This window comes from Nitrobacter sp. 62-23, assembly GCF_001897285.1.
Classification (GTDB): Bacteria; Pseudomonadota; Alphaproteobacteria; order Rhizobiales; family Xanthobacteraceae; genus Nitrobacter.
The window spans coordinates 1-50464 of record NZ_MKSM01000006.1; the positions used below are offsets into that span (position 1 = coordinate 1).

Genomic DNA, 50464 nt, shown 5'->3' on the forward strand with positions numbered 1-50464 from the left:
AAGTCTGCCCGATAGCGCTTTCGAGCGAAGTGGGTACCGGTTCGCGTCCAGAAAACGCGTCAAATTAAAATCATAGAGCCCCGCTTCTGATTCCGCGTGATCGGGCGTCGGCGTCAGGGACGATTTTTGTAAGACGGAGCGCTGGCGCAAAAATACGCAAAATAAAAGACCAGCTTTCGCCGGTCCGATCTCGTCTCGATTCCAATGTCGTCTCAAGCCGTAGGGTGAGGCTGTCGTCCCCTGCGATGAGGCCCGATCCTGACAACTCCGGGGGGCTGGGGGCTGAGGATCCGGTGCCGAAAGAATCGGGCCATCGCAGAGCTGTTTGTTTCTCAATCCAGCGGGGCGGTTGCTTGACGGAAATTGGGCTGCATTATGATTTTTGATCACGGATCTGGTGATGACTGGCCGTCGCTCCGGCGCGGCTTTGCGGGACGGTTCCAGTTCGGTCTGTCGGAGGCACCCGCAAGCCTCTTGCGGTGAGGCCCATCCGGGGCGATCATGTCGTTGACCTGACAGGAGGCGCCGATGAGTTCGCTATCGGACGAGGTTGATCCGGGTGAGGCCCGTGCGGCGGAACGCGGCTCTGCCGCACTTTCCGTTCCCAGCCGCGTGACATTCAATCGTCTCGAACTCAACCGCATCCTCAATCTTTATGGACGCATGGTCGCAGCCGGCGAGTGGCGGGATTATGCGATCGATTTCCTCAAGGATCGGGCGGTGTTCTCGATCTTCCGCCGCGCCTCCGAGGTTCCGATCTACCGTATCGAGAAAGATCCGCGGCTGACGCGCAAGCAGGGCGCCTATAGCGTGATTTCGGCCAGCGGACTGATCCTTCGGCGCGGTCACGAACTCGACCGCGTCCTGCTTGTTATCGACCGCAAGCTGGCGCTGGTCTGACGCGGCTCCGGCCGTGGACCAGTGGGTGCCGTGGCCATATCGCGGGCGGTTGTTGCAGAAAATCTGGAAAATGCGAACAGCGGGATCGCCCGCGCCGGGATCGGCGGCGGGTTGAACGGCGGCTGCTTTCGGGAATCCATTGTGAGCAAATGCGGGATAAACCGCGATCGGGGCGTGACAAAGCGGCGATATTTCCCGAGAATCACGTGATCCGAGGAAGGTGGACGAATTTGTTGGCAGTGGCTGGCGCGAGAAGAATTCTGGCCGGTTTTGCAATGGCTTACGGCGCAATGGTGCTGATCTCAACCCGCGCCGATGCGGGATGGTGGTCGCGTGCCCCGGCTGATTTCGAGGAATGCGCTGCGAGCGCGCAAAAGAACGCGACCTCGCCCGAGGACAAGGACAAGCAGCTGACGGCGTGCGAGGCGCGGTTCGCCGGCCGGCGCAAGCCCGGCGGCGGCTATACCTATTTCGACTTCATGCAGAACAGGCATTTCGACATCGCGGGGCCGAACCCGACCGCGGAAGAGCAGAAACACATCGATGAGCAGTATGCCGCCTTTCTCAAGGACCAGCGGCGCAGCATCATCGCGGCGGCATTTCTTCAGAAGCGCCAGCAGGTCGAGCAGGCCACGGTGGCGGCTTCGGCTGTTGCCAAGCCGGCAACCGACCCTAAGACGCCTTCCGGCGGCGTCAGGCCTGCGGCCGCGCCAAAACCGGCCGAGGCGCGCATAGCCGTGCTTCCGCGTCCGCGTCCGAAAATGCTTGGCTGCGAAAAGGAACTTTTCTCGGCATGCAGCTGGTCGCGCATGTCAACCGGCGTGCGCGACCTCAAAAGGGCCCTGTTCGGCTCGTCCTCCGGCAAGGATGAGCGCAGCTAGAGCATGACCCTGCTCCGGGCCTGATGCGAGGCCGGAACCGGTTTTTGACAAGATCCTGCTCAATCAAAAAGACCCCCTGAGACGGGTTCAACGAAGTTGGATCAGCCTCGAATTGTGGTCGCGCCTGATGTAACCGCCAGGATCCGTCACGGCGCGGCTTGCCGGGTGATATGCGGCTTACCGATAAAATCCGCGCTCGCGAAAAGCAACGCGGGGGTTGATGCCGCAATAGGCATCGGTTCCAGATGCCGTGGCCATGCATTGCCGATAGGTCGAGAACTGGCAGTTTCCCGGATAACCCCACTGCTTGCCTTGCAGGCAGTATCTGTAGTCACGAGCTGATGCCGGCGAAGCAGCGGCGATCGTCAGGATGAAAGCGGTCAATAAAGCCACACCAAGCAAATTCTGCATCTCGCGTCTCCTTTGCGAATGAACGAACCGGAAACGAGGATGTTCCATAGATCGACAGATGCCATGGCGTCGACTGACGCGGCGAACAACTCGGCGTGTCGCTGACTTGGCCGGGATCGGCTTGCCGGCAAGGTGAACGCGGGACTACTCCGCGCTGCTGACCAGCTTGATCTTCGGGGCCGCCGCCTCGATCAGATCGTGATAGGCATCAAGGTAATCCAGCGCCATGCGGCGGGATGTGAAGCGCGCCTCGAATTCGGCCCGGATGGTCCTGCGGTCGAGCGTCGCTAGGCGGTCGACGGCTGTGGCGGCGCTGATCTCGTCCTCGACGATGAAGCCGGTCCGCCCGTCCTCGACAATCTCGGCAACGGAGCCGTGGTTGTAGGCGATGACCGGCGTTCCGCACGCCATGGCCTCGATCATGACGAGGCCGAATGGTTCGGGCCAGTTGATCGGCAGCAGCAGGCCGACGGCGCCGCTGAGGAAATCGGACTTCTCGCGGTCGCTGATCTCGCCGATATAGTCCACGAGCGGATGGTCCATCATCGGGCGGATGATTTCATCGAAATAGTCCTGATCGTCGCGGTCGATTTTCGCGGCGATCTTGAGCGGGATGCCGCAGCGAACGGCGATCTTGATCGCGCGGTCGACGCCTTTTTCCGGCGCGATGCGCCCGAGCACGGCAAGATAGCCCGGCGTGACCGGGCGCGGCGTCAGCAGATCTTTCGGAAGCCCGTGATGGATCGTGCGCAGCCAGCGGGCCTGCGGAACCGGACGGCGTTGCGCGTTGGAGATCGAAATCACCGGAATTGATGAAAATGCGTTGAAGACCGGCTGGTGCTCCGGAAGGTCGAGGCGTCCGTGAAGCGTCGTAAGAAACGGCGTCGGCTGGCGCGAGAACAGCGAGAACGGATAGTAGTCGAGATGGAAATGAAGGATGTCGAACTCTTCATCGTCGCATTTACGGCGGACCCGTTCCAGCATCACCGTATGCAGGGCGTTTGGATCCCGAACGGCACCGTCGAGCCGCAGGGCTTTCGGCCAGGTCGCATCGAGCCTAGCTGAGGTGCGAGAATCGCCGCTGGCGAAAAGCGTCACGTCGTGACCCAGGGCGACAAGCTCCTCGGTCAACCAGTAAACCACGCGTTCAGTGCCGCCATACAGTTTCGGCGGGACAGCCTCCGTCAACGGAGCAACCTGCGCAATGCGCATCTAATCGTCTCCTATCACATTCACGTTTTCATGAGATTGAAAGCCCTCGACAGCGCCAGCATCGCCATTTCGGGAACGCATTCGCGTCAGCGCAGTTCCCTACATTCTTTCCACATTGTCGTCTTGCTGATGCCATCACGGCCTTTCAGACAAGCAAGTGTTCCGATTCCGGAGTTCGCCTGCCCTTCACACAACCTCCGACGCAAACTTCGAAATCAAAGGGGCACGAGCAACTTTATGAATTCGGTGCGGGTTGGTTTCAGTTCGCTTTGACGGATTAGCCAAGACTGATGGAGCGAACTTCCGAACGAACCTCCACACTAGGCGGTCAATGCAACGAAGTTTCTGCGCATTGACGGCTTTTCTGAGGGTCTTGTGGGGCGGCTGGATCCAAGGCGACGTCGCCATCCGGTCAACTTCAATCAACTTCAAAGCGGCACGGTGGGAACGCATGAACGATTTTTCGGGATACGGCGGTCGGCCTTTCTCTTTCGTGATGCGCTATTGCCGCCAGCGGTCGGCCTCGCATCTCGTAATTCTCTTTTGCGTCGTGGCGGCGGTAACATGTTCGGTGGGAACGCAATACGGCGTCAAATCACTGGTCGATGCGCTGGCATACGGGCCCGGGCGTAGCGGCGCGGTATGGCTGGCACTTATCTTTCTTATCGCGCTGATCGCCGCCGACAATTTTCTGTGGCGGGTCGCGGGCTGGGTCGCGAGTTTCACCTTCGTCGGCGTCACCGGCGACCTGCGCCGCGATATTTTCCGGCATCTCACCGGCCATGCGCCGAGCTACTTCGCGGACCGGATGCCGGGGATGCTGACGAGCCGGATCACGGCGACATCGAACGCCGTGTATACCGTGGAGAACATGCTGGTCTGGAACGTGCTGCCGCCCTGCATCGCGACCGTCGCCGCGATCGCGTTGATCGGAACCGTCAGCCCGGCGATGGCGGCGGGGCTGACGGTTGTCGCCGGCGTCATGGTTGCGGCGATGTTCAGAATGGCGGCGGCGGGAAAACCCCTGCATGACGATTTCGCCGACAAGGCCGCGGCGGTTGACGGCGAGATGGTTGATGTCGTCAACAACATGCCGCTGGTCCGGGCGTTCTGCGGAATCCATCACGAGCATGACCGTTTCGACATCACAGTCGGCAGGGAGTTGAGCGCGCGCGGGCGAAGTCTTCGCTATCTCGAAAAGCTCAGGATCACCCATGCCGCCATCACCGTCGCGCTGACCATTTCGCTGCTGGTATGGGCCACCACGCTCTGGCAACGCGGCGGCGCCACCACCGGCGATGTCGTGCTGGTCTGCACGCTCGGTCTGTCGATTCTGCATGCGACGCGCGATCTGGCCGTTGCCCTTGTCGACATCACCCAGCATGTCGCGCGGCTGTCCGAAGCGGTCGCGACGCTGCTGGTTCCGCATGAGCTGACCGATCATCCCGAAGCCGAGCCGCTGCGCGGACATGGCGCGGCGGTTGCGTTCAACGCCGTGACGTTCCGCTATCCCGGCGGCGGGACGGTGTTCGAGCGTTTCAATCTCCGCCTTCAGCCCGGACAGCGCGTTGGACTGGTTGGCGAATCCGGTGGCGGCAAGTCGACGCTGTTCGCCCTGTTGCAGCGATTCTACGATCTCGAGCGCGGCAGCATCACGATCGACGGCCAGGACATTTCACGGGTCACGCAGCAGAGCCTGCGCGCCGCCATCTCCGTGGTGCCGCAGGACATTTCCCTGTTTCATCGCTCCATCCTCGAAAACATCCGCTACGGCCGTCCGACCGCGACCGACGACGAGGTGCTGCGCGCGGCGATCGCGGCGCGTTGCGATTTCGTCGAGAGCCTGCCCGAAGGGCTCGCGACCATGGTTGGCGATCGCGGCGTGAAACTCTCCGGCGGCCAGCGCCAGCGCATCGCCATCGCGCGCGCCTTCCTCAAGGATGCGCCGATCCTGCTGCTTGACGAGGCGACCGCGGCGTTGGACAGTGAATCTGAGGAAGCCATCCGCGAGGCGCTCGGTCGCCTAATGCGGGGCCGCACCGTGATCGCGATCGCGCACCGGCTTTCGACGTTGCGTGATTTCGATCGCGTGGTCGTGCTCAGGGACGGAAAGATCATCGAAGACGGCCAGCCCGGCCGCTTGATGCGCAAGGACGGACACTACGGGCAGTTGGTCGCGAAGGAGATGAGCCGCCTCTCGGTTCATGCGGCCTGAAACGCCGGGTTGGGGGCGGGTGTCGGCGGGGGCCGCGCGGCGATAAATCCGGGGGAGTCAGAATGACGGCAATCAAAGCCACGGCTGCTCAAATCAAGACGGCTGCTCAAATCAAGCTCCTGCCGTCGCCAGACGGTCTGGTGGAGGAGTCGCCGTTCTATATTCCGATGACGGGCCCCTCGGCCCGTCCGCGCCGCACGTTGAAGCACGACGACACCTTTGTGGTGCTCGACAGTCACGGTGATATCGGAGCCTCCGCGGGAGGACCCGACGGTCTGTTCAATACTGATACGCGCTATCTTGCCAGGCTCGAGATGGTTCTCAACGACATGCAGCCGCTTCTGCTCGGCTCCAATCTGCGCAACGATAATTCCGGTCTGACGGTCGATCTGACCAACCCGGATATCTACGACGGTAACCGGATCGTATTCCGCAAGGATACGATCCATATCGTGCGCACGGTTTTTCTCTGGCGCGGCACCGCGTATCAGCGGATCGGCATCCAGAACCACGGCGAGGAGACCGCGAGCTTCGATCTCTCCCTGCTGTTCGATAACGATTTCGCGGATCTATTCGAAGTGCGCGGCGAGCGTCGGGCCCGCCGCGGCGTCGGCACCGGCGAACTGTCCGATCTATCGACCGTCGTCCTGTCCTATGTCGGTCTCGACGACGTCGTTCGCACCTCGCGCCTGCATTTCGAGCCACGCCCGACGCGCCTGTCCGTCAACAGCGCGATCTATCATCTCGACCTGCCGGCGCAGCAGACTGCTGCGATATTTCTCACCGTGTCCTGCAACAAGCCGGCGACGGAGACGCCCGCTCCGTTTTATCGGAGCTTGCTGGCGCATCGCCGCGAAATGCGACGTGCCTGGTCCGGCGCGACGAATATCGAGACCTCGAACAACATCTTCAACGAGGTCGTATGCCAGTCGATGGCCGATCTGAATATCCTGATGACGCAGACGCCGCACGGTCGCTATCCCTATGCCGGAATTCCCTGGTACTCGACGACGTTCGGGCGTGATGGACTGATAACGGCGTTGCAGATGTTGTGGATCGATCCCGGCATCGCACGCGGCGTTCTCAACAGGCTCGCGGCGTTTCAGGCCCAGGTGGTCGATCCCAGCGCCGATGCGGAGCCGGGAAAGATTCTTCACGAGATGCGCGGCGGAGAAATGGCCGCGTTGCACGAGGTGCCGTTCGAGCGATACTACGGCAGCGTCGATTCGACGCCGCTGTTCGTGCTGCTTGCGGGACTCTACGTCGAGCGCACGGGCGATGAGTCGATCCTTGAAGGACTATGGCCGGCGATCGAGGCGGCCCTGGGCTGGATCGACGGGCCTGGCGATCCCGACGGCGATGGTTTCGTCGAGTACCGCCGCGCGTCCGAACAGGGCCTTGCCAATCAGGGCTGGAAGGATTCGTTCGACGCGATATTCCATGCCGACGGCACGCTTGCGGAGGGCAATATCGCGCTGGCCGAGGTGCAGGGTTATGTCTTTGCCGCCAAGCGGTCGGCGGCGCGGTGCGCAAGCGCGCTCGGTCTGACCGATCGCGCCCGTGAACTGGAACGCGCCGCGGAACGTCTGGCGTCCCGGTTCGAGGAGGCGTTCTGGCTGCCGGATCTGCGCACCTACGCGCTGGCGCTCGACGGAAAGAAGCAGCCTTGCAAGGTACGGACGTCGAATGCCGGACAGTTGCTGTTCACCGGCATGGTCCGGGAAGAGCGGGCGCGCATGGTCGCCGCCGACCTGATGCGGTCGCAGCTCTTCACCGGCTGGGGGATTCGCACTGTCGCCGCCGGGGAGGCGCGTTACAACCCGATGTCCTATCACAACGGCTCGATCTGGCCGCACGACAATGCGCTGATCGCGCTCGGACTCGCGCGATACGGCCTCAAGCATTCGGTCGAACAGGTCTTCAAGGGATTGTTCGACGCGGCCACCTACATGGATCTGCGGCGGTTGCCGGAACTGTTCTGCGGCTTCCGGCGCGAGCCACGGCGCGGGCCGACGCTCTATCCGGTCGCCTGTTCGCCGCAGGCATGGGCGAGCGCCACCCCTTTCACGCTGCTGGAAGCGGCGCTGGGTCTGGAGTTTGATGCCGCACGGAACGAGATCAGGCTGCGCAACCCGCGGCTTCCGGCATTCCTGAACGAGATCATCCTGCGTGGGCTGCATCTTGGCGAATCCAGTGTCGATCTGCGCCTGCGCCGTCATGATGAAGATGTGTCGCTCGAGGTGTTGCGCACGCGTGGCCACATTCAGGTGTCGATCGTTCTGACGCGCTAAACCGCTTTCGCGCGCCGCGATTTCAATTGGGCAGCGAGGACTCATGTCTCGAACAGGTTCGACGAAAGCCGTTCTTTCGATCGCCGTCCTGGTGCTCGCCGCCATGCACGCGATGGCCGACGACGCGGTTCAGCCGCAGGCCGGTCCCGCCCCCGCAAGTCCGCCGGTAGCAGCAAGTCCGCCGGCGGCCGCAAAGCCTTCGGACAAGGCGACCGCTCCGCCGCCATCGATCACCGTGATCGGTCCGGCCGATGCCCATAGCGTGTTGGGACGCGAGGTGCGAAGCACGAGCGGTCAGGACATGGGGCGGATCGTCGATGTGATCGTGGACCGGGCAGGCGCGGTTCGCGCCGCCGTGATCGATTTCGGCGGCTTCCTTGGGGTCGGCAGCCGGAAGATCGTGGTCGACTGGAATGCGCTTCGCTTCGGCAAGGTGAAGGGCGCGAGTGACAGCATCAGCCTCGAACTGACGCAGGACCAGGTGAAGGCGGCGCCGGAATACAAGGAAGGCGCGCCTGTCGTGGTGCTGGGCGCGTCGGGAACTCTTCAGCCCCTCAACCTGGGTCCTTGATCAGGGAGGTATGCAATCTGTTTTGCGCGACGGGCCCAACGATCGTCCGATCCGGATAGCGTGCGCCAGCGGCGGGCGAGCGTAGGAGATGTGGATCCGCCGCCCCCGGCCGGCGGGCAGGACCCTCATCCGTCGGCACAAAGCCAGCGTGGTCTCGACTGGTTCATTTTCTTTCTTGCCGACGTGCAAACCGGATTCGGTCCCTTCGTCGCGGTCTATCTCACCACGCAGAAGTGGACGCAGTCCGAGATAGGGCTGATTCTGTCGATCGGCGGGATTGTCGGCCTGATCGGTCAGATGCCGGGCGGCGCGATTATCGATGCCGCCCGTTCGGAGCGTCTGGTTGCGGGGCTCGCCGTCGCCACGATCGGCGTCAGCGCTCTCGCCTATGCGGCCTGGCCGATCTTTCCGGTCATTGCGCTGGCGGCGATCCTGCATGCCGCGGCGAGTTGCGTGCTCGGCCCTGTGATTGCCGCCATCAGCCTCGGCCTTGTGGGGCCGCGAGCGATCGGCGAGAGGCTCGGACGCAATGCGCGCTTCGCCTCGCTCGGCAACGGCGTGGCGGCGGGCGTGATGGGCGTCGTCGGCTATCTGGTGTCGAGCCGGGCGGTGTTCGTGGTGAGCTTTGCCTTTGCGGGCGCGACGCTGCTTGCGCTGGCGCGGATCCGCGACCGGGAAATCGATCCGGAACAGGCCCATGGAGCCATTGCGCGCGTCGAGCCGGATCCCGACGCGACCAGCGTCGTCCATCTTCTGCATCAGAGGCCGCTGGTCATTTTCGCCTGTACGGTTTTCCTGCTCCAGTTCGCCAATGCGGCGATGCTGCCGTTGATGGCGGGCATCGTGACCGAACGTTCAAGCGAGGGCGCGCCGGCGCTGATCGCGCTCTGCATCATCGTCCCGCAGGCGATCGTCGCCTTGATCTCGCCATCCGTCGGCCGCAAGGCGCAAGCCTGGGGGCGCCGCCCGCTGCTCATGATCGCCTTCGTCGCGCTGGCTGTTCGGGGGCTTTTGTTTGCGACGGTCCACGATCCGTCGCTGCTGGTTGTGGTGCAGGTGCTGGACGGCGTCACGGCCGCGGTCTTCGGCGTCATGATCCCGCTCATTGTCGCAGACGTCGCCTTCGGCTCCGGTCATTTCAACCTCGCGCAGGGCGTTATTGGCACCGCCACCGGAATAGGCGCGTCACTCAGCACGGTAGTTGCCGGTACCATGAGCGATCACTTCGGGCATGGCGTCGCGTTCACGGGATTGGCCGCCGCCGCATTATCGGGCCTGCTGGTGGTCTGGACCCTCATGCCTGAAACCCGCCCTGCGGGACTGCCGCGGTGAGGGTCGTAAGCCCGCACGTTTCGAGCATGATCCCGAAAAGTGAAAACCGGTTTTTGGAAAAGATCATGCTCAAACAAAAAGATAAGCGGACGAGTCTGGCGCCCGCTTCCGATCCATCAAAAACGAAAAGGCACCTAACGGTGCCAGGGTTCCGAACTGCTTTTCTCGAATTCCTTGATCTGCAATTCGTATTCTTCGGCGAGCTTGAGCAGGCGCTTTTCGGTGAACGAATCGGTGCCTTTTGCAAGACGGCGGCAGCGTTCTGCCTGTTGTCTCAGGAAATCGATATCCATGATGCCATCGGGTTTTTGAAGTCCTGAATGTCAGCCCGCCTTCAATGCTCGTCAGCAAAGCGCCGTCGAGGATCTAAACCGAAAAGGAAGCCACGATCCCCGGATCAATGCGAATGCTGGGTAACCTGCGCAGCGGTTTTGCGTTCCCGGTTATGCACAGGAGTTACGGTGGCTCAGGGAAAGGCGGCGCGTCCAAACGCTGCAGATGTCGTGTAATATCGGGGAGACTCGAAGGGTCTGCGCTGCCGCTCCTTGCGGGCGGCGGCGGGGTTCTGCGCGGTCGTCGTCCTTTCGGCGCGCAGCGCGTTTGCCGGCAAGGGTTGGTTCGCACGGGATTGGTTCAGCGAGGAGTCATGGCAACGTTGCTTCTTCCCTTTTCGCCGCGCTTCATCGTCCTGACGATCTGCGCGGTGGTCACGGCGCTTCTGGTTGGCCTCGGGATCGAGGACCGCGGGATCCGCGACGTGCTCATTGTTCCGATCCTGATCTTCGGGGCGCTGACCGCGCTCGGGATCCGGGATCTCCTGCAAAAGAGTCACGCCATCCTGCGCAACTATCCGATTTCGGCGCACATCCGTTTCCTGCTTGAAGAAATCCGCCCGGAGATGCGGCAGTATTTCTTCGAGAGCGAAAAGGACGGCATGCCGTTCAGCCGGGACACGCGCTCCGTGATCTACCAGCGCGCCAAGATGATGCTCGACAAGCGTCCGTTCGGCACCCAGGAAAGGGTCTATGGCGAAGGCTATGAATGGATGCACCATTCGATGGCGCCGACGCTGCATGCGGAGGAGAAGTTCCGCATTACCATCGGCGGACCGGATTGCGCGAAGCCCTATTCGGCCTCGGTCTTCAACATATCCGCGATGAGCTTCGGCGCGCTCAGTCCCAATGCGGTGCGCGCGCTCAATGCCGGCGCCAAAAAGGGTGACTTCGCCCACGACACCGGCGAGGGCGGCGTCAGTCGTTACCATCGCGAAGCTGGCGGCGACCTGATCTGGGAGATCGGCTCCGGCTATTTCGGCTGCCGCAATCCTGACGGCAGCTTCAATGCCCGCGAATTCGCGCGCGTCGCGGCCGACGACCAGATTAAGATGGTCGAGCTCAAGATCAGCCAGGGAGCCAAGCCCGGCCATGGCGGTGTCTTGCCGGCCGCCAAGGTTTCCGAGGAGATTTCCAGCATTCGCGGCGTCGGCATGGGAGAGGACTGTATTTCGCCGTCCCGTCACAAGGCATTCTCGACGCCGGTCGGCCTGATGAAATTCATCGCCGAGATGCGGCGCCTGTCGGGTGGCAAGCCGGTCGGGTTCAAGCTCTGCATCGGGCACAAATGGGAATTTCTCGCCATCTGCAAGGCGATGCTGCAAACCGGAATCTATCCCGATTTCATCGTCGTCGACGGCAAGGAGGGCGGCACCGGCGCCGCGCCGCTGGAATTCATGGATCACCTCGGCATGCCGATGCGCGAGGGCGTCAACTTCGTCCATAATGCGCTGATCGGCATCAATGCACGTGACCGGATCAAGATCGGCGCGTCCGGCAAGATCGCAACCGGATTCGACGTCGCGCGCGCCATGGCGCTCGGCGCAGACTGGTGCAACTCGGCGCGCGGCTTCATGTTCGCGCTTGGCTGCATTCAGTCGCTGAACTGTCACACCGATCGCTGCCCGACCGGAATCGCCACGCAGGATCCGTCGCGCAGCCGCGCATTGGTGGTGCCGCACAAGCTCGAGCGGGTCTACAACTATCATCGCGCCACGTTGCTCGCGCTCACCGAGCTGATCGCCGCGGCGGGACTGGAGCATCCGAGGGAGCTGCGCCCGATCCATTTCTCACAGCGCGTATCGAATACCGAGGTGGCATCATTCGACGCGCTTTATCCAACGTTGCGGCAAGGGGAACTGCTCGACGGCACCACCGATCCGCGCTTCCGCGACGCCTGGGCGCGGGCGCAGGCGGATTCGTTCGCGCCGGCGGATAAGGGTGGTTGAGCAGCTTCAAAACTCTCCGTGCAGTCGTCCGGAAAACACATGCACGGGGCCGCGGTCGGCGTTGTAGGCGGGGTTCGTAATGAACTGATAGTCTGCGGTCAGCGTGAACCGCTTGTCCAGCGCGTAGGCATAGTAGGCTTCCAGCACGCGCTCGCGGCGGTAGTTGAGCTGGCCGTCGCCGATAAGCACGCCGAGGCCGCCGGCGGCGATGAAGTCGCGGTGATCCCGTGACAGCGCGTTGATCGCGCCGCCGAGGCCGATCACGTCGTCCGGCCGGCTCCAGCGCGCGCCCTTGATCGAGGCGCCGAGCGCGAGGCTGGCGTCGATGTCGGTGAACGCCATGATCTCGGTCTTGCCGTCGTTCCAGCTCCAGCGGCCGAACAGCCCGATGTCGTCGGTGACCGCCTGCTCGACGTTGACGACATAGCCGTACTTGATGCGCCCTGTGCGGGTCTGCGCGATGTCGAGGTCGAAAGCGGGATTGTTCAGCGTGTCGCGATAGCTGCCCATATAGGCGCTGTTGATCCAGCCGAGGGTCCGGATCGCGCCGGGCCGCCCGAACAGAGAGTGTCGCGTCTCCAATTCCACCACATATTCGCCGCGCTGGAACAGGCGGGTGTCGAAGCTGTTGGAGTTCGATTCCGAATCCATCAGGAAATAGCCGCCGCGCAGCGCCCAGCGTTTCTGGTTAAGTTCCGCTGTCACGCCGTAGCTCAGTCCGACCTTGTCGGCGGAATAGTCGAAGGCGCCCGGCGCCCACAGCGCCCAGTTCATGAAGTCCTTGCGGGTGTCCTTGGCATAGGCGTTGCCGTCGAAGACGTCGGTCACCGCGAACTTGCCGGCCTGAACTGTCAGCCGCGAAATGTCGGCCTTGCCCGCCAGTTGCGTCGGTCCGCTGGGCAAATCCTCCTGCTCGCCGCCGAAGCCAAAGGTCTGGCGCACGAACAGCCGCGACGTATTGTAGTGCGGGTAGGGGAAGTTGGACTTTTGCGCTTCGCCGCTCGGGAAGCCTGCGACGCCGACGGTATCGCTGAGGCCGAACCCCTGCAGCAGTTCGGGGTTGTAATAGACCTCGCCGCCGTCCCAGAGCCGCGCGTTCAAAAACAGGCTGTTGCTCCAGGTCGCCTGATATTGCGCGGCCGGACTCAGGCTGTTGGCGCCGCTGTAGGGCGCGCGGAACGACGGATAGCCCTGGCCGAGATAGGTGGTCTGGCCGTGAATCTCCCAGCGGTCGGATTCGGGATCGGCGAGGGCCCCGATATGACGGTCCGCGATTCCGGTCGAGTCACCGAACTGACGGTTGAGCCCGATGCGGATCGACTGAAAATCCATCGTCGAGGCGTATTGCGCAGCCGACGGGAACTGAACGGCCGCCTTGTCGAACCGGTAATAGAGATATTCGAGCCGGGCGCTCCAGTGCGGCGCAAAGGCGTATTCGAGGCCTGCGCCGGCAGCCCACCCGAGACGCATGTCAAGCGACTTCTCCTGATCGCCCGACGGCAGAACGTTGAGATAGCGTTCGCCGGTGAAGGCAAGGCCGCCGCTGGCAAAAGCGAGCCACGGGCCTATTGCATAGCCGATCCGTCCGCGCGCCGATCCGATAAAGTCCCATTGATGCGTGACGTCGGAGCGCGGACTCGCGAGCGTTGAGATGATCGAATTCGAATCGATGTAGCTCGGAAACGAGATGTCGGCTTCGAGGCCGAGCAACAGGCCTGAGGGAAGCCGGAGGTTGTAGCCGGCCTGGATGCCACCGATGATGCCGCCGAAATCATTGCGGCCGATGGTCGGCGCAGGGTCGACGAGCGACGCCGCCGACCGGCCGCCACCAAACCCGGCATGTGCGCCGATATAGAGGCCGGTCCAGTCGAAGGCGGTCATGGGGCGGGCGGTCTCGACCACGGGCAGGTCTGCCGCGCGCGCGAACTCTTTCGGCGCCAGCAGGCTCGCCGTCAGGCTGGCGAGAACGCATGTCGCGCGTCCTAACGCTTGCACCGGCCGCACGTGACCCAATCTCATCCGCCCTGTCACAAGTTTCATCCGCCAAGCCGACGCAAACCACCGAGTGGGACGTGGTTGCTGCTGCCTTCGATATTATTGCAACTAATTCGCAATAGCAACTACTATCAAGCACCCCCCAAGGAAACGCCCAGAGCCATCCAGAAATCCCATCCGGGTGTAACGGGGGTACGACGGGATTTGGCCGCGACGCCGTGCAGGAGAGCCAAAAACCATGGGTTTGCGGGTGGACGGCGGGTTGGGGACAGGATTGCCGGGTGCGTCGCGTTGATGGCGGCGGCAAATGCCGACGCGGGCGTTGTCGCAGCGGTTAGCCCCGATCGCCCGGGCCGGCCGTCAGCACCGCCGGATCGAACCGCGCCATGTCGGCCAGCAATTCGCAGAACGCGCGGGCGCCGTGCTCGATAAGTCGCTCGCCCTTTTCCGCCGACGCCTGGGTCGCATCGCCCACCGCGCCGCTCGGGTGAAGGTCCTGCGTCTGCCATGCAAACGGCGCCGGCCGCTGCGTGCCGAGCCAGCGATAGGTTTTTTCGATCGCGATGCTCGCAGGACGGAAGTTTGCGATTCTGTCGCGGCGGACGTGTTCCGGGTAGCGCGCCAGCATGATTGAGGTTTCAACCGCGCCGCCGTGGATGCCGTGACGCAATTCCGCCGCATCGAACAGCCCGTCCGGCACGCCGAAGCGCGACCACGCGGTGGTGACCGCGAGCATCCGATGCCGCGCACGCAGGTCCTGCGCCACCATCGTCATCGTCGCGCTGTTGCCGCCGTGACTGGACACCATCACGATTTTTCGAATCCCGCTCCGCGCGACCTCTTCGCCGAGCGCGGTCCACCCCTTCAGCGCCGCCTCGTTGGTCAATGTCTGCGTGCCCGGAAAGTCGGTGTGCTCGGTTGAAATGCCGACCGGCTGCACCGGCAGAACGGTCGCGGGTATGTGCTGCGGCAGCAGCTTGCGAAGGCGCGCAAGGTAGGCTTCCGCGATCAGCACGTCGGTCGAAAGCGGCAGATGCGGACCGTGCTGCTCGGTCGCCGCCAGCGGCAGCACCGCGATCCAGTTTGCAGCCGCGCCAGGCGGCACGTCGGGCCAGTGGATGGCGAGCCAGTCGAAAGGGGGTATCCGGGTCATATCACGCAGCGTTTCATCGAGCCGGAATGCGGGCTATAGCGTTTGCGGGCGAAGCATGTCCTCGGGCAGCCAGGGTTCGCGCCGATCCCGGTCGCCTCCCAATCATGAGCCAGAACGATCGAGAGAGTCCAATGATGCGTCTTGTCCTTCTGCTGCGAACGTTAACGGCCGGACTGGTGCTGGCGCTTGGCCTCACCGCGGGCGCTGTGGCCTCGCCAGCGCTGGACAAGGTCTCCTTTGGCACCAACTGGGTCGCCGAGGGCGAGCACGGCGGCTTCTTTCAGGCGCTGGCCGACGGCACCTACAAGAAATACGGCCTCGACGTGACCATCGTGCCGGGCGGCCCCAACGTCAATAACCGGGTGCTCCTGATTTCCGGCAAGCTCGATTTCTTCATGACCGCGAACACGCTGCAATCGTTCGATGCGGTTGCCAACAACGTGCCGGTCGTCGCGGTTGCCGCCATGTTCCAGAAGGATCCGCAGGTTTTTCTCGCGCATCCTGAATCGAAGGTGACGAAAATCGAGGACCTGAAGCCGCTCACTCTGTACGTCTCCAAGGAAGGCATCGCGAGCTACTTCCAGTGGCTCAAATCGGAGTATGGTTTCAGCGGAGAGAAGGTCAAACCCTATACCTTCAACGCGCAGCCCTTTCTCGCCGACAAGAACAGCGCGATGCAGGGCTACGTCACCTCGGAACCGTTCGCGGTGGAGAAGCGGGCCGGTTTCAAGCCGACGGTGATCCTGCTTGCGGATGCCGGATTCAACCCGTATTCGACCCTGATCGAGACCCGTCGTGATCTGGTCGAGCACAAGCAGGACCTCGTGCAGCGCTTCGTCGACGCCTCGATCGTCGGCTGGTATACTTACCTGTACGGCGACAACACGGCCGGCAATGCCATGATCAAGAAGCTCAATCCCGAAATGACCGACGATCTCCTGGCCTATTCGGTGGCGAAGATGAAGGAGTATGGCATCGTCGATTCCGGCGACTCCTTGCGCGACGGCATCGGCGCCATGAGCGATGCGCGCTATGCGAACTTCTTCGACAAAATGGTACGGGCAGGCGTGGTGCGCCGGGACATCGATTTCCGCAAGGCCTATACGCTGCAGTTCGTCAACAAGGGCGTCGGTCTCGACTTGAGACCTGAGAACTTGCGGCCCAAGAGCTCGCCGATCAAGAAATAGATCCGGTGCCGATGATCGAGCCCGCAACAGCGCCATCCGAGTCCGGCACGAGTCCGCGCGTGGGTGACGCCGTGAGCATGAAGGGCGTCACGAAACGCTACGACGGCGGTGTGGCGGCGCTGGGACCACTCGATTTCAATGTGCGCAAAGGCGATTTCGTGTCGCTGCTCGGGCCGTCCGGCTGCGGGAAATCGACCGCGCTACGGATCATCGCCGGCTTGAGCGCGCCGACCTCCGGCACGGTTCATGTTGCCGGCGGCGGCCGCTCCATCGGCTTCGTGTTTCAGGAGCCGACGTTGATGCCGTGGGCCAGCGTGCGCGACAATGTGGCGCTGCCGCTGAAGCTTGCGCGCCGTTCACGCTCGGACATCGAGGGACATGTCGAGTCCGCGCTGGCGCGCGTCGGGTTGGCCGAATTCGCGGCCGCCTATCCGCGCGAATTGTCCGGCGGCATGAGGATGCGGGTGTCGCTGGCGCGCGCGCTCGTCACCGATCCGGATATTCTTTTGATGGACGAGCCGTTCGCGGCGCTCGACGAGATCACCCGCTTCCGCCTCAACAACGATCTGCTGGCGTTGTGGCGCGACTTGCGCAAGACCGTCATCTTCGTCACCCATTCGGTGTTCGAGTCGGTCTATCTGTCGCGCCGCGTCGTGGTGATGACGCCGCGCCCCGGCCGGATCAGCGCCGAACACCGCATCGACACGGTCGAGCCGCGGGACGAGGATTTCAGGACCTCGGCGGAATATGCCGCCTATTGCCGCGAGGTGTCGGCCGCGCTGTCGCGGGCGGCGGCACGCCCATGACCGTCTCCGCTCCGTCAGCGCCAGCCGGCCGCGAGGCATCGGAACGCGATCGGCGCGCGCCGGTCGCGCGCGTGCTGTTGCCGGTCGCGGTGCTGGGAGCCGGCGTTCTGGTGTGGCATGTCATCGTGCAGGTCTATGCCATTCCGCCCTATGTGTTGCCGGGCCCCATGCTGGTGGCGACGACGCTGGTACGGGACTGGCCGATCCTGTGGCAATCGCTGCTGACGACCCTGCTGACCACCGCCGAGGGTTTCGCCGCGGCAGTGGTGGGCGGCATCGCGCTGGCGCTCTTGTTCAATCAGTCGAAATGGCTGGAGCATGCGCTCCTGCCCTATGCGATAATCCTGCAGGTCACGCCGGTGATCGCGATCGCGCCGCTGCTTCTGATCTACCTGCCGCAGCAGACCGCGGTGGTGGTCTGCGCCTGGATCGTCGCGTTCTTTCCGGTGCTGTCGAACACCACGCTGGGCCTTAATTCGGTGGATCGTAATCTGGAGGGGATGTTCCGCCTTTACGGCGCATCGCGGCTGCAGACGCTGCGTCATCTGAAACTGCCGGCGGCGCTGCCCTACATCCTCGGCGGATTGCGCATCGCCGGGGGCCTGTCGCTGATCGGAGCGGTGGTTGCGGAAATCGCGGCGGGGTCGGCCGGCGCCGGCTCCGGGCTCGCCTACAGGATCGCCGAATCCGGTTACCGGCTCAACATTCCGCGCATGTTCGCGGCGTTGTTGTTGCTCTCGGTTGCGGGCATTGTCATTTATATGTGCCTTGCGGCGGTGTCGTATCTGATGTTGCGGCGCTGGCACGAAAGCGCGCTCGGAAAGGACAACTAGTGGCTGCGCCTGCCTCATCGGACAAGATTGACCTGCTGGTTTACGGGCCGCCCAAGCCGACCGTCGACAACGGCTTCACCGACCGCTTCGTGCTGCATCATGCCGAGAAACAAGCCGATCTGGAGAGGCTCGCGCCCGCGGTCGCCGGAAAAATCCGTGGCATGGCCGTCACCTGTCTGGTGCCGGCCGGCAGCGTGGTGCAGGCGCGTTTTCCCGAACTCGAAATCATATCGACCTTCGGCGTCGGCTACGATCACGTCGATACGGCTCACGCGCGCGACCACAACGTGGTCGTCACCAACACGCCGGATGTTCTGACCGAGGAGGTTGCGGACGTCGCGCTTGGCCTTCTGATCGCGACGCTGCGCGATTTCGTCAGGGCGGATCGCCATGTGCGGGAGGGATCGTGGGCGACGCGGAATTTTCCCCTGAGCGCCGGCTCGCTGCGCGACCGCACGGTCGGCATGGTCGGCATGGGCCGGATCGGTCAGGCGATTGCTCGCCGGCTCGATGCGTCGCGGGTACCGGTCGTCTATCATTCGCGCAGGCCGGCGGCGGGCGTGTCCTATCGGCACTATCCGAACCTGATCGAGATGGCGAAGGAGGTGGATACGCTGATCGTCATCACGCCGGGAGGGGCATCGACGGAGAAGCTGATCAATGCCGATGTGCTGGCGGCGCTCGGGACGCGCGGCGTCGTCATCAACCTGGCGCGCGGCTCGGTCATTGACGAACCGGCACTGATCCATGCCCTGAAATCCGGCATTATCCTGGCGGCTGGTCTCGACGTGTTCGCCAAGGAACCGCACGTTCCCGAGGAGTTGCGCGCGTTGCAGAACGTGGTGCTGTTGCCGCACATCGGTTCGGCGTCGGTGGTGACGCGCAATGCGATGGACCAGCTTGTCGTTGACAACATCAGGGCCTGGTTCGCCGGCAAGCCGCCGCTGACGCCGGTTCCGGAAACACCGGTGAAAGGGCGATAGCATGGGCACGTCGAGGGGCCGCGGGCCGGCGTCGCGCAAGCCATGGCTTGTCCTTGCCGCCGTCGCGACGCTGATGACCTGCGGGTCGGCCGCATCGGCGCAGGATGCCGCGGCCTTGAAAAAAAGCATGATCGGGCAGTGGGAGCTGTCGACGACCGAACGCAGCAAGACCTGCGTCGTGACGCTTGGGAGCGAGTCGTCGCCGCACGGTCTCAAGCTCGACCTTGAGCCTGGCTGCGCGGTATCCCTGCCGTTCACGAAGGACATCGCGGCCTGGACCGTCGCCGGCCTCGATATCGTGCGCTTGCAGACCGCCGCCGGAGAGCCGGTGATCGACTTCACCGAAGTCGAGAGCGGCATTTTTGAAGGCCGGCGGGAGAATGAAGGCATCTACATCCTGCAAAATCTCGCCGAAGCCCGCTCGCTCGCCAAATCGATGGATCAGATGATCGGCGACTGGGCTTTTGTCCGGGGCAACGGCCAGACCGTCTGCGGTATTACGCTGACCAACACCGAGGTTCCGCCGGACAATTTCCAGGCTTTTCTCAAACCCAAATGCGATCCTGCGATCGCCAGCTTCAAGCCGGAGGTCTGGCGGCTCGATCATGGTGAAATCCTGCTGATGTCGGCGGACGGAGAAACGTGGCACTTCCAGGCCGACGACAACGCGCAGTGGCGACTCGTTCCCGACACCGCAAACCCGCTGATTCTCGTGAGACAGTAGACATCGTCATCTCCGCCGCGGACTGATCGCCGGCCGGTCTGATGCGACACGAGGCGCAGTGTGACGTTCGCCACAGCGTCACGCGCGCGCGCCGGTCATGCTGAGGGAGCGACCTCAATGTCTCCCGTCAGCCGACATGCGTTGAGGATTCGCTTCACGACGAACACAGGAGGTCACATGGCCAGCATGAGCTTGAACGGCGGCATCGCGCCGCTGTCCAATGCCGAACTCGATCAGGTGAGCGGAGGGTTGTTTCCCTTCATCGCCCTCGGCGTCGCCTTGGGAATAGCCTATTGCATCGCAGACGGTACGCTCGATCCTCCGCCTGCGCCCAAAGGCGATTTCCCGACCGGCCCGAAAAACGCTGCCTGATTAGCGGAATAGGTGAGAGAAACGTCGTGCCGCCTGGTGCGGCGTTTCGTGTGAACGACAAGCTGAGCGTCTGCTGCAACGGAATGCAGATCTTAGATCGGAGAGTCTTTCACCATTTCATGGCAACCGTGAAAGACTCTGGCATCTTGATTTAACGCGTTTTCTTCACGCGAGCCGGTATCCACTCCGCTCGAAAACGCCCTACATCAGCCGCAAGCCTTTCAGGCTGGCGTGGCCGTTCTTGCCGACGATGATGTGGTCGTGCACGGAAATCCCAAGCGGCGCGGCGATATCGACGATCGCCTTGGTCATCTGGATGTCGGCCTGTGACGGCGTGGGATCGCCGGACGGATGGTTGTGGACCAGGATGATCGCGGTCGCCGACAGCTCGAGTGCGCGCTTGACGACCTCGCGCGGATAGACCGGCGTGTGATCGACGGTGCCGACCTGCTGCAATTCGTCCGCGATGAGCTGGTTGCGCTTGTCGAGGAACAGAATACGGAACTGCTCCTTGTCGGCGAACGCCATCGAGGTCCGGCAATAGTCGATCACCGCGGTCCATGACGACAGCATGGTCCGCTGCTTCAGTTGTCCCTTGGCCACGCGGTTGGCGGTTGCCGCGATCAGCTTGATCTCGATGATCGCTGCCTCCCCGAGCCCGCTGATTTCGCGGAGCCGGGCGTCGGGCGCATGAACCACTTCGGCGAACGACCCGAACCTGCCGATCAGGGTCTTGGCCAGCGGCTTGACGTCCCGGCGCGGCAGTGCGCGGAACAGCACCATTTCGAGCAGCTCGTAGTCGCTGAGCGCATCCGGTCCCGCGTCGCGAAATCGCTCCCGCAGCCGCTCGCGATGGCCGTGGTAATGCGGCGCTTCGGCAAATCCTGGGGGGCTCTTGGCGTCTGCGGGCATCAGGATGCAGCGAACCGGTTGGTTACCGCAACCTTGCTGCGGTCGACGGTATTTGCAACCCCCATTCGGGGAGACGAGTCACGAAAGGGCAAGCGGTCCAACGCGATCTTTGACCGGGTTGGAGATTCAGCCTCCGGAGAGCGGATTGTTGAGGCCGCGCGGCGATAGCGTGAAGATTTCGACTCCGGTCTGGGTCACGCCGACCGAATGTTCGAACTGCGCCGACAGCGAGCGATCGCGGGTCACGGCGGTCCAGCCGTCGGACAGGATCTTCACGTGCGGCCTGCCCAGATTGATCATCGGCTCGATGGTGAAGAACATACCCGGCCTGAGAGGAACGCCGTCGCCGGGTCGGCCGACATGGATGATGTTCGGCTCGTCGTGGAATATGCGGCCGAGGCCGTGGCCGCAGAAGTCGCGCACCACGCTCATGCCCTGCGGTTCGACGAAACTCTGGATGGCGTGGCCGATGTCGCCGGTCGTCGCGCCGGGCTTGACCGCGGCGATGCCGCGCATCATCGCCTCATGGGTCACCTCGATCAGCCGTTCCGCCTTTCGCGCGATCGGGCCGACCGCGTACATCCGGCTCGAATCGCCGTACCAGCCATCGACGATTAGGGTTACGTCGACGTTGACGATATCCCCCTCTTTCAGGGCGCGATCGCCGGGCATTCCGTGACAGACCACGTGGTTGATCGATGTGCAGGTCGAGTAGCGATAGCCGCGATACATCAGCGTCGCCGGATAGGCGTCGTGGCTGAAGGCGAATTCGCGCACGAACTCATCGATTTGCGAAGTCGGTACGCCCGGTTTCACCAGGTCGCCAAGTTCGTCGAGGCAGCGCGCCGTCAGGGCGCCGGCCTTGCGCATGCCGGCGAATCCGCTCGGGCCGTGCAGCTTGATCTGCCCGGTCTTGCGCAGGGAGGTTTCTGTGGCTTCGACGTAGCTCATCTCAATCTGATTTTTGGAAAGATAAGGCGTGGTCCACCTCTAGTGTAGTGCATGGCGCTGCCAGCGCAAGCTCGACAACTTGATGAGGCTTCGAGCCGGTGATCCGGCTTCGGATCAGGACCGGTGTTGAGCCGTCCACAGGCTCGTCGCTGCCGGGGTGCGTCGTGTTGACGCCCGCCCGGCTCCATCGCCGCGCCGGCCGGCTTCGATGAGTTCCTATCAAGCGGCGATACAACGGTTTTTACGCATGGCAGCCGCGCTCCGGAGAGCGTGACGCTGATGGACAGAAATCGGTTGGCGCGCGGCGATGGCGGCGATAAGGATGAAAATGCAAGTGTTTACAGCTTCGGACCTTTGATGGCATCTCTGGATTCGGTCAGTCTGGCGATCTTGCTCGGCGCGATTCTGGTTATGGCCGGAATCCTGTCGAGCCTGTTGGCGCTGCGATTCGGCGCCCCGTTGCTGCTGGTGTTTCTGTTCATCGGCATGCTGGCGGGGGATTCCGGGCCCGGCGGCCTGTCGTTCAGCGACGTCCAGAACACCTATCTCGTCGGGTCGGCCGCGCTGGCCCTGATCCTGTTCGACGGCGGCCTGAAGACGCGATTCCAGAGCATCCGCACGGTCCTGGCGCCCTCGATGGTGCTCGCCACGTTCGGCGTGCTGCTGACCGCGCTCGTCACCGCGCCGGTCGCGAAATATGCGCTCGATCTCAACTGGACCGAGGCGCTGCTGATCGGCGCGGTCGTCGCCTCCACCGACGCGGCCGCGGTGTTTCTGCTGGTGCATGCGCAAGGGCTGCGGCTGCGTCCGCGCGTCGGCGCCACGCTGGAAGCGGAGTCCGGCACCAACGATCCCTTCGCGGTGTTCCTCACGCTGATGCTGGTGGAACTGATCTCGGTGGGCGACAGCTCGGTCTGGCATGTGGTGATCGAGTTCCTGCGAGAGTCGATGCTCGGTGGGATCGTCGGTCTGATCGGCGGGCGGATTGTGGTCGCCGCGCTGAATCGCGTGGCGCTTCCCCAGGGGCTGCACGCGCCGTTTGTCACGACCGCGGCGCTCGTGATCTTCGGGGTGGCGCAGATATCCCACGCGTCCGGGTTTCTCGCGGTCTATCTCGCGGGAATCATCATCGGCAACCGCCCGACCCGCGCCCACAACTCCGTCGTGACGTTTCTCGATGCCGCCACCTGGCTGGCGCAGATCGTGATGTTCGTGCTGCTGGGTCTGCTGGTCTCGCCGCAGCGCCTTTTGGATAGCGTCGTGCCGGCGGTGCTCGTCGCGCTGGTGCTGATGCTGGTGGCGCGGCCGCTCGCGGTGTTCCTCTGCCTCGCGCCGTTTCGCTTCAACTGGCGGGAAAAGCTGTTCATCGCCTGGACCGGGCTGCGGGGCGCGGTCGCGATCTTCCTCGCCTCGATCCCGATGCTGGTCGGCTTGTCGAAGGCCTATCTGTATTTCGATGTCGCGTTCGTGGTGGTCATCATCTCGCTGCTGCTGCAGGGCTGGACCCTCGCCGCGGCTGCGCGGCGGCTTCATGTGGCGCTGCCGCGCGCCGAACGAGGCCCGCGCCGCGTCGAACTCGATCTGCCGGGGCAACTCGAGCAGCAGCTGGTCGGCTATCCGGTGCGGCAGAAGAGCCTGTTCCTGCGGCGCGGGCTGATTCCATCCTGGTCGAAGCCGACGCTCGTGATTCGCAACGAGAAAATCCTGACCCCGGCCGAAGCGGCGCCGATCGCCGCGGGAGACTACCTCTATCTGCTCGCGCCGCCGGAAAAGGCCGAGGCGCTCGACCGCTTCTTTGTCGAGATGCAGCCGATGGCATCGCCGGACCCGCATCTGCTCGGCGACTTTCTGGTCTCGGGCGAAATCACCGTAGGGGATCTCGCGCAGATCTACGGCATTTCCGTCGATCCGGCGGCCGCGCAACTGACGCTGGCGGATTACTTCGACGTCAATCTTGACCGTGCTCCGAAGGACGGCGCGACCTTGCCGCTCGATACCATCGTTCTTGTCGCGCGCAACATCAGCGAGGGCCGCGTCAACGTTGTCGGCCTCCGGCTGCCCGAAGACGAAGAGAAACCGCCGTCGCTGACGCGGACGGCGGCGCTCCGGCAGAAAGCCTCGAAAGCCTGGTCGTCAATTGCGCGGATCTGACCGCTAGGTGGTGGTGACGATTTAACTATCTGAGCCATATTGCGATTGCGGCGAGTTTGACGAAGCTCATGAAGTTGACGAGGAGCTTGTCGTACCGGGTTGCGACACGCCTGAACTGTTTGAGCTTGGCGAAGAAGCGCTCGATGCGGTTGCGCTCCTTGTAGAGATCGACGTCGTAGGTTCGTTGGACCTTTCGGTTGCGCTTGGGCGGGATAACGACCTCGGTGCCGGCTTCGGCGATCCTGTTTGCGAGGTGATCGGCGTCGTATCCCTTGTCGGCGATGGCGACATCGGCCTTGATGCCGTCAATGAGGTCGTGGGCGAAGGCGATGTCGTTGCGCTGGCCGGGCGAGGCGATTAAGCGAATGGGGAGGCCAAGCGCCTCAGTGGCGGCGTGGATCTTGGTGCTCAGGCCGCCGCGAGACCGGCCAAGGCCCTGGGCATCCGCCCCCCTTTGACCTTGCGCGCTCCGGCGGCGTGCTGATGAGCGCGAACGATGGTCGAGTCGATCATCAGCCATTCCAGATCGGCTTCGCGGGCAAGCCTGGCCAGCATGTCGTCCAGAACGCCCATTTCGATCCAGCGATAGTAGCGCCGCTTTACCGAGCGGTAGTCGCCAAGCCGCTCCGGCAGATCGCGCCAGCGGCCACCAGAACGCGCCATCCATAGCAGCGCGTCGAGGAGCTTGCGGTTATTCGTGCGCGGACCGCGCTTGCCCTTCGTACCGCCCGGCACAAAACTCTTGATCCGCTCCCACTGGTCGTCACGAAGCGCATCGCAGTCCATCGCCGATCTCCAAAATCAGCGTTGAATCTGATTTGCTCTGCAAAGGGAATCCCTGTTCCTTAAATCGTCACCACCACCTAGAGTCTTTCACCGTTTCAGGGAAACAGTGAAAGACTCTAGTGGAGTGAATTTGACATTCGCTACCCACTTTGCAGCGAACGTGTCAGGCGAATGTCAAATTCAAAACTCCACTAGAAACCTGATAGTTGCTAGTGGTCCTTTGATTCTAACATTTGCAAGAACTCCCTGCCGCAACGGGATGCAAATGTTAGAATTTGGACCACTAGGCTCTTGATTTGACGCGTTTTCTTCACGCGAAACCCGTCCCTATCCTCGTCACGCCCGAGGACATGTTTCGCTTGAAAACGCTTTAGATCAGGCGGGCAAGATCAGGTGGGCAGGACCTCGGTGCCGCCGAATGCGGCGACCCGCCCGCGTTTGAGCATCACGATATGCGAGGCAAGCTGGCGCAGTTCATCCGGATCGTGGCTGACATAGACCATCGGCACGCCGGCTTCGTCGCGCAGCCGCATCAGGTAGGGCAGGATCTCCGCCTTGCGATCCTCATCCAGCGATCCCAAAGGTTCATCCAGCAGCAGGAGTCTGGGGCGTGAGAGCAGCGCACGGCCGAGTGCAACCCGCTGCCGCTCGCCGCCTGAGAGTTGGCCGGGGCGACGATCCAAAAGGTGACCGATATTGAGCATGTCGTTAAGCCGTGTTTCCTGCGCGGGGTCGCGGGTCAGGCGGTTCATCCGGCGTCCGTAGTCGAGGTTCCGTCGCACATCGAGATGCGGAAACAGCCGGGCATCCTGGAAGACATAGCCGATGCGGCGCTGATGCACGGCGATATGGAGAGATTTCGTGGTGTCGTCGAGCGCTTCGCCGTCGACCGAGATCACGCCGCGATCGGGCTTCTGCAACCCGGCGATCATGCTAATAAGCGATGTCTTGCCGGCGCCTGACGCCCCGAACAGCCCGGTGACGCGCCCTTCGCTGGTAAACGCGACCTCGACCGAGAAATCGCCAAGCTGTTTCGACACCTCGACATGCAGCATGGTCAGTTTCCGTGCAGGCGGCGGGTCGCGCGACGCGCGAACACCTCGGAGGTGACCAGCGCCGCCATGGACATGACGATCGACACGATCACCAGCCGCAGCGCCGCCGTGTCGCCGTCGGGCGTCTGGATCAGCGAATAGATCGCCGAGGAAATCGTCTGGGTCTCGCCCGGAATATTGGACACGAATGTGATGGTCGCACCGAATTCGCCGATCGCTTTGGCGAAGCCGAGCACCATGCCGGCCAGAATGCCCGGCAATGCCAGCGGCAGCGTCACGGTGGCGAAGACCTGCCACGGCGATGCCCCAAGCGTGCTCGCGGCCTGCTCCAGCCGCCGGTCCACGGCTTCGATCGACAGCCGGATCGGCCGCACCAGCAGCGGAAACGACATCACGCCGCAGGCGAGCGCCGCGCCGGTCCAGCGGAATGCGAAAACGATGCCGAGGTGATCGGCGAGCCAGCCGCCGACCAGCCCGCGTTTGCCGAAGGTCAGAAGCAGGAGATAGCCGGTTACGACGGGGGGCAGCACCAGCGGCAGATGAACCGTGGCATCGATAACCGATTTGCCCCAGAACTCGTATCGCGCCAGCGCCCATGCCAGTGCGATGGCGATCGGCGTCGCCAGCAGGGTCGCGACCACGCCCACCTTGAGTGAGAGCAGGACCGCCGTCCATTCGGTGGGAGAAATTTCAAACATGCGCTTGCAATATTGTTGTCGCTACGGAGACAAGACGGGACTGGCGAACCAAACTCGCTCCTGGAGCCTCGCTTCCGGCGAAATCGGAAGCGGAGCTCCAGGGGTCTGTTTTGACGCGCCATCTTCAAGCGAACCGGCATCCGATCCTCAGGCCGGGCCCGAGGATGCTTCGCTCGGATACGCTATCGCTCAGGGACGATACGCAAGCCGTCCCCCAGACGAAGCAATGAGACGAAGCAATGCGGCGTTCCTTGAGGTCGCCGGATTGCTTCGCCGAGCGGTGCTCAGACCCGCCAGGCCGGACGGGTCGGCTCGCGATGATCGCGACCGTTCAGGTCGTGGGGCTGACCAGGAACGAGAAGCCGTACTTTTCGAAGATCGCCTTGGCTTCCGAACTGCGCAGGAAGGCGAGGTAATCATCCGTGCCTTTATGAGCGGTGGAGGTGGCCGCCACCGGATAGACGATCGGCGGATGCGAGCTTGCCGGGAAGGTGCCGACGATCTTCACGCCCGGCTCGACCTTGGCGTCGGTGGAATAGACGATGCCAAGCGCGGCTTCGTTTCGCGCCACCAGCGCAAGTGCGGCGCGAACATTTTCCGCCATCGCCATTTTCGGTTCAACCGCGGTCCATGCGCCGAGCTTCTCCAGCGCCGCCTTGGCATATTTGCCGACGGGGACGGCCTTGACGTCGCCGGTCACGACCTTGCCGTCGCCGGCGAGCTTGGCCAGATCGAAGCCCTGGTCGATGGTGACTTTGTCGATCTTCGAATCTTTCGGCGCGATCAGCACGATGCTGTTGCCGAGCAGGTTGACGCGGGTCGGTTCGTTGATGGCTTTCTTGTTGCTCACGTAATCCATCCACGCGGTATCGGCGGATATGAAAACATCGGCCGGCGCGCCCTGCTCGATCTGTTTGGCCAGCGCCGAACTCGCCGCATAGCTCGGGACGATCTTGACCCCGGTCTTGGCGGTATACGCTTTGTTGACGTCGTCGAGTGCGTTCTTCATCGACGCGGCTGCGAACGCGGTCAGCGTCGTCTCCTGCGCCGCGGCGGGCGCCATGGCCGAGGGCTTGGCGTCCTTGGCGGAGGCCGGCGCGGCGAGGAAGGCACCGACCAGCAATGCCGAGAACAATGAACGGACGAATATCTTCATGAGACGCTCCAAATCGATCCGGCGCGAAGGTTCGCGCAGATGTGCAAGGGATTGACAAGACGATCGAATGGAAGCGCCGTTCCAGGAATTCCGGCGGCTTACGGCCAGCCGGAAAGATCGCTGGGCCCGACAATATCAGCCGCAGCCCAGACGTAAAGGGCTGCGGCCATTGGATTTTAGTGGGAAGCCGGTGACACGGCGAGGTTGATGGTCTCCTTGGCGGCGCCGCTGACCTGTATGGTCACCGGACCGGCGGGAAGGTTATACCGGACGCTTTTCCTGACCCCGGCGCAGCCGGTGACCCCGCTGAATGAATTAACCTTGAGATACGCGTCGTTCTGGATCACGTCGATCCAGCCGTATTCCGAGATTGTCACGACATAGAGTCCCGCGGACGTCACGTTGGCGCGAACGAACCCGGCATAGCTGCCCGGTTTCTGCTGGCGCTCTGGCGGTTTGGGCAGAACCGCCTCGGCGATGGGGCTCAGCTTCATCGTGACGGCGACCGGGGCGGCGGGCGTCTCGGCGCCGGCCGCCAGCTTCGGCAGCGAGGGCGCGGTCAGGAGCGCGATTTCCTTGTCCATCGGCCATTTGAACTTGTCGCATCCCTCGGGGTCGGCTGCGAAGGCCGGCGTCGCGGCGACCAGAAGCAGCGCAATCGACAGCGTCGGTTTCATATCAGTTCACCGCGACCATGATGCGGGAGCCTTGCAACGCGGCGACAACCGGGTTTTTGGCGTTGAGGCCGGGTTCATCGACCGCCTCGGGGATGATCGATGACGTCATGATCGACGGATTGCGTTCACTGATGCGCATCATGAATCCTTCGCAAAATATGCTCCCTGCGTCACAACGTTGCGCGCGGGGCTTGCTGTTGAGGAAAGGAGGATCAGTCGCTCTGATCGGCAATCTCGCCGGCGCTTACGGCGCGGCGACGTTCAACACGTAGCATTTTCGATCAGGCCTGTCTTCGGGCTTGACCCGAAGGCGGGCCGCGGTGCGCGAAGAAACGCGGCAATCAAAAACCGGAACATAGAGACGCGTCTATTGCCCGGAGGCCGGCGCGGCGAGAACCTGGCGGCAATCCGCGGGCAGTTGCGCCAGCGTGATCGGCGGCTTCGGCTTCGGCGGCACCTTCGGCGGCTTCGGATGCAGCACGGCGTCGCTGAACCAATAGGCCAGATCGTGGGCGCTGCACCCTTCAGTCGGCTCGGGCGGGGTCTGTGATTCGCACTGGGGATTGCCGGGCGGACATTTGATTCGGATATGGAAGTGGTAGTCGTGGCCGTACATGGGTCGGACCTTCGAGAGCCAGCTGCGGTCGCCCCTGGCCTCGCGGCACAGCGCCTTCTTGATCGCGGCATTGACGAAAATGCGTTCGACCGACGGCTCCCTCGCTGCATCGCGGATCACGGCGAGATGGCTTGGCGTCCAGGCGCGGGGATCGATGTCGAGACGATCCTTGCGCACCATCATGACCGCCGACATTTCCTCGCGCTCGTTGCGCGACAACAGCCGGTTCGGCATCGGCGTCAGCCAGACGTCGGCATCCAACCCGATCTGGTGACTGGCATGGCCGGTGATCATCGGCCCGCCGCGGGGCTGCGCCATGTCGCCGATCAGAAGCCCCGGCCAGCCGGCGTCCCTGTGCACCTTGGCGGACAACCGTTCGAGTAGCGCGACCATGGCGGGATGGGCCCAGTTGCGATTGCGCGACAGCCGCATCACTTGCCACGTCGGCCCGGTGATCGGCAGCGCTTGGGCGCCGGCGACGCAGCCCTTCGCATAAAAACCAATGACGTGCGGCGGGCCGGCGGTGGGGAGCATTTTGCGGCCGAACAGTTGCTTGGCGGCGAGCGTGGGATCGTCGGGATTGGCCAATGGCGGCAGCGGCTTCGGATACAGCGTGCCCTTGGTTTGCGCGAAGGCGTCGGGCGCCAGCGCGCCGCCGCCCAGGCCGGCGATGGCGGACACGAGAAGCAGGGAGAGAATCGCGCGGATGGCCATGACCGGCGATTCTATAGAGCATTTTCCGGCGAAGTGGATACCGGTTCGCCGCAAGAAAATGCGACCAGACAATAACTGCTAGTGTCCCGATTCCGAAGTTCGCATACCCTTGCCGCAACCCTTGATGCGAACTTCGGAATCAAAGGGACACTAGCAACTTTATGATTCTAGTGGAGTGAATTTGACATTCGCTACCCACTTTGCAGCGAACTTGTCAGGCGAATGTCAAATTCAAAACTCCACTACAAACCTGATAGTTGCTAGTGGTCCTTTGATTCTAACATTTGCAAGAACTCCCTGCGGCAACGGGATGCAAATGTTAGAATTGGACCACTAGTGTGGTTTGGGTTCAGAAGTTCGCTTGACGGACTCGATGGGGCAATGAAGCGAACTTCTGAACCACCACACTAGCGTTTTCGCAAGGTCGCGGCCACAAATGGTCGAACGGTTGTTCCGCCGCGCCGCCCGCCAGAGCGGCCGCTAGCCGGTCGGCATGCTGACAAGACTAACGAGCGACGAGGGCAGGCGCCGTTGCCTCTTCATTCTGCTATCGCTTGCGCGCGGTTTTCTTCGCCGGAGAACGCCTTGCTTGTGCCGGCGAGCGTTTCGCGGCGTTGCGCTTGCGGGTTGCGGCCGCTTTCTTTGCCGAGCGCGACCGATCGGCCGCCGGGCGTGAGGCCGAAGCCTTGCCGCCGCGCGGTCCGCCGATACGCCCGCCGCGTTTCGAAGACACCTTGGTGGTCTTGCGGCCGCGGCCCGAGCCGCTCTTCTTGCCGCCGCCGCTTTCGCGGTTCACCGTGGCCCATGCCCGCCGTTCGGCTTCCTTCTTCTTTACGCCGCGCTTCTCGTAGCCTTCCTCGATATGTTCGGCCTTGCGCTTCTGCTTGTCCGTATAGCTCGACTTGTCGCCGCGCGGCATGACGCCTCTCCCGGTTCTGTTTCGATGGACTCGAAACGTTCGGCGGTTGCGAGGGTTCCTTTGCGTTGAATCAGGCTCATCGCTGATCTTCTTGTTTGAGCATCGTATCTTCCGAAAACCGGTCTCTACTTTTCAAGATCATGCTCCAGCCGGCGCGCCGGAGCGCGGCTGCGGTAAAGTCACGCGTTGATGCGGAGCGTCAGCCATCGACCTTCAGCGCGGCGATGAAGGCTTCCTGCGGAATGTCGACCTTGCCGAACTGCCGCATCTTCTTCTTGCCTTCCTTCTGCTTCTCAAGAAGCTTGCGTTTGCGGCTGACGTCACCACCATAGCATTTCGCGGTGACGTCCTTGCGCAGCGCGCGCACCGTTTCGCGCGCGATCACCTTGCCGCCGATCGCCGCCTGGATCGGAATCTGGAACATGTGCGGCGGGATCAATTCCTTCATCTTCTCGACCATGGCGCGGCCACGGCCTTCGGCGCGGGTCCGGTGCACCAGCATCGACAGCGCATCGACCGGCTCGCCGTTGACGAGGATCTGCATCTTCACGAGATCGGCCGGCTTGTAGTCGGTGAGGTGATAGTCGAACGAGGCGTAGCCTTTGGAAACGGACTTGAGCCGGTCGTAGAAGTCGAACACCACTTCGTTGAGTGGCAGATCGTATTTCACCATCGCGCGCGAGCCGACATAGGTGAGTTCTTTCTGCACACCGCGACGATCCTGGCAGAGCTTCAGCACGCTGCCGAGGTAGTCGTCGGGAGTGAGGATCGTGGCCTCGATCCAGGGCTCCTCGATCTCGGCGATCTTCACAACATCCGGCATGTCGATCGGGTTGTGAATCTCGATCTCGCCGCCGTCGGTCAGCTTCATCCGGTAGATGACGCTCGGGGCGGTGGCGATCAGGTTGAGATCGAATTCGCGGGAGAGGCGTTCCTGGATGATTTCCAGATGCAACAGGCCGAGGAAGCCGCAGCGGAAGCCGAAGCCGAGCGCGGCGGAGGTTTCCATTTCAAACGAGAAGCTGGCGTCGTTGAGGCGAAGCTTGCCCATCGCCGCGCGCAGCGTCTCGAAATCGTCGGCGTCCACCGGAAACAGGCCGCAGAACACCACCGGGATCGCCGGCTTGAAGCCGGGCAGCATCTCTGTGATCGGCTTGCGGTCGTCGGTGATGGTGTCGCCGACGCGGGTGTCGGCGACTTCCTTGATCGCCGCGGTGATGAAGCCGATCTCGCCGGGGCCGAGTTCGTCCACCTGCTGCATTTTCGGGGTGAAGAAGCCGACGCGCTCGACATCATAGGCCGCGTTGGTGCCCATCATCCGGATGCGGCTGCCCTTCTTCATGACGCCGTCGACGATGCGGACGAGGACGACGACGCCAAGATAGACGTCGTACCAGCTATCGACCAGCAGCGCTTTGAGCGTGGCGTCGCGGTCGCCCTTCGGCGGCGGCAGGCGGGTGACGATCGCCTCCAGCACGTCGGGCACGCCGAGGCCGGTCTTGGCCGAAATCATCACCGCATCGGAGGCGTCGATGCCGATCACGTCCTCGATCTGCTGCTTCACCTTGTCGGGCTCGGCGGCCGGCAGGTCGACCTTGTTGAGAACCGGCACGATCTCGTGGTTGTTGTCGAGCGCCTGATAGACGTTGGCGAGGGTCTGCGCTTCGACGCCCTGGCTTGCGTCCACCACCAGCAGCGAGCCCTCGCAGGCGGCGAGCGAGCGCGAGACCTCGTAGGCGAAGTCGACGTGGCCGGGCGTGTCCATCAGGTTGAAGACGTAATCCTTGCCGTCCTTGGCGCGGTATTTCAGCCGCACCGTCTGCGCCTTGATGGTGATGCCGCGCTCGCGCTCGATGTCCATGGAGTCGAGCACCTGCTCCTTGCCCGCCATCTCGCGATCGCTCAGGCCGCCGGTCATCTGGATCAGGCGGTCGGCCAGCGTCGACTTTCCATGGTCGATATGGGCGACGATGGAGAAGTTGCGGATGTTGGTTATGGGAGAGGTCGTCATGGGGCGCGGGATAGCACCGGCCCGAACGGCGGGCAAGCAAGGGTCAACCGCGAGAAGCGCATTCTTGAGGTTTCCCGTGCAACAGCCGAGAGCGCCTGATGCCGGTCACTCTTCTTCGTTGAACTTGTCGCGGACGAGTTCGGCGATCGCCGCTATCGCGGCTCTGGCCTCCGGGCCGGTCGCGGACACCGTGATCGTCGTTCCGATGCCCGCGGACAGCATCATCAATCCCATGATCGAGTTGCCGCCGACCGTCTCGCCGTTGCGCGTGACGCTGACGTCGGCGTTGAAACGCTCGACCATCTGGACGAATTTCGCGGACGCCCTCGCATGCAGGCCGCGCTTGTTGACGATCGGGATTTCTCGGGAGGCCGCGCCAGGAGCAGCGGATGCTCTCGCCGTCGCCGGCTCCTCGTTCGACGAGACTGCGTCGTCCGGCTTTCCGGTCATTTCCCGGCGAGCACCCGGCTGGCGATCGTCACGTATTTGCGGCCGGCCTCCTGCGCCATCGCGATGGCGTCGGGCAGCGTGCGCTCCTCGCGCACCTTGGCGAGCTTGACGAGCATCGGAAGATTGATTCCCGCGAGCACCTCGACCTTGGGCCGGCTCATGCAGGAGATCGCGAGGTTTGAAGGCGTACCGCCGAACATGTCGGTGAGAATAGCGACACCGTCGCCGCTGTCGACACGGTTGACGGCTTCGATGATATCGCCTCGGCACAAATCGGCATCGTCTTCGGCGCCGATGGTGATGGCTTCGATTTGCTTTTGCGGGCCCATTACATGTTCGAGCGCCGCCTTGAACTCATCGGCGAGGCGCCCGTGGGTCACAAGTACCAGACCAATCATTGAAAACTCCTCGCGGGTGCCCTTGGTGCACCGCACGAACGAGCCACTTTGACCATCCGTAGCCCTCATGCAAGGGGGAGCGACAGGTTTTTCCGTTGAAAAGCGCTGCCGCTCCGAAAGCCGCGATGGTCTACTTCGTGGCTATAGTGGGATTTATATGGTTACCAGATTTCTCCCGGCAATCAGCAGTCAAGCGAGTGTCGCTACAGCCCGGAATGGTCGTCAGCGCCGCGATTATCATCGGAAGTGGCGAAAAAGCAGCCCCGACCGGGATTCGCGCCAGTTCGACCCCCAAAATGGTGGTTTGCAGCGCCTGCGTCGGGGGCAGGCGCTCTGCATCGGGCGCGTCAAGGTCGATCACGAGGCCGACCGGCGCCTCCGCGACAAAAGCGCACCGGCGAATGCCGAGCCCGCGGATTTCCATCAGTCCCTCAAGTTCGCGCGGCGGCCTGACGAGGAGACGGCCACGGACCGGCTCCAGGCAAAGCCGGTCGTCGGCGACCAGCGTCGCTGCCGGGATCAGGCCGCCACGGCCGGCTAAAATGAGATCGAACGCAAGGCGCGACTTGCCGGCGCCGGAAGGTCCGCGGATCAGAACGGCGTCATCTCCCACCAGAACCGCGGAGCCATGGATCGTCGGGCCGGGGGATGCGGTCATGTCGCGGGAAGCCGGACCACGAAGCGCGCGCCTGCGATCCGGGTGTCGCCATGGGCATCGGTCGGGCCGGGACGGTTTTCCGCCCAGATGCGTCCGCGATGCGCCTCGATGATCTGCTTGGAGATGGACAGACCGAGGCCGGAGTTCTGGCCGAAACCCTGGTGCGGCCGGTCGGTGTAGAAGCGTTCGAACACCCGCTCCAGCGCGTCGGGACGAATGCCTGGCCCGTCGTCGTCCACGATGATCTCGATTTCGGATTTCAGGCGCCGGCACACGATGCGCACGCGCCCGCCGGATTTCGAGAACGATTGCGCGTTGGTCAGGAGGTTGGAGATGACCTGGCCAAGCCGGGAGTCATGCCCCGGCACCGAGAAGGTGTCGGCCCGATTGCCCTCGAAGCGCACCTCGACGCCGACGTCGTGGCCAAGCCTGGTTTGGTTCGCAACCGACGTCAGCGTGGTCAGCAGGCGGCGGACATCGACCGGGGCCACGTCCGTGCGCTGCAATTCGGCGTCGAGGCGGCTTGCGTCGGAAATGTCGGAGATCAGGCGATCAAGCCGGCGCACGTCATGCCCGATCACCTCGAGCAGGCGGCCGCGGCTGGCCTCGGTTTTTGCAAGCGGCAGGGTCTCCACCGCTGAGCGAAGCGAGGTGAGGGGATTCTTCAGTTCATGGGAGACGTCGGCCGCGAACGTCTCGATCGCCTCGATGCGGTTGTAGAGCGCGTCGGTCATGTCGCGCAGCGCGCCGGACAGGTGTCCGATCTCGTCGCGGCGGCGGGTGAAGTCGGGGATCTCGATGCGCGTCTTGATGCGGCGGCGAACGCGCTCCGCGCCGTCGGCGAGTCGCCGCACCGGACCGGCGATGGTGCTGGCCAGCAGCAGCGAGAGCACGATCATGACGACCATGGCGACGCCGAACACCTTCAAGATCGCGAGCCGCTCCGCCGTCACCATCTGGTCGATGTCGTCGCCCTGAGTGGACAGCATCAGCGAGCCGAAGATGGTGACGCGCGGCCGCTCCACCGGAACCGCGACCGAGACGATGATTTCGCCGCGGTCGTTGATGCGAACCATGCTTGACTTCTTGCCCTTGAGCGACTGCGCGACCTCGTAATAACCGTTGCCGTTTTCAGGGCCGAGTTCGCGGTAGAGCGGAAGGTCGCCGCGATTGAGCCAGGTGCGGATCGCGATCGTGGTGCGCTCCAGGAAGCCGGGCTTGACTTCGGTCGGGGGCGGCAGTTCGAAACGAATGACGTCGCCGCGGCGAAAAAGGCTGCGGCTGTCGAGGATCAGCACGCCGTCGCGGTCGTAGATGCGCGCGCGCGTTTTGGTCGGCGAGATCAGCCGCAGCAGCACGGGAGCGACGCGCTCGGGATTGATCGGAAAATCCAGCCCTGAAAATTCATCCGGCGCGCCGTAGCTCTCGCCGGGCTTGAGATCGAGCAGGCGGTCCGGATCGATGGTGATGGTGTTGGTTTCCACCGTGGCGGAGGCGGCGATTGCGCTTGCGATGATCTCGCCCTGAACCAGCAGGCTTTGTGCGCGCGCGTCGATCAGGCCGGCGCGGAACTGCGAGAGATACAGAATGCTGGCGACCAGCGCGATCAGGCCCGCCAGATTCAACGACACGATGCGGCGGGTCAGGCTCGAAAAGCTGAGCGTGAAAAGAAACTGTCCGGCCCGGCGCAGCCAGCCGAGCGGCCGCTGCCAGCGCGGCGTCGGCTCGACATGATCGGCAGGGGCTTCCGTCACGAGGATCTGCGAGGTGTCCTCGGTATCCGGATCGAGATCAGACTGCGTTCGATCAAGCAATGACTACAACTGCCCGGTTATCTGTCCCACACTTCAACGATCGTCATTTGCGCGCTCGCGCGTCGCATTTACGCTGAGTGATGCGCCCGCGCCGATTAATGCTTCGCGCTCCCCGCCGCCGACCGCCGCCTCGGATATGAACAGCGCGTGGGGGAATACCTGCTCCCAGGCCCGGACGGCCCACCCTGGAACAATAGTCTATCAGGTTTCCTTGAAGCGGTAACCCACGCCATAGAGAGTTTCGATCATCTCGAAATCGTCGTCGACGACCTTGAACTTCTTGCGCAGCCGCTTGATGTGGCTGTCGATGGTGCGGTCGTCGACGTAGACCTGATCGTCATAGGCGGCGTCCATCAGCGCGTTACGGCTCTTGACCACGCCGGGTCGCGTCGCCAGCGCCTGCAGGATCAGGAATTCGGTGACGGTCAGGGTGACGGGCTCGTTCTTCCAGGTGCAGGTGTGGCGCTCCGGGTCCATGCGCAGCAGGCCGCGATCGAGCGCCTTGGCGTCATTCTCCTTGGGGACTGCGGCCGGATCTTTCGGGCAGGCGCGGCGCAACACCGCCTTGACGCGTTCTACCAGCAGCCGCTGCGAGAACGGCTTGCGGATGAAGTCGTCGGCACCCATCTTGAGACCGAACAGTTCGTCGATCTCTTCGTCCTTGGAGGTGAGGAAAATAACGGGCAAGTCGGATTTCTGACGCAGCCGTCGCAGCGTCTCCATTCCGTCCATGCGCGGCATCTTGATGTCGAGGATCGCAAGATCGGGCTGGCTGGTGCGGAAGCCGTCGAGCGCCGACGCGCCGTCGGTGTAGGTCATGATGCGATAGCCTTCGGCTTCAAGCGCGATCGAGACCGATGTGAGAATGTTGCGGTCGTCATCGACCAGGGCGATTGTGGGCATATGCCTGCTTTCCGAAGCGGATGGCGAGAGGCGAAGGATTCGGCCGTCTGCCGTTGGAGTGGCTTTGAGAACGCAGTCAACGAGCAATGCAAGCTGGGCTGAAGTGTGACCGAGTTCCCGGAAAACGCGCGGAGGGCGCCACTGTTCCGCACCTGTTCAATCTTTTAATTTTAGCCCGAGAGGGTGGTTTTTTCAAATGAATTGAGGACTTACGCCATGCAGCCGACCGCTAATTTCACCGCCGCCAACCTCACCCGATCGCTGCTGCGCCGAAGCCGCCAGGGCGCGCTGGCAACCCTGATGGGCGGCAGCGGCGACCCCTATTGCTCGCTCGTCAATGTCGCAAGCTATTACGATGGCTCGCCAATTCTTCTCATTTCACGCCTTGCGGTACATACCAAAAATGTGATCGCCGATCCCCGGGTATCGTTGATGCTGGACGAGCGAGCCGAGGGCGATCCGCTGGAGGGTTCCCGGATCATGGTCGGCGGAACGGCCGAGGAGGCGGACGGGGAACTCAGGACCACCCTGCGTCGACGCTATCTGAACGCTCACCCGTCGGCTGAATCCTTTGCCGATTTCAAGGATTTTTCGTTTTTCCGGATCCGGCCGACGGGCGTTCATCTGGTGGCGGGCTTCGGGCGCATCGTCGATCTCAAGCCGGAAAAGATTCTGACCAGCCTTGAGGGCGCGGAGGCATTGATTGAGTCCGAACAGGGGGCGATCGACCACATGAACGCCGATCATCGCGACGCACTGAACCTTTATGCGACGCGATTGCTGGGCGCGGGGGCGGCCGACTGGCGCTGCACCGGCTGCGATCCCGATGGCCTGGACATGAGCGCCGACGGTCATGACGCACTGCGGCTTGATTTTCCGCGACGGATCGTCACGCCGGCCGAGCTTCGCGTCGTTTTGAAGGATCTGGCGGAAAAGGCCCGGGCCGCAAAGCAGTCTTGATCGGGATTCAAGCCGTTCTGGAATAAACTAGTGTGGTAGTTCAGAAGTTCGCTTCAGTGCCCGATCAAGTCCGTCAAGCGAACTTCTGAACCTAAACCACACTAGGATCATAAAGTTGCTAGCGTCCCTTTGATTCCGAAGTTCGCATCAGAGGTTGCTGCAAGGTATACGAACTTCGGAATCGGGACACTGAGGTTGCCACGGATCGGCTTGGCGGTTCCGGCGTTTCATCAACCATCCGGCCGCGGGATGCGGGCCGGAGAGGTTATATTGAGGTCGTTGCGGCAGCTGTGCGATCGGCGATGATCGCGCCGGCGATGCGGGAGTTCGAGGAGGAATTCTCCGTGCATGAGACGGGCGAGCGTAACGGCGCCTTCGGCGCTGACAAGTTCGGCTTACGGAATCTCAAGGCCGTGTACTGGAATCTCGGCGCGCCGCAACTCTACGAGCACGCGCTACGCAACGGGGAAGCGATGGTGAACGCCGACGGCGCGCTGTGCGCGGACACCGGCGTGTTCACCGGCCGAAGCCCGAAGGACAAGTTTACGGTCCGCGACGCGGTGACCGAGACCAAAATCTGGTGGGATGGAAACCAGTCGATCACGCCCGAGCAATTCGCAGCGCTGCATGCCGATTTCATTGCGCATGCCGGGGGCATGACGCTGTTCGCGCAGGATCTCCATGCCGGCGCGGATCCGAATTTCGGCATCAGGACCCGCATTTTCACCGAGCTGGCCTGGCATTCACTGTTCATCCGCACGCTGCTGCGCCGCCCGCAAACCTCGGAACTCGCGGACTTCGTTCCCGAACTGACCCTCATCGACCTGCCGAGTTTCCGTGCCGATCCAAAACGGCACGGCGTGCGCTCGGAAAATGTCGTGGCTCTCGATCTCACCCGCGGGATCATTCTGATCGGCGGGTCTCATTATGCGGGGGAGATGAAGAAGAGCATCTTCACCACGCTGAATTACCTGCTGCCGGACAAAGGCGTGCTGCCGATGCACTGCTCGGCCAATGTCGGCGCAGGCGGCGACAGCGCGATCTTCTTCGGCCTTTCGGGTACGGGAAAAACCACGCTGTCCGCCGATCCAAAGCGCACGCTGATCGGCGACGACGAGCATGGCTGGAGCCGGGGCGGCATCTTCAATTTCGAGGGCGGCTGCTATGCCAAATGCATCAGGCTGTCGCAGGAGGCCGAGCCGGAGATCCATGCGGCCTCGAAACGTTTCGGCGCGGTGCTGGAGAACGTCGCCCATGACGAGTCCACGCGCGTGCCCGATTTCGATGACGGCTCGAAGACCGAGAACACCCGTTCGGCCTATCCGCTCGAATTCATTCCGAACGCCTCGCCGACCGGTTGCGCCGGCCAGCCCAGGAATCTGGTCATGCTGGCCGCCGACGCCTTCGGCGTGCTGCCGCCGATCGCCAGGCTGACGCCGGCGCAGGCGATGTATCATTTCCTGTCCGGCTACACCGCGAAGGTCGCAGGCACCGAGCGCGGCCTCGGCGACGAGCCGCAACCGGAATTCTCCACCTGCTTCGGCTCGCCGTTCCTGCCGCGCGATCCCGGCGTTTACGGCAATATGCTGCGCGAACTGATCGCGAGGCACAATGTCGATTGCTGGCTTGTCAACACTGGCTGGACCGGCGGCAAATACGGCACCGGTCGCCGCATGCCGATCAGGGTGACTCGCGCGCTGCTTGGCGCCGCGCTCGATGGTTCGCTGCGCAAGGTCCAGTTTCGCTCCGACCGCTATTTCGGGTTCGCGGTGCCGACATCGGTGCCGGGCGTCGAGCCCCATATCCTCAACCCGATCAAGACCTGGGCCGACAAGTCCGAGTTCGACCGGACCGCGCGCGCGCTGGTCGGCATGTTTCAGAAGAATTTCGTCAGGTTCGAAAACGATGTCGATGCCGAGGTTCGGGCCGCGGCGCCCGAGGCACGGATGGCGGCGGAGTAGGCCGGCACCGCGCGCGGGTGCTGCGTTCAACGTCGGTCCGGCCTCAGGGTGTTGCTGGGGGTCGGACGGTCGGTGATCTGTTGCCCGAACAGGCTGGCGATCAGTTCGACCGCGACCCGCGCGGTGCGCCCACGCTCGTCCAGAAACGGATTGAGTTCGACGATATCGACGGAACGAACCAGCCCGGAATCGTGCAACAGCTCCATGATGAGATGCGCCTCGCGATAGGTCGCGCCGCCGGGAACGGTGGTGCCGACCCCGGGCGCCACCGTTGGATCAAGAACATCGAGATCGAAGCTGACGTGCAGCACCCCGTTTTGCGCTTTGACCCGATCGATGACGCGGCGGATTAGCACCGCCACGCCGAACTCGTCGATCTCACGCATGTCGGCGATGGCGATGCGGCGGTCATGCACGAGCTTCTTCTCGAGCGGGTCGATCGAATGGATGCCGAACAGGTCGAGATGCGCTGATGGGATCGACGCACGCGGTTCGTCGCCGAGCAGGCCGTCGAGCCCAGGCTCGCCACACAGGAAGGCGGCGGACATGCCGTGCATGTTGGAGGTCATCGTCGTCAGCGGCGTGTTGTAGTCGGCGTGGGCGTCGAGCCAGAGTACGAACAGCTCGCGGCCTCGTTCATGCCAATAGCGCGCGACGCCGTTGACCGAACCCATCGACAGGCTGTGGTCGCCGCCGAGAAAGATCGGTATCGCGCCGGACTTCGCCACATCATAAGCGCGCGGGCTGAGCGCGCGGACCCATGCCTGGATGTCGCGGTAGTGGTTGGCGTTTGCGGGAACAGGGCCGGTTGCCGGCGCAAGGTTATCGATCGAGACGTCGCCGTGATCGGTCACGTCGATGCCGAGGCCCTCCAGCACCGGCTTGATGCCCGCGGTTCGCAGCGCCGCCGGCCCCATCAGGGTGCCGCGCTGCGCCGCGCCCATGTCGATGGGAACGCCAAGCAGCGCAACCTGTCCGGCACGGCCGCCGGTCGTCTCCGTCATCGGACCAGCTTTCCGATCGCGGCCGTCAGCGGGCGCGTGGCCTCGTCGTAGTCCGACCACGCCTTGCTCTTTTTCAGAAGATCAGGCGCGGTGCGTAACGTGAAGCGCTTTGGGTCGAGGCCGGCTTTCACCTGCGACCAGTTCAGCGGCATCGACACGGTGGCGCCGGGGCGCGCGCGCGGCGACAGCGGCGCAACCGCGGTCGACTTGGTGTCGTTGCGAAGATAATCGAGAAAGATTTTGCCCTCGCGCTGCTTCTTCGACATGTTGACGAGATAGTTTCCCGGTGCGTCGGCGGCCATTTGTTCGCAGACGGCCTGCGCGAACATTTTTGCCTGCTTCCAGTTCAACCTGTCCTTTGGCCTGACTGCAAGTGGCGTGACCACGTGCAGCCCCTTGCCGCCGGTGGTCTTGCAGAATGTTGCAAGTCCGAGCGCTTCCAGGCGCTCCTTCATCTCTTTTGCGGCGGCGATAACGCGGGCGAAGGCCACTTCCGGCGCCGGGTCCAGATCGAACACCAGCCGCCCTGGCACGGCGTATTGGTCGGGCGCGCAATTCCACGGATGCAGTTCGATACCGCCGATCTGCGCGACTGCGACCAGCGCTTCGACGCGGTCGATCTGCAAATAAGGCTTGCGGTCGCCGGACACCTTCGCCTGCGTGACAAGATCCGACAGGCCCGGCATGGCATGGCGTTGAAAAAATTGTTGGCCGTCGATGCCGTCCGGAGCGCGCACGATCGAACAGGGCCGCCCCTGAATGTGTGGCATCATCCAATCGCCGACGGTCTCCATGTATTCGGCAAGGTCCCGTTTGGTGACCGGCTGTTTGTCCCCGGCATCGGGCCATAGCGCCTTGTCCGGGTGCGAGATCGCAATGCCCATCACCGCCGCGCGGTCTCGCGCCGAATATGCGCGTGGCTGGCGCGAGGTGGTGGTCTCCGTGCGCACGGCGGCCGCTGCCCTTGCATCGAGCTTGGGCACCGCGGTGCGGACCGGCATCTCCGCCTTGACCTCGCCGGCCGGCTTGTCTGTGCGCAAACCCTTGAAGGCAGCCTGCCGGACCATGCCGTCATTGGTCCAGCCGGCGAATTCGATCTCGGCGACGAGATTCGGCTTGAGCCAGTGCACCTCGCGTCCGCCGGAGGGGGCATTCTTGCCGGAGAACGGACTTTTCGAGGCTGCGGCGGCCTTCAGCGCCGGCATGATGCGCTTCACGGTGTCGCGACCATAGCCGGTGCCGACGATGCCGGTATAGACGAGACGATCGCCCTCATAGACTCCGGCCATCAGCGAGCGGAATTTTCCGCCCGTTGTTTTCCAGCCGCCGATCACGACTTCATGGCCGGGGCGGCTCTTGACCTTGAGCCAGCTTCCACCTCGGCCGGGGCGATAAGGCGCATCCGCTTGCTTTGAGATGATGCCTTCGAGGCCGGACTTGCGAGCCGATGCGAGCATCTGCTCGCCATCGGCCTTGAAATGCTCGACGTAGCGGATCGGGGAGCGGCTCGATTGCGCCGAGCGCCCGAGCAATTTGCGAAGCCGTTCCTTGCGCGCGAGCAGCGGCAGGGGACGCAGATCCTCGCCCCCGGCGAACAGCAGGTCGAAAGCGAAGAACACGAGATTGTCCGTCTTGCCATCGGATAGCGCGGCCTGCATCGCGGAAAAGTCCGGATGGCCCTTGCTGTCGAGTGCGACGATCTCGCCGTCGATGATGGCGTCGGGCAACTTCGCGGCGGCTTTTGCGATGGCAGAAAACTTCTCGGTCCAGTCGAGCCCCTTGCGGGTTTTGAGTGTCACCTCACCGTTCTCGATCCGCATCTGGATGCGGTAACCGTCGAACTTGATCTCGTGCACCCAGCCTTCCGCCGTTGGCGGACGCGCCGAAATTTCGCATAGCTGAAACCCGGTGAAGTCGGGCATATCGTCCTTGATGGCGCGGGCGTTCGTTTGTGCCCGGCTCGCTCGTGTCTTGCTCGCTCGTGTCGTGGCTTTTTTCGGCACTCGCTTGCGCGTTGACGCCGGTTTGGCGCTTGTCTTTGTCGCGCGCGCCTCCGCTGCAATGCCTTTGTTGGAATTCCAGACCGCATCGGAACCGGCTGTTCGCGCGGTCATCATGAAAGGCTCCGGCGCCTTGCCCTGGCCTTGCGCGATCTGTTCGAGCGTGCGGCCCGACGCGACAGAGCGGTCCTGCTTCAGCACGTCCTCGCCGCTGCCGGGCTTGGCGTAGTCATCGCGGTGCTTGATCAGCAGCCAGTTGGTGCGCTTGCCGCCGCTGCGGTCGTGCTTCATGCGCACCAGCACCCACTCGCCCTTGAGTTTCTCACCCATCAGCGCGAATTTGAGGTCACCCTTGGCGAGACCTTTCGCCGGGTCTTCGGCGTACCAGTAGCCGCGGTCCCAGATCTCCACCGTGCCGCCGCCGTACTGGCCCTTGGGGATGGTGCCCTCGAAGTCGCCGTAGTCGAGCGGATGATCCTCGACCTCCACCGCGAGCCGCTTCTCGCCCGGATCGAGGGAGGGCCCGCGCGTCACCGCCCAGGACTTGAACACGCCGTCATATTCGAGACGAAAATCGTAATGCAGCCGCGTGGCGGCGTGCTTCTGAATCACGAAGCGCCGTTGGTTTGAAGCCGCGACGCGCGCTTTGCCGCTCGGCTCTGTGGTTTTCGAGAAGTCGCGCTTCTTGATATAGGTGCTGAGCTTTCGGGAGGACACGGCGTCGGTTCCAGTTGGATCATCCGATGTGCAACGCCCGGAAACGCTCGCGGGTGCCGCGACGTTACGATTTTTTGCGTCTTACGCCCGCGCTCTTGCGCAAGGCGTCCTTCAGGTCGATCGGCACGCCGTGCTTCTTCAGGAGGTCGGCGAATGCCTCGTCGGCCAGATCCTGTATCGTCGCCATGCGATCCCGACCGAGACGCGTCAGCGCCGCCATGGTCTCGTCGTCGAAGGCGATCAGCTTGCGCATCGGCGCGATGAGCTAACCGGCCTTGCGCTTCGCCGCGGGCGTCTTGTTCGCGCCGCGCGTCCTGGCCGGACGCTTCGCAGGCTCGCGCTTGGACTCCTTTGCCGCCTTCTTGCCCTCGATCGGAAACAGCATCTCGCGCTGGCCTTCGATGCGCTTTTTGGGTTTCCTGCCTTTCGCTGGCGCCGGCTTGTCGCTTGAGGCCGGTGCGGATTTGCCGCCCTTCAAACTCTGCCGTAGCGCGTCCATCAGGTTGATGACGTTGCCTTCGGTTTTGACCTTGGCCTTGGCGATCGGGTGGCCGGCCTGCTTCTGCTCGATCAGGTCCAGCAGCGCGGCCTCATAGTGGTCCTCGAAAGCGGTCGGCTCGAAGCGGCCCGATTTCTGCTCGACGATGTGCCGCGCGAGATCGAGCATGTCCTTGGTGATCTTCACGTCCTTGATGTCGTCGAAATAATCCGATGCGTCGCGCACCTCGTAAGCGTAGCGCAGCAGCAGGCCGACCAGCCCGTTGTCGCGCGCTTCAAGCGCGATGACGTGCTCGCGGTTGGTGAGCACCACCCGCGCCAGCGCGACCTTTCCCGTCGCCTTGATGGTGTCGCGGATCACGGCATAGGCATCGTGGCCGACCTTGCCGTCGGGCACCAGATAATACGGCCTGACGATATAAAGATCGTCGATCTCGGCGCGCGGCACGAACCGGTCGATCTCGATGGTGTGGGTGGACTCCAGCGCGATATTGTCGAGTTCGTCTTTCGTCACTTCGAGATAGGTGTCGCTGTCGATCTTGTAGCCCTTGACGATATCGGCGTTATCGACTTCCTCGCCGGTCTCGGCGTCGACCTTCTGATATTTGATGCGGTGGCCGGTCTTGCGATTGATCTGGTTGAAGCTGACCTTCTCGGATTCCGACGTCGCCGGAAACAGGGCGACCGGACAGGTCACGAGTGAAAGGCGCAGAAAGCCTTTCCAGTTCGCACGCGGGGCCATCGGACAAACTCCATACGCGACGGGCCGGGGGACGGCAGACCTGATTCAATATCACGGAGCGGGAAACGTTCCGAGTCGGGAACGTGGCTGAACACCCGCGGCCGCCGCAGCAGTCCGTGTGTTCCGGTTGTGTTCTTGAAGTCCGAAGCGGTTACCGGTTGAGGAATTCGCTCGCCTTGTACAGCGCGCGGAACGGCACGCCGGCCTGCGCGAAGGTTTCCGTAGCACCCTCCTCGCGGTCCACCATGGTGAAGACCAGCACGATCTCGCCGCCGGCTTCGCGCACGGACTCCACCGCCTTGATGGCGGAGCCGCCGGTGGTGGTGACGTCCTCGACGATGACGACGCGCTTGCCCTTGAGGCTCTCGCCCTTGGCGAGGCCTTCCACCGCCAGCCGCGCGCCATGCTCTTTCGGCTTCTTGCGCACGAAGAACGCGGCGATCGGCTGATGCTTCAGCCATGACAACTGTGCGATGGCGCCGGCGAGGGGCACCGCGCCCATCTCCAGCCCGCCGATATAGTCGAGTCCGTCGTCCTTGAGCGCCTCGAAGCTCAGTTCCGCGAGCAGCGCCGCGCCTTCGGGGTCGAGCATGGTCGGCTTCAGGTTAAAGTAGAAATCGCTCTTGCGGCCTGAGGCCAGCGTGATTTCGCCGCGCCCGAACGAGCGGGTGCGGATGATCTCGGCGAGGCGGGCGCGGGAGGCGGATTGGGACACGGACAGGCTCGAAAGGGTGGCGCTAATCTAGCGACGATCGGAAGGGTGAACCACTTTTCCGCGCGTCCATCAACAGTTCAGTGCGGCACCATCAGCGGGCGGTGCTGAAGGCGAACCACACGGCGATGGCGGCCAGCGCAACCGCCAGCACGCGGCGGATGCCCCGTCGCTTCTCCGGCGTATGGATCGCGCTTTGCAGGCGCGAAGCCAGCAGCACGATCACGAGGTGGACGAGTGTGGCGATGCCGACATAGAGCGCCGACAGCCCAAGCGTCTGCGTCACGACCGATCCCCTGTCGGGCTGGATGAAGTCCGGAAGCACCGCGACGTAGAACACCGCCGCCTTGGGGTTGAGCAGGTTGGTGATCAGGCCGCGACGAAACGCCTGTCCGGGCCGGATGTCGGAATCGCCGGCTTTTTCGGGGGCGGTCTCCGCCTCGCTCGCCCACGCCTCCCAGGCGAGCCACAGCAGATAAATGACTCCGCCCCAGCGCAGCACCTCATAGAGCAGCGGCGAATTGTCGATCGCCGCGCTGAGGCCGAGCGCCGCCACTGCGCCATAAACGGAGAGTCCGAGCGCGACGCCGCCGACGGCGGCGAGCCCGGCGCGGATGCCTTGCGACAGCGACAGCGCCGCAAGATAGGCCATGTTCGGCCCCGGCGTCATCTCGATGACGAGCGATGTCAGCGCGAAGGCGGCGAGCGAGCCCGAAAAAATGTCGCTCATCGGTCAGGCCGCAGACATGCTTTAATGCGCCTCGTCCCAGTTGTCGGCGGCGCGGGCGTCGACCCGCAGCGGCACCGACAGCAGCACCGCCGGGAACGGCGCGTCCTGCATCACATGCTGCACCACCGGCAGCGTCGCCGTCACCTCGTCGTCGGGCACCTCGAAGATCAATTCGTCGTGGACCTGCAGCAGCATCTTCGCCGACAGCTTCTTCTCGGCAAGCGCCTCGTCCATCCGCGCCATGGCGCGGCGGATGATGTCGGCGGCGGTGCCCTGCAATCGCGCATTGATCGCGGCGCGCTCGTTGAACGCGCGGTGCGACGGGTTCGGCGACCGGATGTCGGGGTAGTGGCATTTACGGCCGAACAGGGTGGTGACATAGCCGTGCTCGCGGCAGAAGTCGCGGGTCGCGTCCATGTAGGCGCGGATGCCGGGAAAGCGCTCGAAATACTTCTTGATGTAGGCGGCCGCCTCCTCGCGCGGGATGCCGAGCTGGTTGGCGAGACCGAACGCCGAGATGCCGTAGATGATGCCGAAGTTGATCGCCTTGGCGCGGCGGCGGATTTCGCCGGGCATGCCCTGCACCGGCACGCCGAACATCTCCGATGCCGTCATGGCGTGAATGTCGAGCCCGTCGCGGAACGCCTGCTTCAGGACCGGAATGTCGGCGATCTCGGCGAGCAGCCGCAGCTCGATCTGGGAGTAGTCGGCCGACACCAGCTTGTGGCCCGGCGTCGCGATGAAGGCGCGGCGGATTTTGCGGCCCTCTTCATTGCGCACCGGGATGTTCTGCAGGTTCGGCTCGTTCGACGACAATCGTCCCGTGGTGGTGGCGGCGAGTGCGTAGGTTGTGTGGACACGGCGGGTCTGCGGATCGACGTGTTCCGGCAGCGCGTCGGTATAAGTTGATTTCAGCTTCGAGACCTGACGCCAGTCGAGGATCTTGCGCGGGAAGTCGTGACCCTGCTCGGCGAGTTCGTCGAGAATCTGCGCCGAGGTCGACCAGGCGCCGGTCTTGGTCTTGCTGCCGCCCGGCAAACCCATCTTGCCGAACATAATCTCGCCGATCTGCTTCGGGCTGCCGACATTGACCGGCTCGCCTGCCAGTTCCTGAATCTCGGCTTCCAGGCGCGCGGCGGTCTGCGCGAATTCACCCGAGAGCCGCGACAGCACCTGACGGTCGATGGTGATGCCGCGCTGTTCCATCCGCGCCAGCGTCGCGATCATCGGCCGCTCCAGCGTTTCGTAGACGGCGGTCATGCGCTCGGCGACCAGCCGCGGCTTCAAGACCTGCCACAGCCGCAAGGCGAGGTCGGCATATTCCGCGGCATAGGTCGTGGCGCGATCGATCGGCACCTGATCGTAGGCGAGCTTGTTCCTGCCGCTGCCGATCAGCTCGCCATATCCCAAGCTGCCGTGGCCGAGCCAGCGCTTTGCCAGCGATTGAAGATCATGCGAGCCGCGCCCGGCATCGAGCGCATAGGAGATCAACTCGACGTCGTCGTTGTTCTTCATGATGATGCCGTGCCGGGCCAGTAGCACGGCGGTGAATTTGACGTTGAAGCCGACCTTCAGATGGCCGCGGGATTCGAGAACCGGCTTCAGGAGCTTCAACGCATCGGCGGTTGCGATCTGGTCCGGCGCAAGCCCGGCGGCAAACAGCCCGGCCCCGTCTCCGGACTGCCTGTGGCCAAGCGGCACGTAACAGGCATCGTTCGGCGCGAGCGCCAGCGCGATGCCGCACAATTCGGCCTGCATGGGATCGATCGTCGGCGCCAGCGCCTCGAGCGCGAAGCTGCCGTCGTTGTCGATGCGGGCGATCCAGTTCGTCAGCCGCTCCAGTGAGCGGACGATCTCATACTTGTCTGGCTGAACCGGCAACTTGCGCACGGCTTCAAGGCGCGCCGCAGCGAGGGCCTGCGGCGTCTTGATTGCAGTGTCGCTTGTCGCCTTTGCCCTGATCGCCGGAGCGGCTTTCGCGCTGCTGTCGTTTCCGAACAAGTCTCCAGTGACCGCGTCCTTCGAGGCCACGGCCGCCACCGATGATACGCCGCTCGCGTTTTTTCTGTCCGGCTCGATTTCGGCGGCATTGACTTGCGAATACTCCGCGACGCGCTTCGTCAGCGTGGTGAATTCCATCGCCTTGAGGAAAGCGATCAGCTTGCGCGCGTCCGGCTCCTGCACGGCGAGGTCTTCCAGCGGCACGTCGAGCTGCACTTTGTCGTCGAGCAGCACGAGTTGCCGTGAAATGCGCGCCTTCTCCGCATTCTCGATCAGTGCCTCGCGCCGCTTCGGCTGTTTGATCTCGCCGGCGCGCGCCAGCAGCGTTTCGAGGTCGCCGTATTCGGTGATGAGCTGAGCCGCGGTCTTGACGCCGATGCCGGGCACGCCCGGAACGTTATCGACGCTGTCGCCTGCCAGCGCCTGCACCTCGACGACCTTTTCCGGCGGCACGCCGAATTTCTCGATCACCTCGGGAACGCCGAGGCGGCGATCCTTCATGGTGTCGTACATGGTGACGCAGTCGGTGACGAGCTGCATCAGGTCCTTATCCGAGGAGACGATGGTTGCGGTCGCGCCGCGCTCGCAGGCCTGCCGCACATAGGTCGCGATCAGGTCGTCGGCCTCGAAGCCGATCTGTTCGAGGCAGGGAAGATCAAACGCCTTCACAGCCTCGCGGATCAGCGCGAATTGCGGGATCAGGTCGTCGGGCGCGGGCGGCCGATGCGCCTTGTAGTCGGCATAGAGCTTGTTGCGGAACGTGACTTCGGATTTGTCGAAGATGATCGCGAGATGGGTCGGCTTGTCGTCCTTCGGCATATCGCGCAACAGCTTCCACAGCATGTTGCAGAAGCCGAGCACCGCATTGACCTGCAGCCCGTCGGATTTGCGGTTCAGCGGCGGCAGCGCGTGATAGGCGCGGAAGATATAGGAGGAGCCGTCGACCAGAAAGACGTGCTGGCCCTGCATGCTGGCACCTGCCGCCGCAGGCGCAGAGATGGCTCTGGCGGGGAGCCTGGCTGGGGCAGGTGTCGTGGCGGCAGGTTCGGCGGCTGGCTTCTTCGGCATGGCCGCAACTTAAGGACTCTTGCGCGCAATGGCACCCCCTTGCGGCCCGCCATCGCCAGCAAATTCGCGGCGGGTCCGTTCGGTTTCGCGCGTGATGGCTGGCTTATTCCGCCGCCTGCAGCGCGGCCGGGCGTTTTCTCGGCGCGATCCAGAAGGCGTCCGGGCGCTCGAACAGGAAGTTCGCCCGCGTATTGCGGCAGGCCCACCAGGTCAGCACCGCGCCGACCACGCCGGCGATGGTGACGATCAGCGACACCGTGCCGATATCGTGGATGATGCCGGTCTTCAGCAGCAGCGTGCGCGTCGTCGCCATCGGCAGGAAGAACGCGAGGTAGATGACGATGGAATGCTCGCCGCAATAGCGCACGGCGTCCAGCCAGCGCATTTTGGCCAGCAACGTGCCCGTTGTGATGATGGCGCAGGCACCGGCCAGCCCGAGCGCGAGCGAGATGATAGGCCATTCGCTGACGCCGGTATAAACGAGGCCGGCATTCGTGACCGCCCACAGTGCCAGTCCGGCAAGCGCAAGTACCGGATAGGCGCGGGCGCGGTTGGACAACGCGAACACATGGCTCGCGAACAGGTAGCCGGAATAGATGTAGACGAAACGCGCGGCGAATTCGTCGATCAGCGTCCACCCCGTGGAGATATGCGCCGCCTCGAGCGCCGCGGCGGCGCCCCAGATCGCCCATGGCGAAACGTTGCGTGTGGCCTTGATGACCACGAAAAACACCGGCAGCAGGTAGATGAACCACAGCGTGCCGAACGGCTCGATGAACGACATCAGGTAAAGCCGGGCGACGCCTGGCCAGCCAACTTCGGCGGCGAACGAGGGCGCCTTGAAGCCGAACTGGATCGTCACCCAGAGCACGTAGAAATATGCGAAATGCACCACCTTGCGGTCGAGATAGGTACGCCAGTCGCGATTGATCACGAGGGGCAGGAACAGGCCGGAAATCAGGAAGAAATCGGGCATCCGGAACGGTTTGGCGAAGGCGACCACGAGGTGCATGAAGCCGGTCTGGCCGGCCGCGGCCTCGACCCCCAGCACCGAG

The 50464-nt window shown here is 63.3% G+C and carries 45 protein-coding genes; 17 read left to right on the forward strand and 28 right to left on the reverse strand.

The annotated features are described in order from the left end of the window. Positions 1–528: 528 nt before the first annotated feature. Both BGO16_RS00705 and BGO16_RS00710 read left to right on the forward strand, forming a co-directional pair. Positions 529–900 carry a DUF2794 domain-containing protein gene (locus BGO16_RS00705; protein ID WP_292616238.1) on the forward strand — a complete coding sequence of 124 codons (372 nt, stop codon included), beginning with the start codon at positions 529–531 and terminating at the stop codon, positions 898–900. 275 nt (positions 901–1175) lie between these two features. Next, entirely contained in the window at positions 1176–1781 is a 606-nt protein-coding gene (locus BGO16_RS00710) for a hypothetical protein (RefSeq protein ID WP_292616240.1), read from the forward strand. Positions 1782–1958: 177 nt separating this feature from the next. On the opposite strand, the gene BGO16_RS00715 is transcribed toward BGO16_RS00710, so the two are convergent. Both BGO16_RS00715 and BGO16_RS00720 read right to left on the reverse strand, forming a co-directional pair. Further along, positions 1959–2192 (reverse strand): DUF3551 domain-containing protein, encoded by a 234-nt coding sequence (locus BGO16_RS00715; protein WP_292616242.1) that lies wholly within the window; start codon positions 2190–2192, stop codon positions 1959–1961. Positions 2193–2336: 144 nt separating this feature from the next. Beyond that, entirely contained in the window at positions 2337–3404 is a 1068-nt protein-coding gene (locus tag BGO16_RS00720; protein WP_292616244.1) for a glycosyltransferase family 4 protein, read from the reverse strand. Between the two features lie 451 nt (positions 3405–3855). On the opposite strand from BGO16_RS00720, the gene BGO16_RS00725 reads away from it, so the two are divergent. The 6 genes from BGO16_RS00725 to BGO16_RS00750 all read left to right on the forward strand — a co-directional run bounded on the left by BGO16_RS00725 (position 3856) and on the right by BGO16_RS00750 (position 12094). After that, positions 3856–5619 carry an ABC transporter ATP-binding protein gene (locus BGO16_RS00725; protein ID WP_292616245.1) on the forward strand — a complete coding sequence of 588 codons (1764 nt, stop codon included), beginning with the start codon at positions 3856–3858 and terminating at the stop codon, positions 5617–5619. A gap of 62 nt (positions 5620–5681) precedes the next feature. Continuing rightward, entirely contained in the window at positions 5682–7910 is a 2229-nt protein-coding gene (locus BGO16_RS00730) for an amylo-alpha-1,6-glucosidase (protein ID WP_292616247.1), read from the forward strand. 103 nt (positions 7911–8013) lie between these two features. Further along, complete coding sequence (locus tag BGO16_RS00735; RefSeq protein ID WP_292616322.1) at positions 8014–8481, forward strand: PRC-barrel domain-containing protein; 468 nt, start codon at positions 8014–8016, stop codon at positions 8479–8481. Positions 8482–8571: 90 nt separating this feature from the next. Beyond that, on the forward strand, positions 8572–9813 hold the full coding sequence (locus BGO16_RS00740) for an MFS transporter (protein ID WP_292616249.1): 1242 nt from the start codon (positions 8572–8574) through the stop codon (positions 9811–9813). Between the two features lie 26 nt (positions 9814–9839). Then, positions 9840–10133: a hypothetical protein gene (locus BGO16_RS00745; protein WP_292616251.1), complete on the forward strand. Its 294-nt coding sequence runs from the start codon at positions 9840–9842 to the stop codon at positions 10131–10133. A gap of 326 nt (positions 10134–10459) precedes the next feature. After that, positions 10460–12094, forward strand: coding sequence for an FMN-binding glutamate synthase family protein (locus BGO16_RS00750; RefSeq protein ID WP_292616253.1), 1635 nt, complete (start codon positions 10460–10462; stop codon positions 12092–12094). A 6-nt stretch (positions 12095–12100) separates the two neighbouring features. On the opposite strand, the gene BGO16_RS00755 is transcribed toward BGO16_RS00750, so the two are convergent. Together BGO16_RS00755 and BGO16_RS00760 are read right to left on the reverse strand one after the other, a co-directional pair. Next, the gene (locus BGO16_RS00755; protein WP_292616256.1) at positions 12101–14113 is read right to left on the reverse strand and encodes a carbohydrate porin; all 2013 of its coding nucleotides are present in this window, start codon (positions 14111–14113) and stop codon (positions 12101–12103) included. 310 nt (positions 14114–14423) lie between these two features. After that, positions 14424–15242, reverse strand: a complete 819-nt coding sequence (locus tag BGO16_RS00760) for a creatininase family protein (protein WP_292616258.1) — start codon at positions 15240–15242, stop codon at positions 14424–14426. A gap of 134 nt (positions 15243–15376) precedes the next feature. On the opposite strand from BGO16_RS00760, the gene BGO16_RS00765 reads away from it, so the two are divergent. From BGO16_RS00765 to BGO16_RS00790, 6 genes are all read left to right on the forward strand, one after another. Next, a complete protein-coding gene (locus tag BGO16_RS00765; RefSeq protein WP_292616324.1) occupies positions 15377–16429 on the forward strand; it encodes an ABC transporter substrate-binding protein in 1053 nt (350 codons plus the stop codon). Positions 16430–16440: 11 nt separating this feature from the next. Then, positions 16441–17235, forward strand: coding sequence for an ABC transporter ATP-binding protein (locus BGO16_RS00770; RefSeq protein WP_292616260.1), 795 nt, complete (start codon positions 16441–16443; stop codon positions 17233–17235). After that, on the forward strand, positions 17232–18068 hold the full coding sequence (locus tag BGO16_RS00775; protein ID WP_292616262.1) for an ABC transporter permease: 837 nt from the start codon (positions 17232–17234) through the stop codon (positions 18066–18068). The genes BGO16_RS00770 and BGO16_RS00775 overlap by 4 nt, the downstream gene beginning before the upstream one ends. After that, on the forward strand, positions 18068–19051 hold the full coding sequence (locus BGO16_RS00780; protein ID WP_292616264.1) for a 2-hydroxyacid dehydrogenase: 984 nt from the start codon (positions 18068–18070) through the stop codon (positions 19049–19051). Before BGO16_RS00775 ends, BGO16_RS00780 begins: the two co-directional genes overlap by 1 nt. Before the next feature lie 73 nt (positions 19052–19124). After that, positions 19125–19775, forward strand: coding sequence for an AprI/Inh family metalloprotease inhibitor (locus tag BGO16_RS00785; RefSeq protein WP_292616325.1), 651 nt, complete (start codon positions 19125–19127; stop codon positions 19773–19775). Positions 19776–19952: 177 nt separating this feature from the next. Beyond that, the gene (locus BGO16_RS00790; RefSeq protein ID WP_292614247.1) at positions 19953–20147 is read left to right on the forward strand and encodes a hypothetical protein; all 195 of its coding nucleotides are present in this window, start codon (positions 19953–19955) and stop codon (positions 20145–20147) included. A gap of 201 nt (positions 20148–20348) precedes the next feature. Here the strand turns inward: BGO16_RS00790 and radC are convergent, their stop codons facing one another. Both radC and map read right to left on the reverse strand, forming a co-directional pair. Continuing rightward, positions 20349–21059: a DNA repair protein RadC gene (radC, locus tag BGO16_RS00795; protein ID WP_292616268.1), complete on the reverse strand. Its 711-nt coding sequence runs from the start codon at positions 21057–21059 to the stop codon at positions 20349–20351. 126 nt (positions 21060–21185) lie between these two features. Continuing rightward, a complete protein-coding gene (gene map / locus BGO16_RS00800) occupies positions 21186–22010 on the reverse strand; it encodes a type I methionyl aminopeptidase (protein ID WP_292616270.1) in 825 nt (274 codons plus the stop codon). A 357-nt stretch (positions 22011–22367) separates the two neighbouring features. Here map and BGO16_RS00805 point away from each other — a divergent pair, with 357 nt between their 5' ends. Beyond that, the gene (locus tag BGO16_RS00805; protein WP_292616273.1) at positions 22368–24161 is read left to right on the forward strand and encodes a potassium/proton antiporter; all 1794 of its coding nucleotides are present in this window, start codon (positions 22368–22370) and stop codon (positions 24159–24161) included. 25 nt (positions 24162–24186) lie between these two features. On the opposite strand, the gene BGO16_RS00810 is transcribed toward BGO16_RS00805, so the two are convergent. The 14 genes from BGO16_RS00810 to BGO16_RS00875 form a co-directional block, all read right to left on the reverse strand. After that, positions 24187–24947, reverse strand: a protein-coding gene (locus BGO16_RS00810) for an IS5 family transposase (protein WP_292616275.1) whose coding sequence is annotated in 2 segments (ribosomal slippage) — positions 24187–24608 and positions 24608–24947 — 762 coding nt in all. Because the reading frame shifts where the segments join, the coding sequence is not laid out codon by codon here. Between the two features lie 389 nt (positions 24948–25336). After that, entirely contained in the window at positions 25337–26002 is a 666-nt protein-coding gene (gene modC, locus BGO16_RS00815; RefSeq protein WP_292616277.1) for a molybdenum ABC transporter ATP-binding protein, read from the reverse strand. A 2-nt stretch (positions 26003–26004) separates the two neighbouring features. Further along, positions 26005–26700 (reverse strand): molybdate ABC transporter permease subunit, encoded by a 696-nt coding sequence (modB, locus tag BGO16_RS00820; RefSeq protein ID WP_292616279.1) that lies wholly within the window; start codon positions 26698–26700, stop codon positions 26005–26007. 331 nt (positions 26701–27031) lie between these two features. Next, positions 27032–27856, reverse strand: coding sequence for a molybdate ABC transporter substrate-binding protein (gene modA / locus BGO16_RS00825; protein ID WP_292616282.1), 825 nt, complete (start codon positions 27854–27856; stop codon positions 27032–27034). Positions 27857–28032: 176 nt separating this feature from the next. After that, on the reverse strand, positions 28033–28533 hold the full coding sequence (locus BGO16_RS00830; protein WP_292616285.1) for a hypothetical protein: 501 nt from the start codon (positions 28531–28533) through the stop codon (positions 28033–28035). A gap of 1 nt (position 28534) precedes the next feature. Beyond that, positions 28535–28672 carry a hypothetical protein gene (locus tag BGO16_RS00835; RefSeq protein ID WP_292616287.1) on the reverse strand — a complete coding sequence of 46 codons (138 nt, stop codon included), beginning with the start codon at positions 28670–28672 and terminating at the stop codon, positions 28535–28537. Between the two features lie 228 nt (positions 28673–28900). Next, positions 28901–29863 (reverse strand): penicillin-insensitive murein endopeptidase, encoded by a 963-nt coding sequence (gene mepA / locus BGO16_RS00840; protein WP_292616290.1) that lies wholly within the window; start codon positions 29861–29863, stop codon positions 28901–28903. A gap of 547 nt (positions 29864–30410) precedes the next feature. After that, on the reverse strand, positions 30411–30782 hold the full coding sequence (locus BGO16_RS00845; protein WP_292616293.1) for a plasmid stabilization protein: 372 nt from the start codon (positions 30780–30782) through the stop codon (positions 30411–30413). A 199-nt stretch (positions 30783–30981) separates the two neighbouring features. Next, a complete protein-coding gene (gene lepA / locus BGO16_RS00850) occupies positions 30982–32793 on the reverse strand; it encodes a translation elongation factor 4 (RefSeq protein ID WP_292616295.1) in 1812 nt (603 codons plus the stop codon). 105 nt (positions 32794–32898) lie between these two features. Then, complete coding sequence (locus BGO16_RS00855) at positions 32899–33243, reverse strand: HPr family phosphocarrier protein (RefSeq protein ID WP_292616298.1); 345 nt, start codon at positions 33241–33243, stop codon at positions 32899–32901. Further along, a complete protein-coding gene (locus tag BGO16_RS00860; RefSeq protein ID WP_292611080.1) occupies positions 33240–33641 on the reverse strand; it encodes a PTS sugar transporter subunit IIA in 402 nt (133 codons plus the stop codon). Before BGO16_RS00860 ends, BGO16_RS00855 begins: the two co-directional genes overlap by 4 nt. 130 nt (positions 33642–33771) lie before the next feature. Next, a complete protein-coding gene (locus BGO16_RS00865) occupies positions 33772–34299 on the reverse strand; it encodes an HPr kinase/phosphatase C-terminal domain-containing protein (RefSeq protein ID WP_292616300.1) in 528 nt (175 codons plus the stop codon). Then, positions 34296–36053: a sensor histidine kinase gene (locus tag BGO16_RS00870; protein WP_292616327.1), complete on the reverse strand. Its 1758-nt coding sequence runs from the start codon at positions 36051–36053 to the stop codon at positions 34296–34298. The genes BGO16_RS00865 and BGO16_RS00870 overlap by 4 nt, the downstream gene beginning before the upstream one ends. A 261-nt stretch (positions 36054–36314) precedes the next feature. Next, positions 36315–37016, reverse strand: a complete 702-nt coding sequence (locus tag BGO16_RS00875) for a response regulator transcription factor (protein WP_292616302.1) — start codon at positions 37014–37016, stop codon at positions 36315–36317. Positions 37017–37232: 216 nt separating this feature from the next. On the opposite strand from BGO16_RS00875, the gene BGO16_RS00880 reads away from it, so the two are divergent. Beyond that, the gene (locus BGO16_RS00880; RefSeq protein WP_292616304.1) at positions 37233–37976 is read left to right on the forward strand and encodes a DUF2470 domain-containing protein; all 744 of its coding nucleotides are present in this window, start codon (positions 37233–37235) and stop codon (positions 37974–37976) included. 344 nt (positions 37977–38320) lie between these two features. Beyond that, positions 38321–39937, forward strand: coding sequence for a phosphoenolpyruvate carboxykinase (locus tag BGO16_RS00885; protein ID WP_292616329.1), 1617 nt, complete (start codon positions 38321–38323; stop codon positions 39935–39937). A 26-nt stretch (positions 39938–39963) separates the two neighbouring features. Here BGO16_RS00885 and rocF read toward each other — a convergent pair whose 3' ends face one another. The 8 genes from rocF to BGO16_RS00925 all read right to left on the reverse strand — a co-directional run. After that, complete coding sequence (gene rocF / locus BGO16_RS00890) at positions 39964–40941, reverse strand: arginase (RefSeq protein WP_292616306.1); 978 nt, start codon at positions 40939–40941, stop codon at positions 39964–39966. Next, positions 40938–43658 (reverse strand): DNA ligase D, encoded by a 2721-nt coding sequence (ligD, locus tag BGO16_RS00895; RefSeq protein ID WP_292616308.1) that lies wholly within the window; start codon positions 43656–43658, stop codon positions 40938–40940. Before ligD ends, rocF begins: the two co-directional genes overlap by 4 nt. 64 nt (positions 43659–43722) lie before the next feature. After that, positions 43723–43911: a hypothetical protein gene (locus tag BGO16_RS00900; RefSeq protein WP_292616310.1), complete on the reverse strand. Its 189-nt coding sequence runs from the start codon at positions 43909–43911 to the stop codon at positions 43723–43725. Positions 43912–43923: 12 nt separating this feature from the next. Beyond that, entirely contained in the window at positions 43924–44898 is a 975-nt protein-coding gene (locus BGO16_RS00905) for a Ku protein (RefSeq protein WP_292616312.1), read from the reverse strand. A gap of 151 nt (positions 44899–45049) precedes the next feature. Beyond that, a complete protein-coding gene (gene pyrE / locus BGO16_RS00910) occupies positions 45050–45613 on the reverse strand; it encodes an orotate phosphoribosyltransferase (protein WP_292616313.1) in 564 nt (187 codons plus the stop codon). 91 nt (positions 45614–45704) lie between these two features. Beyond that, positions 45705–46340 carry a LysE family translocator gene (locus BGO16_RS00915; RefSeq protein WP_292616315.1) on the reverse strand — a complete coding sequence of 212 codons (636 nt, stop codon included), beginning with the start codon at positions 46338–46340 and terminating at the stop codon, positions 45705–45707. A 21-nt stretch (positions 46341–46361) separates the two neighbouring features. Beyond that, on the reverse strand, positions 46362–49310 hold the full coding sequence (gene polA / locus BGO16_RS00920) for a DNA polymerase I (RefSeq protein WP_292616318.1): 2949 nt from the start codon (positions 49308–49310) through the stop codon (positions 46362–46364). Positions 49311–49512: 202 nt separating this feature from the next. Next, positions 49513–50464, reverse strand: a 952-nt coding sequence (locus tag BGO16_RS00925) for an acyltransferase family protein (protein ID WP_292616320.1), incomplete at its 5' end; no start/stop codon positions are given.

Coding starts and splice junctions, on each gene's coding strand:
- BGO16_RS00705 (WP_292616238.1), top strand. CDS start 529: ATGAGTTCGCTATCGGACGAGGTTGATCCGGGTGAGGCCCGTGCGGCG.
- BGO16_RS00710 (WP_292616240.1), top strand. CDS start 1,176: ATGGCTTACGGCGCAATGGTGCTGATCTCAACCCGCGCCGATGCGGGA.
- BGO16_RS00715 (WP_292616242.1), bottom strand. CDS start 2,192: ATGCAGAATTTGCTTGGTGTGGCTTTATTGACCGCTTTCATCCTGACG.
- BGO16_RS00720 (WP_292616244.1), bottom strand. CDS start 3,404: ATGCGCATTGCGCAGGTTGCTCCGTTGACGGAGGCTGTCCCGCCGAAA.
- BGO16_RS00725 (WP_292616245.1), top strand. CDS start 3,856: ATGAACGATTTTTCGGGATACGGCGGTCGGCCTTTCTCTTTCGTGATG.
- BGO16_RS00730 (WP_292616247.1), top strand. CDS start 5,682: ATGACGGCAATCAAAGCCACGGCTGCTCAAATCAAGACGGCTGCTCAA.
- BGO16_RS00735 (WP_292616322.1), top strand. CDS start 8,014: ATGCACGCGATGGCCGACGACGCGGTTCAGCCGCAGGCCGGTCCCGCC.
- BGO16_RS00745 (WP_292616251.1), top strand. CDS start 9,840: ATGATCCCGAAAAGTGAAAACCGGTTTTTGGAAAAGATCATGCTCAAA.
- BGO16_RS00750 (WP_292616253.1), top strand. CDS start 10,460: ATGGCAACGTTGCTTCTTCCCTTTTCGCCGCGCTTCATCGTCCTGACG.
- BGO16_RS00755 (WP_292616256.1), bottom strand. CDS start 14,113: ATGAGATTGGGTCACGTGCGGCCGGTGCAAGCGTTAGGACGCGCGACA.
- BGO16_RS00760 (WP_292616258.1), bottom strand. CDS start 15,242: ATGACCCGGATACCCCCTTTCGACTGGCTCGCCATCCACTGGCCCGAC.
- BGO16_RS00765 (WP_292616324.1), top strand. CDS start 15,377: ATGCGTCTTGTCCTTCTGCTGCGAACGTTAACGGCCGGACTGGTGCTG.
- BGO16_RS00770 (WP_292616260.1), top strand. CDS start 16,441: ATGATCGAGCCCGCAACAGCGCCATCCGAGTCCGGCACGAGTCCGCGC.
- BGO16_RS00775 (WP_292616262.1), top strand. CDS start 17,232: ATGACCGTCTCCGCTCCGTCAGCGCCAGCCGGCCGCGAGGCATCGGAA.
- BGO16_RS00785 (WP_292616325.1), top strand. CDS start 19,125: ATGACCTGCGGGTCGGCCGCATCGGCGCAGGATGCCGCGGCCTTGAAA.
- BGO16_RS00790 (WP_292614247.1), top strand. CDS start 19,953: ATGGCCAGCATGAGCTTGAACGGCGGCATCGCGCCGCTGTCCAATGCC.
- radC (WP_292616268.1), bottom strand. CDS start 21,059: ATGCCCGCAGACGCCAAGAGCCCCCCAGGATTTGCCGAAGCGCCGCAT.
- map (WP_292616270.1), bottom strand. CDS start 22,010: ATGAGCTACGTCGAAGCCACAGAAACCTCCCTGCGCAAGACCGGGCAG.
- BGO16_RS00805 (WP_292616273.1), top strand. CDS start 22,368: ATGGCATCTCTGGATTCGGTCAGTCTGGCGATCTTGCTCGGCGCGATT.
- modC (WP_292616277.1), bottom strand. CDS start 26,002: ATGCTGCATGTCGAGGTGTCGAAACAGCTTGGCGATTTCTCGGTCGAG.
- modB (WP_292616279.1), bottom strand. CDS start 26,700: ATGTTTGAAATTTCTCCCACCGAATGGACGGCGGTCCTGCTCTCACTC.
- modA (WP_292616282.1), bottom strand. CDS start 27,856: ATGAAGATATTCGTCCGTTCATTGTTCTCGGCATTGCTGGTCGGTGCC.
- BGO16_RS00830 (WP_292616285.1), bottom strand. CDS start 28,533: ATGAAACCGACGCTGTCGATTGCGCTGCTTCTGGTCGCCGCGACGCCG.
- BGO16_RS00835 (WP_292616287.1), bottom strand. CDS start 28,672: ATGCGCATCAGTGAACGCAATCCGTCGATCATGACGTCATCGATCATC.
- mepA (WP_292616290.1), bottom strand. CDS start 29,863: ATGGCCATCCGCGCGATTCTCTCCCTGCTTCTCGTGTCCGCCATCGCC.
- BGO16_RS00845 (WP_292616293.1), bottom strand. CDS start 30,782: ATGCCGCGCGGCGACAAGTCGAGCTATACGGACAAGCAGAAGCGCAAG.
- lepA (WP_292616295.1), bottom strand. CDS start 32,793: ATGACGACCTCTCCCATAACCAACATCCGCAACTTCTCCATCGTCGCC.
- BGO16_RS00855 (WP_292616298.1), bottom strand. CDS start 33,243: ATGACCGGAAAGCCGGACGACGCAGTCTCGTCGAACGAGGAGCCGGCG.
- BGO16_RS00860 (WP_292611080.1), bottom strand. CDS start 33,641: ATGATTGGTCTGGTACTTGTGACCCACGGGCGCCTCGCCGATGAGTTC.
- BGO16_RS00865 (WP_292616300.1), bottom strand. CDS start 34,299: ATGACCGCATCCCCCGGCCCGACGATCCATGGCTCCGCGGTTCTGGTG.
- BGO16_RS00875 (WP_292616302.1), bottom strand. CDS start 37,016: ATGCCCACAATCGCCCTGGTCGATGACGACCGCAACATTCTCACATCG.
- BGO16_RS00880 (WP_292616304.1), top strand. CDS start 37,233: ATGCAGCCGACCGCTAATTTCACCGCCGCCAACCTCACCCGATCGCTG.
- rocF (WP_292616306.1), bottom strand. CDS start 40,941: ATGACGGAGACGACCGGCGGCCGTGCCGGACAGGTTGCGCTGCTTGGC.
- BGO16_RS00900 (WP_292616310.1), bottom strand. CDS start 43,911: ATGCGCAAGCTGATCGCCTTCGACGACGAGACCATGGCGGCGCTGACG.
- BGO16_RS00905 (WP_292616312.1), bottom strand. CDS start 44,898: ATGGCCCCGCGTGCGAACTGGAAAGGCTTTCTGCGCCTTTCACTCGTG.
- BGO16_RS00915 (WP_292616315.1), bottom strand. CDS start 46,340: ATGAGCGACATTTTTTCGGGCTCGCTCGCCGCCTTCGCGCTGACATCG.
- polA (WP_292616318.1), bottom strand. CDS start 49,310: ATGCAGGGCCAGCACGTCTTTCTGGTCGACGGCTCCTCCTATATCTTC.